Source organism: Pseudonocardia sp. GCM10023141 (assembly GCF_042653605.1).
Genome location: NZ_JBHSIR010000025.1, coordinates 1 through 57,103, shown reverse-complemented (window position 1 = coordinate 57,103; position 57,103 = coordinate 1). Strand labels below are relative to the sequence as shown.

Genomic DNA, 57,103 nt, shown 5'->3' with positions numbered 1-57,103 from the left:
TCGGGCCTGCCGCCGAGCCGGGCACGGTGCCCATGCCACCCCGGCCGGTGTCGCTGCCCGACCGCATCCCCGCCGCCGCGCCGGCACCTGCCGTGGAGGACGACGAGGCGGCGGCCCGCGCCGAGCGGGAACGGGAACGCACGGAACGCTCCCGCGAGCTCACCGCGGCCGAGTCCGAGGAGTCCTCGGCGCGCCACCGCCAGGAGTCCGACGAGGCGGCCCGCCAGGATGCCGAGGCCGCCCACAACGACGCCCGCGAGCGGGTGTCCGATCTGGCCGCCGAGCTCGAGACGGCACGCGAGCACGAGCGGTCGGTCAGCGCCACAGCACGGGCGGCGGCCGCGGCGGCCAAGGAGTCGGCGCGGGCCGCGGAGGCGGCGGCTGCGCGCGCGGCCCGGGCGCGAGCCCGCTACGACGAGCTGGGCTGACGAGCCGGCCGACGAGTTGGGCTGGGGCCGGCCGGCGAGCGGGAGGAGGGGACACTGCTCCCGATGCACCTCCCCGAACTGCCCGATCTCCCGGTCCGTGCGGCGCTCGACACCGTCACCACCACGCTGGCCGAGCACGGGACGGCGGTGCTGGTCGCGCCCCCCGGCACCGGCAAGACCACGCTCGTCCCGCTGGCGATGGCCGCCGCCGTCGACGGCCGGGTGCTCGTGGCCGAACCGCGGCGCCTCGCCGCCCGGGCCGCGGCGGCGCGGATGGCGGCGCTGCTGGGCGAGCGGGTGGGCGAGACGGTCGGCTACGCCGTGCGCGGCGACCGCAAGGTGTCAGCAGGCACGCGCATCGAGGTCGTGACGTCGGGGCTGCTGCTGCGCCGCCTCGCCGGGGACCCGGAGCTGCCCGGCGTGGCCGCGGTGCTGCTCGACGAGTGCCACGAACGCCACCTCGACGCCGATCTCCTGCTGGCACTGCTGCTCGATGCCCGCTCCGCGCTGCGCCCCGACCTGCAACTGCTGGCCACGTCGGCCACCGTCGCGACGCCCCGGCTGGCGAAGCTGCTCGGCGACGCCCCGGTGCTGGAGGTGGCCGCACGGACGTTCCCCGTCGACGTCGGGTATGCGCCACCCGCCCGCGGCGAACGCATCGAGGCGTGCGTGGCACGGGCCGTCCGCTCGCTGCTGGCGCAGGGTGACGTGCTGGCGTTCCTGCCCGGCGTCGCGGAGATCCGGCGGACGGCCGCGGCGCTGTCGGGCGTCGACGCCGACGTGCTCCCGCTGCACGGTCGGCTGCCGGCGGGCGAGCAGGACCGGGCGCTGCAGCCCGGCCCGCGCCGTCGGGTGGTGCTGGCCACCGCCGTGGCCGAGTCGAGCCTGACGGTGCCCGGCGTGCGGGCCGTGGTCGACGCCGGGCTCGCCAGGGTGCCGCGGGTGGATCACCGGCGCGGGCTCGCCGGGCTCGTCACGGTGCGGGTGTCAGGGGCCGTGGCCGACCAGCGGGCGGGCCGCGCCGGGCGGGAGGCCCCCGGCCGGGTGCTGCGCTGCTGGCCGGAGGGCGAGCTGCTGGCGCGCTACCCCGAACCGGAGATCCGGACCGCCGACCTGACCCGACTCGCGCTCGACCTGGCCGACTGGGGCACCGCCGACGGCACCGGTCTGAGCTGGTGGGACGCCCCGCCGGAGGGGCCGCTGCGGGCCGGCCAGGAGGTGCTGCGGGCACTCGGCGCGCTGGACGGCGTCGCGATCACGCCCCGGGGCCGGCGGATGGCCGGGCTCGGCCTGCACCCGCGCCTGGCCAGGGCGCTGCTGGACGGCACCGAGCTCGTCGGGGCGCGGCGGGCCGCCGAGGTCGTCGCGCTGCTCGACGACGACACCGCCACCGGGTCGGAGACCGACGCCGACCAGGCGCTGCGGTCGCTGCGCAACGGCTCGGCGCCGGGCAGCGGGCGCTGGCGAGCGGAGGTGGGACGGCTGGAGCGGCTCGCGGGGCGCGGTTCCGGATCGCAGCATGGTGGCTTTCCCAACGTTGGACGCGTGGATGGCCACCATGCTGCGGGTCGAGAGGGCCCCGCGCTCGTCATCGCACTCGCCCATCCGGAGCGGCTGGCCCGGCGCCGCGGCGACGGTGCCACCACCTACCTCATGGCCGGCGGCACCGGCATCGAGCTGCCGCCGGGCAGCCCGCTGGCGCAGCACGAATGGCTGGCCGTCGCGGTCGCCGATCGCACCCCCGGCGCGCAGAACGCCCGCGTCCGCCTCGCCGCCGCCGCCGACCAGCAGCTCGCCGAGCTCGCGGCTCCCGCGCTGCTCGGCGACGCCGACGAGGTGGCGTGGGAACGCGGTGACGTCACGGCCCGCCACGTCCGGCGCCTCGGCGCGATCGTGCTCGCCGAGCGGCGCCTGCCCACCCCCGACCGCGCCGCCGTCCGGACTGCGCTGCTCACCGGCCTGCGCGTCGAGGGGCTCGGGCTGCTGCGCTGGACCGCGCACGCGCGCACGCTGCGCGACCGCATCGCCACCCTGCACCGCGTGCTCGGCGACCCCTGGCCCGACGTGTCCGACGCCGCGCTGCTCGCCGATCCCGACCGCTGGTGGTCCGGGGCGCTCACCGGCACCCGCAACCGGACCGACCTGGGGCGCGTCGACGCCGCCGCCGTGCTGCGGAGCCTGCTCGACTGGCGCGTCGCCGGCGCGCTCGACGAGCTGGCCCCCGAACGGATCGAGGTGCCGTCGGGCTCGAAGGTGGCGCTGGACTACAGCGGCGACCAGCCCGTGCTCGCCGTGCGCCTGCAGGAGGTGCTCGGCTGGACGGCCTCCCCGACGGTCGCGGGCGGGCGGCTGCCCGTCGTGCTGCACCTGCTGTCGCCTGCCGGTCGACCGGCAGCGGTCACCGCGGACCTCGCCTCGTTCTGGACGGGTGGCTACGCCCACGTGCGCGCGGAGCTGCGGGGCCGCTACCCCAAGCACGACTGGCCCGCCGACCCGTTGACGGCGACGCCGTCGCGGCGGCCCCGGCGTCCGGCGGGGTGACGGCCCACCCTCACACCAGATCGCTGCGGCTCACCACCCCGACCAGCCGCAGCCCGTCCACCACCGGCACCAGACGCAACCCGCGATCGGCCACCAGCGACCGGGCCTCGGCCACCGTCGCCGTGATGTCCAGCGCGACGGGTCGCTTCGTCATGACCCCACCCACCGTGCGCATCTCGTGCCGGATCGACGCGGAGTGCTTGAGCAGGTCCGCCTCGCTGACCACCCCGATCAGCATCCCGTGGCCGTCGACCACCGGCAGCGCGGTGTGCCGGTGGCGCAGCAGCAGCTCGGCGGCCTCCTCGACGGGCACGCCTGCGGTCACCGACACCACCTCCGCGGTCATCACGTCGCGCACCGGGGCCCCGGGAGCCGCAGGCGGCCGGTTCGCGTGCGGGCGGGCGAACCCGAGCAGCACCTCGTCCTGGGCGTCGTCGCCGCGGCGGAACCGGCGCCGCAACCCCGACAGCAGCCCACCCTGCGGTCGCGGCCGCAGCAGGTCACTGCGGGTGACGACCCCGACCAGCACCCCGCCCTCGACGATCGGCATCACCCGCAGCTCCCCGTGGCTGTGCAGGCGGTGCGCCACCACCGACGCGTTGGCCAGCGGCGACAGCGTGACGACGTCGGGGTTCATGATCTCCGAGACCGGTGCGGCGTCGTCGGCGCCGGACAGCTCGCGGTGGCGCAGGATGTCGAGCAGGCTGACGATGCCGACGAGCCGGTGCGCCGCCGTCACCACGGGGATCGCGCTGAACCCGTAGCGGGTCATCCGCTCGACGGCCGTCGAGATCGGCGAATCGGACCGAACGGTGACGACCCGGGCCGTCATGATGTCCTGCACGCGTGCCATGTGGTCACCGTAGGGGGCTGCGACCGGACCCGACCCCGAACATGATCTCTCGAACGCGTGTTCTATTCTCCTCCCCCGTGGAGACCGAGAGCCCCGCCCCCGAGATCACCGCCCCCGTCGCACGGCTGGCCGCAGTGCCGCCACCTGGCGCAACGTCTGATGCGACATCCGGCGCAACCGATGACGCGCCGGTTGCCGCCCCGAAGAAGCGGGGACGGCCGAAGGGGTCGTCCACCGCCCGCACCACCCGCACCGTGGAGCTCACGCTCACGGTCAGCGGTACGGCCGACGGCGAGTGGGAGGCGGAACTGAAGCAGGGCGCCTCCTGGATCACCCGCGGCCTCCCGGTCACCGCGGCCGCCGTCCTGCGCGCCGCCCAGGAGCTGCACATCCAGCTCGCCGAGCCCATCGACGCCGTCATCGGCGCGGCCCGGGAGCAGCGGGCCGCCCGCGTCGCCGCCCTCGAGGAGGAGCTCGAGCAGGCTCGCAAGGCCCTGGCCGAGATGGAGTAGCGGCCCGCCGCGCGGAAATCGGGGCACGTAGTCTGCTGACCGTGGCCGAGATCGATCCCGACGACCTGCGCACCGCACTCCGGGTGCTCGCCGCGGTCGATGCCCTTCCCGTCGAGCACCCCGACGCCGTCGCGATCCGACGGGCGACGGCGCGCATCTACAAGTCCGTGAAGCTCCGCCGCCGGGCGGAGCGCCGCGACGCGGTGACGGCGGCCGACGACGCCGTCACCGCGGCCACGGCCACCGGCGCTCCCGGGCGGATCGACGACGAGACCCAGGGCCTGCCGCTGGTGTCAGGCGCCGTCGGCGCCACGGCGGGCACCCTGCTGCGCTCGCGCGCCTGCTACACGTGCAAGGCGCGGTTCACCGTCGTCGACGCGTTCTACCACCAGCTCTGCCCGCCGTGCGCCGCGAAGAACCGGTCGCACCGCGACGCGCGCACCGATCTGACCGGGCGCCGGGCCCTGCTCACCGGTGGCCGCGCCAAGATCGGCATGTACATCGCGCTGCGGCTGCTGCGCGACGGTGCGCACACCACGATCACCACGCGGTTCCCCAACGACGCCGTGCGCCGGTTCGCCGCGATGGACGACAGCGCCGAGTGGCTGCACCGCCTGCGCGTGGTCGGTATCGACCTGCGCGACCCCGCCCAGGTCGTGGCGCTCGCCGACGACGTGGCGGCGCAGGGCCACCTCGACATCCTGATCAACAACGCCGCCCAGACCGTGCGTCGCGACGCCGGCTCCTACTCCGCGCTCGTCGACGCCGAGCGGGAGCCGCTGCCCGGCGGCGACCTCCCCGAGGTCATCACGTTCGGTAGTGCCCGTGACGCCCATCCGGCGGTACTCGCGTTGGCAGGTGCCGTACCCGACAGTATTGCCGGCCACCTCGCACCGCACGCGCTCACCGCGCTCGCACTCACGGCCCGCAGCGCCAGCCCGGAGCGGATCGCCGCCGGTACCGCGGTCGACGCCGGGGGCCTGCTGCCCGACACGGCAGCTGTCAACAGCTGGACCCAGCACGTGCAGGAGATCGACCCGCTGGAGCTGCTCGAAGTGCAGCTGTGCAACCAGACGGCCCCGTTCATCCTGATCAGCAGGCTGCGCCCGGCGCTGGCGGCTGCGCCCGCCCGCCGCAAGTACGTGGTGAACGTCTCTGCCATGGAAGGGCAGTTCAGCAGGGCCTACAAGGGCCCCGGACACCCTCACACCAACATGGCCAAGGCGGCGCTGAACATGCTCACGCGCACCAGCGCGGGCGAGATGCTGCAACGTGACGGCATCCTGATGACCGCGGTGGACACCGGATGGATCACCGACGAGCGCCCGCACCCGACGAAACTGCGCCTCGCAGATGAGGGTTTTCACGCCCCTTTGGATCTCGTGGACGGTGCCGCGCGCGTCTACGATCCTATTGTGCGGGGGGAATCCGGCGAGGACATCCACGGTTGCTTCATCAAGGACTACGCGCCCACCAACTGGTGACGAACGTCCACCCGCGCACCCATCCCGATCAGCCCGTTCGCGCTCGGCCGTGCCCGCATTCGCCGGAAGGTCAACACACCGATGGACTTCTCGGTCATCGTCATCGTGGTCGTCATCACCGCGTTGATCTTCGACTTCACGAACGGGTTCCACGACACGGCCAACGCGATGGCGATGTCTATCACCACCGGAGCGCTGCGGCCGAAGGTGGCGGTGATCATCGCGGGGGTCCTCAACCTCGCCGGGGCGTTCCTGTCCGTAGCGGTGGCGAAGACGATCTCCAGTGGGCTGGTCGATGAAACGTTGATCACGCCGGTCACGATCTTCGCCGGGCTGGTCGGTGCGATCATCTGGAACCTGCTGACCTGGCTCTTCGGGATGCCGTCCAGCTCGTCGCACGCCCTGTTCGGCGGCTTGATCGGCGCCACCTGGGTCGCGGCGGGCACCGACGGCATCAAGTTCGTCGCCGTGATCAGCAAGGTGCTGCTCCCCGCGGTGCTCTCCCCGCTGGTCGCCGGTTTGATCGCGCTGATCGCCACCCGCGTCATCTACCGGATCACCACGCGGGCCGACCAGGGGATCGTGCGGCGCGGCTTCAAGGTCGGGCAGGTGATGTCCGGCTCGATGGTCGCGTTGGCCCACGGCACCAACGACGCCCAGAAGACGATGGGCATCATCACGCTCACCCTGATCACGGCGGGAGCGCTCCCCGCGGGCTCCGGCCCGCCGTTCTGGGTGATCCTCTCCGCGGGGCTCGCGATCGGGCTGGGCACCTACATGGGCGGCTGGCGGATCATCCACACGCTCGGCAAGCGGGTCAGCGAGATCCACACGCAGCAGGGCTTCGCCGCCGACACCACGAGCGCCGCGGTGATCCTCGCGTCGTCGCACCTCGGGTTCGCGCTCTCCACCACGCAGGTGGCCACCGGGTCGATCTTCGGGGCAGGTGCCGGTCGCAAGCCCGCCTCGGTGCGCTGGGGCACCGCCGGCCGGATGGGCCTGGCCTGGCTGATGACGCTGCCCGCCGCTGCGGTGATCGGTGCCGTCGCGGCGTGGGTCGCCGCGGAGGGCACCGTCGGCACGATCGCCGTGGCGATCGCCGGCATCGCGGTGGCCGGCGGCATCTACGCGGCCTCGCGTCGTCGCCCGATCACGGCCGGCAACATCAACGACACCCCCGAGTCGCAGCCCGTCAGCGCGGCGGCCTGAGAGCCTGGGAGCAGCGATGACCATCGACTGGGGATCTCTGGGGATCGTGGCGCTGGTCGCGCTCGCCGCGGCGGTCGCGGTGGTGGCGCTCGTGGCGTTCGCGCTGGTCGGACTCTCGGCCCGGACGCAACCAGCCGGCGGCGCCACGGCGTCGAGGCTCTCGCCCACCGGCGGCACGGTCGTGGCCACGGGTTGCCTGCTGGCCGCCGTGGCCATCGTCGGATACGGGCTGTTCCTGATCGTCGCACACTGATCCCGGAATCCGCCGGGCTGAGGCAGGATCGAGGGTGTGCAGCAACCCCTTCACACCCTGATCCAGATCACCGACGTCCACCTCACCGACGTCACGCCCGCACCGCACGGTCACGACACCGTCGCCGTGCTCGAGAATGCTCTTCGCGCGGTCGAGGACTCCGGCGTCACCCCGTCGGCGATCGTGTTCACCGGTGACCTCACCGACCACGGCTCCCCCACCGAGTACCAGCGGCTGCGCGCCGTGGTGGAACCCGCCGCCGCCCGGATGGGTGCCCCCGCCGTCTTCGTCGCGGGCAACCACGACGTCCGCGCCCCGCTGCGCGAGCACCTGCTCGGGGAGCCCGCCTCCGATGCACCGCTGGATCACCGTCTGCGGATCGGTGACCTGCGGGTCGTCGTGCTCGACTCCTCGGTGCCCGGTCGTGGTTACGGCGAGCTCGACCCCGCGCAGCTCGACTGGCTGCGCGCCGAGCTCGCCGAGCCGGCACCGCACGGCACCGTGCTCGCGCTGCACCACCCGCCGCTCCCCTCTGCCGACCCCCTCGCCGCGGTCATCCCGTTGCGCCGGCGCGAGCAGTTGGCGGCCGTGATCGAGGGCACCGACGTCCGGGCGATCCTGGCCGGGCACACCCACGTCGTGAGCGCGGGCGTGCTGGCCGGGGTGCCGGTCTGGACGGGTGGCGCGATCGCGGGCACCATGCACCGCCTCGCAGGCGGTGGCGTGCTCCGCGACCTCGCGGCGCCCGCGGTGAGCCGCATCGACGTCTTCGACGACGCGGTGATCATCACCAGCGTGCCGCTGGCCGCCGAGGTCCTCAACACCCTGCCGGCAGGCGAGCTGGCGGCGCTGGTGGAACGGCTGGGTGCGGAGCTACCCGCCTGACCCGCGCCGGCCGAAGATCAACCCCGTTGCGCGGCGCTGCCGTCAGCTGACCCGTCCAGCCACGCCAGCACCGCGGCGGTGTGCTCCCCGACCGCGGGCACCGGGTCCATGCGCGGCGGCCGCCCGGGCAACGTGATTGGCGGCAGCAGTGCCGGGATGGGACCGGCAGGCGAGCCGACCTGCGTCCAGCGCCCCCGGGCGGCGAGCTGCGGGTGCTCCAGCACCTCGGCCACCTCCCGGCGGCGGGCGTGGGCGATCCGGGAGGCGGCGAGGCGCTGCTGCACCTGCTCGCCCGTCAGTGCGGCGAACACCGCGTCGATCTCCGTGAGCAGGGCGCCGCGGTGCGCGACCCGGGACGCGCCGGTGGCGAACCGCTCGTCGGCGGCCAGTTCCGGGCGTTGCAGCACGCCGGCACAGAACGCCACCCACTCGCGCTCGTTCTGGATGCCCAGCACCACCTCGCTGCCGTCACCGGCCCGGAACGCACCGTAGGGCGCGATCGCGGCGTGGCTGGTGCCCGTGCGCGCGGGGGGCGTGCCGCCGCCCGCGGTGAAGTACAGCGGGTAGCCCATCCACTCGACGAGCGCGTCGAACAGGCTGATCTCGACGTGCGTGCCGACGCCGGTGCGCTCGCGGTCGTAGAGGGCGGCGAGTATCCCGGAGAACGCGTACATCCCCGCACCGATGTCGGCGGCCGGGATCCCGGCCTTCGCCGGCTCGGCCTCGCTCCCGGTGACCGCGACGAGCCCGGCCTCGGACTGGATCAGCAGGTCGTAGGCCTTCGCGTCGCGGTACGGGCCGTCCGGTCCGTAGCCGGAGATCGAGCAGGTGATCAGGCGCGGGAACCGTTCGCGCAGTGCGTCGGCGCCGAGCCCGAGCCGTTCGGCGGCGCCCGGTGCGAAGTTCTGGATGAACACGTCCGCGCGCTCCAGCAGGCGCAGCACGACCTCGGCGTCGGCCTTGAGGTCGACGGCGACGCTCTCCTTGGAGCGGTTGAGCCATACGAAGTGGCTCGACAGGCCGTTGACGGTGGCGTCGTAGTCGCGCGCGAAGTCACCGGAGCCGGGCCGTTCGATCTTGATCACCCGCGCCCCGAGGTCGGCGAGCTGGCGGGTGGCGAAGGGGGCGGCCACGGCCTGCTCGCAGGCGACGACGAGCAGGCCCTCGAGCGGGAGCGGTGCGGGCGGGAGCGACACGCCCGCATCATGCCTCGCCCGCACTCCCGCCCCTGCAGGGCCTCAGCGACCCAGCGCCACCACCTCGTCGAGCCCGGCCCGCAGACCCGCCATCAGCACGTTGGGTTCCGTGATCGACGCCGGATCCAGGTTGACGCCGATGCAGCACGTGCCGTCGTGGGAGATCAGCGTGATCATCGCCGCACACCCGGGCAGCGGGCCGAACGGGTACATGTGCGTGATCCGCGCCCCCGCGATGTACACCGCGTGCGGGACGCCCGGCACGTTGCTGGCCTGCACGTCGTTGGCCGAGGTCATGCGCCCCGACACCGCGCCCAGCACCGGTGCCGGCATCCAGGACAGCGCGGGCGCGAGCAGCCCGACGACGTCGACGGACGACTCGGCCTTGGCCTCGAGCACGAAGCTCCGCACCGCCTTGATCCGGGCCGCCGGGTCGGTCTCCGTCAGCGGCCCGGCGAACCGGGCACCGGTGAAACGGTTGCCGCCCTGCGGATCGTCCTCGGTGCGCAGGCTGATCGGGATGCCGATGGGCAGCGTCGCGACGTCACCCATCCCGAAGTGCTCGTGGTAGCGGCGGAAGCCGCCGAGCACCGCGGCCAGGAAGCCGTCGTTGACGGAACCGCCCGCCGCCTTGGCGCCCTTCTTGAGGTCGGCGAGCGGCACGTCGAGCAGCTCGAAGCGCCACTCGCCGCTGCGCCCGGCGAGCAGCGGCGAACCGCCCGGTGCCGGTGCGACGGCCCGCTGCACCGATCGCGCCGCCGCCACCCCGCGCGAGGCCAGCGTCCACGGCCGGGCCAGCGCGCCCGCCACGTCGAGCGTGCGGCGCAACGACTGCGCCGGCGCGTCGCGCACCGCCCGCGACACCTGCTCGGCCAGCAGCCCGGTTGCCGACGCCTCGGCGCCGATCGAGGCGGCCGGCTCCGGTCGCAGCGGGTCGTGCTCGCGGGTGCGGCTGTGCAGCCTGCTCATCAGCTGCACGGCACCCAGCCCGTCGGTGGCGCTGTGGTGCGTGGTGACGACGTAGGCCGAGCCGCCGCGGTCCAGCCCGTCGACGAGCAGCACCCGCCACAGCGGCCGGTCGCGCTCGAAGGAGCGCGCCGCGAACTCCTGCACCGCATCCAGCAGCTGCCTCGTCGTGCCGGGTGCGGGCAGCGTCACCCGGTACATGTGCTCCGACAGCTCCAGGTCGTCGACGGTGACCCAGGTCGGCGCGCCCACCCCGAACGCCGGGTCGAGCACCCGCTGGCGCATCCGCGGCACCATCCGCGACGCCCACTCGTGCGCCGCCACCAGCCGCTTCCACTCCGGGGTCTCGTCGAGCAGCTCCACGAGCGTGACGTTGGAGCGCAGCCGCGGATCGGCCGCCTCGGCGCGCCACATGGCCGTCTCGAGCGGGTTCATCTCCGCGTCGGTGCCCCACTCGAGCGCCGCCGCGACGGGACCGGTCGGGCTCTCGGTGACGGTGACGGTGACGGGCGCGGCGACGCCGCTGAACGCGCTGCCCCAGTCCGACAGCGTCTCGGAGTAGCTCTCGCGCACCTCCTCTGCGCGCTTGCCGACCTCCTCGACGGTCCAGCCCTCGGTGGAAACGGGCGGCAGCACGACGACCTGAACCGTGCCCTCCCGGATCGTCGACGCCCCGCGCCACATCAGCTCGCCCGCGTTGCGGATGACGATCGGGACGATCGGCACCCCCGCCTGCATCGCGACGTGGAACGCGCCCTTCTTGAACGGGCCCAGCGCCGGCGTCGGCGAGCGGGTGCCTTCCGGCGACATCACCAGCGACACGCCCTCGCGCAGCCGCTGCACCGCGGGCTCCAGCGCGGCCTTGGCCTGCTCGGTGTTGCCGCGGTCGATGAACGCGGTGTCGACGAGCCGGAACATCAGCCCGAACCCGGGCTGGTTGGCCACTTCCTTCTTCGCGACGCCGGTGAAGCCGCCGCGCAGCAGCTTGGCGAGGATCAGCACGTCGAGCTGGCTCTGGTGGTTGAAGAGGAAGACCGCGGGCCGCGCGGACTCCAGGTTCTCCGCGCCGTGCACCTCGAGCTTGACCCCGGCCAGCGCTGTGCCCAGCTCACCGGCGAGCGTGGTGGCCAGGTCGATGCCGGTGCGCCGGGACCCGTTGAGCACGCCCAGTGCCATCCCGGCGGAGAACCCGCCGAGCATGCCCCCGATGCCCGCGGCCGTGCGCACGAGCTGGCGCAGCCCCGGCCGCCCGCGGCGGCGGAACCGCGCCACCGGCCAGCCCTTCTCCGCGGCCGCGATGGCGAGCCCGTCCTCCGGGTTGAGCGCCCTGGCCCGCCCGACGGTCGACAGGAACGGCACGTCCTCGGTGCCGTTGGAGTAGGCGTAGCTGAGTTCGAGGTCGATGTCGTGGTCCGGGGCGAACGCCCGCACCGCGGCGGCCTTGCCGGCCCGCCACAGCGGCGGACCGCCCGGCCGCCCGGTGCACAGGCCGTTCTCGAATTCCACCGGTGTGACGAGCACGTGCTCCACGCCCATGGCGCGCGCCGCGGGCTCCACCTGGAACCGGGTGGCCGACGAGGCCAGCACGATGGTGTGGCCCGCCTTGCGGTGCGCCTCGACCAGCCGCCACGCCTCCGGGAACAGCGCGCCCGCGATGCCCTGGACGAACAGCCGCTCCCCCAGCTCGGTGAGCTCGTCCTCGCTGCGCCCGGCCCACGAGCGCATGCCGAGCACGAAGAACTCCTCGAAGTCCTCCTCGGTGGTGACACCGCGCATGCCGATCAGCAGCATCCGCCCGATGTCACCGGGTGTCACCTGGCCCGACTGCAGGTGGTGGCGCGCGAACGCGCCGAGGGAGAACCCGTCGATCAGCGTGCCGTCGAAGTCGAAGAACGCCCCCACCGTGGGCCCCTGCGGTCCCGCCGCGACGTCCTTGATGAGGCGGTCCTCGTCCCAATGGACTTCCCTAGGGCTCAACACCCACCACCTCCCGCCGCAGCGCGGCGTCGATCTCGTCGATCCTCATGACCTTGCCCACCGTGTCGCGCAGCTGCGCCGCGAACGCCTGGCGGCGCTGCGCGAGCTCCTCCCGGCCCGGGTCGACCAGATCCCTGTTCGCCGCGAGCTTCAACGCGCTCGCGAACAGCTCGCGCGAGAGCGACTCGGGCCCGTGCAGCCTGCCCTGCAGCAGCATCTGCTGCCCCACGCCCCCGCACTCGGCGAGGAACTCCTTCTCCACCACCGGGTGCCGGGGGTCGCGCGCGGCGAGCCGTTCGGCCACCACGAGCTGCGCGTCGAGGAACGAGCGCAGCACCCGGTGGGCGATGAGGAAGCTCGAATGCCCGAGCGACTCCGCGCCGACGGCCTGCTCCCACTCCGGGTCGATCCGGGCGAGCTCCCGCGTCAGCGACGCCCGGTAGGTGTCGCGGTCGGGGAAGAAGAACTCGAACTTGAGCAGGTCGCGCAGCTCCGCGGCCACGTCCCAGCGCTCGCCGGGATCCGAGAGCAGCATCAGCTCGGCGATGGCCCGGTCCAGGAAGTGGTGGATCGCGCTGTTGCGGTAGAACGCGGCGACGAGGTGCTGGCCGCGCTCGATCGTGTAGACCGGCTCCTCACCGCCCGCGTAGACCGTGACGACCTTCGACTCGGCGAGCGCGCCGAGCACCCGGCGCACACCGGACGCGCTCTGCAGCGCATCGGCCGAACCGACGAGCGCGCGTTCCTGCAGGTAGTCGCGCACCGGCTCGAGCACGCGCCGCACCTGGCCGAGCGTGAGCGCCCGGTCGCGCACGCCGAGCAGCGCCAGCGTGACCAGTGCCGTGGCCACCACCGGGGTGACGCTGTTGATCCCGACGGAGACCTCGAAGGCCACCTTCTGCAGCGCGAGCCTGCGGGCGTCGCTGTCCAGCGGCGACGGCGGCACACCCTTCTCTCCGCCCGCCTCCAGCGCCGCACGCAGCGAGATCGGCTCCGCGAACCGGACGTAGGCCGAGCCGATCGGCTGCAGCTGCGCCTTCGCGTAGCGCGCCAGCCAGGCCAGACCCTCCCCCTTCTTGGGGGCGCCGACCTGCTCGGCCGCCATCGTCGCGACCTCGCGCAGCTGGTCGTAGGTGATCGACACCGGCACCAGGTAGACGTCCTCGGTGCGGCCGCGCTCCACGGCCTCCGCGACGTTGGCCAGCAACCCGTAGCGGGGCGGGCGCAGCTTGCCGGTGCGCGACCGGCCGCCCTCCATGTACCACTCGAGGTTGAACCGCTTGGAGAGCAGGTAGCCGAAGTACTCGCGCACGGCGAGCTTGTAGACCTCGTCGTCGCCGAAGCTGCGGCGGATGAACACGATGCCCGCGCGCTTGGCGAGCGGCCCGACGGGCCAGAAGCTGAGGTTCTCCCCGCCCAGCACGTGGTTGCGCGGGAAGTCGTGCTCGGCCAGCACGTCGGCCAGCAGCATCGGGTCGGCGTAGGAGCGGTGGCTGGGCAGGAACACCAGCGCGTGGCGCTTGTTGAGCTCGCGCAGCTTCGTCAGCCCCGCGTCGTCGACCTCGACGTCCCAGGCGCGCGAGTGCAGCGGGCGCAGCGCACCCGAGAGCAGGTCGACGGCCATCGGGCTCATCGACGCAACCAGCCCGTCCAGATCGGCACGGGCCTTGTCGGCGACCTCGGCCTCGGGCAGCTCCAGGCGCGTGGCGAGCTCCGAGACCTCGCGCCGGAAGTCCCGGCTGCCGTCGATGTCCTCCACGATGTGCTTGGGCACCTTGTAGCGATCACCCTCGAGCGCGCGCTGGGCACGTTCCAGCGCCAGGGTGGCCTGCCGGGCCACGAAGTCGCCGAACGCCGCTGCCGCCGATCCCCCGCCGGCGAAGCGGCGGCGCAGCTGCGCGACGGTGGCGGGCTCCGCGACGACGACGGGTGCCCGGTCGGGCTCGCGGCGCGCGATGCGGGCCTGCGCACCCGCGGTGGGGCGCCGCGGGTTGCTCAGCGAGACCACGTCCGACCAGCGCACGCGCCGCTGCCCGTTGCGTTCGCGGGGCTGCCACGCCACCCGGGCCGCGGTGACGAGCGTGTCGGGGCTCGCGTTCGCCAGCGGCTGGGCCAGCGCCGAGCCGCGCACCGGCAGCACCGCCGTGGGGTGCATGCCCCGGGCGCTGATCCACTCCCGGACGATGCCGCGCTCCACCTCGCTCGCCGCATCGACCAGCACGATCATCGGAGCGTCCGTGCCGTTGCTGCCGTTCTCGCTCATGTCGTACCGACCATCCGTGCACGCTCCTTCACGTCAGGTGCCCATCCTGTCTCATGCAGTGGTCCAGGTCACCCGTCCGGGAGCAGCCAGTTGGCGGCTCGTGGACCCGCGGGCCACCGGCGCGCACCGGGAGCCACCGGTAGGGTCGGCCACCGGCCGCACCACCGTACGACCCCACCGGAGTGCCCGTGAAGATCGCCCACCTGGTCCCGACGCTGCATCCCGGAGGTCCCGAGATCGGCCTGGTCGACCTCGCGGGCGCCGCTGCCGAAGCGGGGTTCGAGATGGTCGTGATCGCGCTCGCCGCCACGTCGGACACCACGTTGCTCAGCGCGCTGCGCCGGCACGGGGTGCCGGTGGCCGAGCTGGGCATGGCGCCGTGGGATCCGCGGGCGGTGGCCCGCACCGCGCGGTTGCTGCGGGAGCGGGAGGTCGACGTGGTGCACAGCCACCTGGCCCCCGCCGACGTCGTCGCCGCCGCTGCCGCGCTGCGCAACCGGATCCCGGCCGTCTCCACGCTGCACTGGGTCGAGAACTTCCCGGCCGATCGGGCCGACCGGCTCCGGCGCACGGCCAAGATCGTGGCCCGGCAGCGGTTCGTGCACCGCACGATCGCGATCTCCCAGGTCCAGAGCGGCTGGTACCGGGCCGTCGGCGGGTCCGAGCGCAACCTGCTCGTCGTGCCCAACGGGGTGACCGACCCCGGCCCCACCGATCCCGACAAGCGCGCCAGGCGCCGCGCCGCGCTCGACGTGGGTGCCGCCGACGTGCTCGCCACCTCCCTCGCTCCCATGCGCCGTGACCAGGGCCACGAGCTGCTGCTCGACGCCGTGGAGGAGCTCCCCGACGCGGTGCCGCTGATGATCGCGCTGGCCGGTGAGGGGCCACTGCGTCCCCGGCTGGAGGCGCGGGTCGCCGCCACCGACGCGCTGGCCGACCGGGTCCGGTTCGTCCACCGCCACCAGGACCCGGCCGAGCTGCTCGCCGCGAGCGACATCGCGTTGCACACCGCCGGTAGCGCCGCGCTGCCCACCGCGCTGCTGCGCGCCATGGCCGCCGGGCGGCCCGTCGTCGCCACCCGGGTGGGCGGCATCCCGGAGATCGTCTCCGCCGCCACGGGGGTGCTCGTGCCGCTTGACGCGGTCAAGATCGCCGACGCGCTGGTGGCGCTGGCCGAGGACGGCGAGCGGCGCGACCGGCTCGGCGCCGCCGCCCGCGCCCGGTTCGAGGCCGACTTCGAGGCGGTCGGCTGGGCCCGGCGGCTGCGCGAGGTCTACGAGGCCGTCTGACCGGATCGCCGCAGCGGTGGTCGGTGACAAACCGGTCGACGCCCGCCACACCGCCCGTCCAGACTCCGCTGTCGTGAACCCGATCCTGCGCCGCGCCACCCTCGACGACCTGCCCGCACTCTGCGCCGCCGACGGCCGGGCGTTCGGCTTCCACTACTCGCAGCAAGACATCGACGACTTCCGACCGATGTTCGACCCCGAGCGCTTCGTGCTCGCGTGCGATCCGGACGGTGCGATCGTCGGTGTCACCGGGTCGTTCGACATGACGGTCGCGCTGCCGGGCGGGACCTCGGTGCCCGCCCTGGGCGTCACCTGGGTCTCGGTCGCGGTCACCCACCAGGGCCGGGGGATCCTGCGCTCGCTCATGACCGAGCAGCACCGCAGCTTCGTCGCCGACGGCGCGTCGCTGTCGATGCTCACCGCGAGCCAGTCCGGCATCTACGGCCGGTTCGGCTACGGGCAGGCCACCCGCAAGGTGGCCGTCGAGATCGACCGGCGGCTGGTGCGGTTCCGGGCCGGGGTCCCCGATCCGGGCGGTGTCCGCGTGGCCGACGTCGATGACGTCCGCAAGCACGCGCCGGAGATCTACCGGCGCTGGAGCGTGCTCACCCCGGGCGCGGTGCTGCGCACCGACGCGTGGTGGGAGTTCCTGCTCGCCGATCGCGAGCAGCACCGCGGCGGCGCGTCGGGCCTGTTCCACCTGCTGCACCGGGACGGCTACGCGTCCTACCGGATCGTCGACGGCGACGCGGGTCAGCGCTGCCGGGTCGAGGTGTTCGCGGCCACCGACGAGGCCTACATCGCGCTGTGGCGGGTGTTGCTCGGGCTCAAGCTCGTGGACACGATCACCTCGCGCACCGGCACGCTCGACGAGCCGCTGCCGTTCCTGCTCGAGGAGCCGCGCCTGGTCACCACCACCGGACTGGCCGACGGCCTGTGGGTGCGGGTCCTCGACGTGGCCGCCGCGCTCGCGGCCCGTACCTACGCTGTCGAGATCGACGCCGTCATCGAGGTCCGGGACGGCTTCCTCGACCGGGGCGGCCGGTTCCGGCTGCGCGGTGGGCCCGAGGGCGGCACGTGCGAGCGCACCACCGACACCGCCGACGTCTCGCTCGACATCGCCGAGCTGGGCTCCGTGCTGCTCGGATCGGTGCGGGCGGCGCCGCTGGTGCGCGCCGGGCTCCTGCAGGCCGAGCCGGCGGCGCTGGCACGCATCGACGCCGCGTTCACCGGCCCGCGCGAGGCCCGGCTGGGCACCGGGTTCTGACCGGCCCGCAGCGGGGGGCTCAGGTCTTCGTCGGCGCCAGGCAGAGCACGGTGCCCAGCTGGCCGGGCTGGCCCTTCCAGTACGAGGTGGTGGCGTTGGGGAAGCCGGCGCAGGCGAACCGGCCGGCGTCGACCATCGCCCGGTCGTCCACCCGGCCTGCCACCGTGAACGTGGCGGCCGGGTCCGTGCAGCCGACCGGGGTGATGTCGTCGGCACCGGTCCGGGCCACACAGGTGCCCACCGCCGCCAGCGCGGGCTCGGTGTGCATGACGTACCAGCCGGTGCCGCCGAGCGCGCCCAGCACCAGCAGCACGGCGAAGACCGGCACCAGCGGTCCGCCGCGGGGGCGCCGCTTCGCCTTCCGCGTGCTGGCGGGCTGCTGCGCAATGGGGGGCGGCGCAATGGGGGGCGGCGCAAAGGGGGGCGGCGGAGTCTGGGATGGCGGCAACGGTCGGGTCCCGGCGCGCGGGGGCGGCGGGTAGCCCTGGCCCCAGCTCGGCGGAGGTCCGGGCAGCGGCCGGGGCGGCATCGGCCGGTGGCCGCCGGGATGCAGTGCACCGGGTTGCACCCGGTACCGGTCGGGTGCCGGCCCGCGCAACGGCGTTCCGTGCGGGTACCCAGCACTCGGCATCCGCCCGTTGTGGGTCATGTCGTCTCCTGCTCTGCGCGCCGCCTCGGCCCAACGCGACCAGGATCGCGGAAGCCGCGACCGTCCGGGATCTCCGGCGCGGTGGGGTCGAGGTAGCACCGGGTACGGGTTTTCTGGCCCGCCGGTCACCCCGGCTTACAGTGCGGGGCATGAGCAACGGCGGAACCCGCCCCATCGAGGACTCGATCGTCCGCGACTTCCGGGTCAACCTGTCCTACGGCGCCTACCTGCACCTCGACGAGCTGCTGTCGGCCCAGCACCCGGTCAGCACACCTGTCCACCACGACGAGCTGCTGTTCATCGCCGCGCACCAGACCTCGGAGCTGTGGCTGAAGCTCATGCTCCACGAACTCCGAGCCGTGAAGGCCCACCTGGCCGCCGACGACCTGCGTCCGGCGCTCAAGGGCCTCGCCCGCGTCAAGCACATCCAGCGCACCCTCACCGACCAGTGGTCGGTGCTCGCGACGCTCACGCCGTCGGAGTACGCGGAGTTCCGCAGCTTCCTCGGCACGTCGTCGGGGTTCCAGAGCGACCAGTACCGGGCCGTCGAGTTCGTGCTGGGCAACAAGAACGCGCAGATGCTCGAGCTGTTCGGGCACGACGAGCGCGCCCGCACGGCGCTGGCCGAGCTGCTGGCCCAGCCCAGCATCTACGACGAGTTCCTGCGCTACCTGGCCCGCCACGGGCACGCGGTGCCCCGCGCGCTGCTGGAGCGGGACGTCACCGCGGCGCACGTCTTCACCCCGGAACTGGTGGCGGTTTTCCGCAACATCTACGAGCACGCCCACGACGAGTGGGAGGCCTACGAGGCCTGCGAGGAGCTCGTCGATCTGGAGGAGAACTTCCAGATCTGGCGCTTCCGCCACCTCAAGACCGTGGAGCGCATGATCGGCGTGAAACCCGGGACCGGCGGGTCGAGCGGCATCGGCTTCCTCAAGGCCGCACTGGACCTCACGTTCTTCCCGGAGCTCTACGCCGTGCGCACGGAGATCGGCCGATGACGCGGGGCAGCACCGTCGACTTCGCCGCCCGCGCCCACGCGCTCGACGCCGCCGACTCCTTGGCGCCGCTGCGGGAGCGCTTCCTGCCCGGCCCCGGCGTCGTCGCCTACCTGGACGGCAACTCCCTGGGCCGACCGCTGGCCGCCACCGCGCAGCGGCTGGAGCGGTTCGTCCACGAGGAGTGGGCGGGACGGCTGATCCGCGGCTGGACCGACCCGCTCGCCGACGGACCCTGGATGGAGTGGCCCGAGCGCGTCGGGGACCGCATCGCCGCGGTGGCGCTGGGTGCCGCTGCCGGCCAGACGGTGGTGGCCGACTCCACCACCGTGCTGCTCTACAAGCTGGCCCGCGCCGCCGTCGACCGGGATCCGCAACGGCACGAGATCGTGCTGGACTCCGACAACTTCCCCACCGACCGCTACGTGCTGGAGGGCATCGCGGCCGAGCGCGGTGCGACGCTGCGCTGGATCGACCCCGACCCGACCGCGGGCGTCACCGCCGAGCAGGTGGCCGCCGCCGTCGGGCCGCGGACGGCCGTGGTGGTGCTGAGCCACGTCGCCTACCGGTCGGGGTACCTCGCCGACGCCGCGGCGATCACGGCCGTCGCGCACGACGCGGGCGCGCTGGTGCTGTGGGATCTGTGCCACTCGGCCGGGTCCGTCGAGCTCGAGCTGGACGCGTGGGGCGTCGACCTCGCGGTCGGCTGCACCTACAAGTACCTGGGCGGTGGCCCGGGCGCGCCGGCGTTCGGCTACGTCCGCAACGGCCTGCAGGAGCAGCTGCGCCAGCCGATCCAGGGCTGGATGGGCCGGCGCGACCCGTTCACGATGGGCCCGGGCTATCTCCCCGCGCCGGGCATCCGGGGGCTGGTCAGCGGCACTCCCCCGATCCTCGGCACGGTGCCGCTGCTGGCGAGCCTCGACCTGCTCGCCGAGGCCGGGATCGCCGCGGTGCGGGCGAAGTCGGTGGCGCTCACCGCGTTCGCGCTCGAGCTGGTGGACGCGTGGCTGGTGCCCCGCGGCGTCGCGCTGGTGTCACCGCGCGACCCGCAGTGGCGCGGTGGGCACCTCACCGTCCGGCGGGCCGGGTTCCGCGAGCTGCTCGACGTGCTGTGGGAACGCGGCGTGATCCCCGACTACCGCGAGCCCGACGGCCTGCGCCTGGGTCTGGCCCCGCTGAGCACGAGCTTCGCGGAGGTCCACGACGGCCTGGTCGTGCTGCGCGACGCGCTGGACTAGCTCGCGCACACCGTGAGGGGGTGGCGCACACCGTCAACGGTGTGCGCGGACCCCTCACGGTGTGCGCGACCCGTCAGAGTGCGGCGAAGAACGCGGTGATGTAGTCCGCGCCGTTCTCCGAGCCCAGCAGGCCGGGCTGCATCCGGTTCATCGCGTAGGCGAACGTCGCGCGCCGGTCCAGGTCGTTGATCACTGCCGAGCCGCCCCAGCCGCCCCGGAAGCAGATCCGGCCCTCGGCGGGGATGTACGGCGCCGACGCGTTCGGCAGGCCGTAGCCGACACCGAACCGGATCGGCGCGAACAGGTTCAGGTCCACGCCGTCGGCCTGCACCTCGAAGATCGTCGCGAGCGTCCGCTCCGAGAGCAGTTGCACGTTGCCGACGGCACCGCCGTGGGAGACCACCGACTGGATCCGCGCCGGCGACCGCGCGTTGCCCTGCCCGTTGGCGGCCCCGATGTCGGCCTGGCGCCACGCGTCGGTCCACGCGACGGCGGCGTCGGGGCCGGGACCGGTGAACGTCTTGAACGGGACGCTGTCGGTACCCAGCGACGCCAGGTCGACCGGCAGCGGAGGCGGCGGCACCACGTTGGCGATGCGCCCGAACTCCGCGGGGTCGGTGCCGATGTGGAAGTCGGCGCCGAGCGGACCGGCGGATGACCTCGCCGACGAGGTGGCCCTGGTTGAGCGCGTGGTAGCCCGAGGTGCTGCCCGGCTTCCACCACGGAGCCTGCGCCGCGAGCATCGCGGTGGAGCGCTCCCAGTCGTAGAGGTCCTCGATCACCACCGGCTGCTCCCAGCCGGACACGCCCGAGGTGTGGCCCAGCAGGTGCCGGACCTCGATGTCCTCCTTGCCGTTCGCCGCGAACTCCGGCCAGTACTTCGCGACCTTCGCGTGGACGTCGAGCTCGCCGCGGTCCACGAGCAGCAACGCCGCCAGGTTCGTGACGGTCTTCGTGGACGACCACACGTTGGTCAGCGTGTGCTCGCCCCACTCCGTGGTGCGGTCGGCGTCGGCCCACCCGCCCCACATGTCGACGACCGTCTCGCCGTCGACGACGATCGCGATCCCGTGCGGTGCCCCCGAACGGCCGTACAGGAAGCGCATAGAGTCCCCGGGTGCCCGCTGAAGCCGACGAACTCGACTACTGGTCGTTCATCGACGTGGCCATCGCCCGCGCCGCGGCCACCGTCCCCGATGTCGACGTGCGGGCGATGCGCCTCGTGCTGAGCCTCTACCGCGCGTCCAACGCGCTGGTCTACGACATGGAGTCGTCGGTGCACCGCCCCCACGGCTGGTCGTGGGCGGGGTTCCGGGTGCTGTTCGTGCTGTGGCTGATCGGCCCGTTGGAGGCCAAGCGCATCGCGGCGCTGGCGGGCATGAGCCGGGCGGCGGTGTCGGCGCTGGTCAACACGCTCGAGCGCGACGAGATGGTGACGCGGCGCCGCGACGGGCCCGATCGGCGGGCGGTAGAGGTGAGCCTCACCGGCGCGGGCGACGCGGCCATCGCCGCGGCGTTCGCCGAGCACAACGTCCGGGAGCGGATGTGGGCCTCGGCGCTCGACGACGCGGAGGTCGCGCAGCTCACCGCCCTGCTGGAGAAGCTGATGGCCAGCCCGGTGGCAGCGGCTGCTAACCGCCGCCGCTGAGCCCGACTCGCGACCCATCCATCCCAACTCGCGGGTCCATCCATCGCAACTCGCGGGTCCATCCATCGCAACTCGCGGGGCAGTTCGTCGCAACTCGCGGGGCAGTTCGTCGCAACTCGCTGGGCGCGGCAGCCGTCGGCGGCATCGCTGCAGATCAACGCGCGAGTTGCGCTCAAACGCACCGCGAGTTGGGGCGAAACGACCCGCGAGTTGGGCGCAACTGCACCGCGGGCTGGGCTCAACTGCCGGACGGCGTCTGCTGGGAAGCTCAGGCGCAGGCTGTCTCGACCTCGACGACCAGAGCCTCTGCGGCGTCGAGGGTGGTCGCCAGCTCGCCCGGGGTGGTTCCGAGCGCGGCCAGCAGCCGGTGCGCCCGCTCCCCGAAGCCCGACGGCGCCACCGGCAGCCGTCCCGCCGCGGTGACCGCTCCCTTCTCGTTGACGACCCACCGGCCGGCTCGGGCGTGCAGGGCAAGCGCGCACAACCCGAGCACGCGGAACAAGCAGCCGGCCACGTACGTCGCGTCCGCACGCCGCGCCGCCTTCCGCGCCCCCGCGACGAGGAACCACGCCTCCCAGAGCCGCTGCACCAGCGCGTCGGCGAGCGGGCGGGGCACCGTGGCCGCCGCGCGACGCAACGCCGCCAGCTCGCCGGTGGGGTCGGCCAGTACGACGCCCAGCCCCACCTCGCCCACGTAGGCGACGTCGAGGAAGCCCAGCGGGTGCCCGACCTGCGTGTGGAACGCGTACCGGCCGGCCTGCGCATCGGCCCAGGCCGTGTGGACGCGGTCCAGGTCGCGGTAGATCCAGTCGACGGCCACGCCGTCGATCCGCAGCCAGCCGCCGCCGTCGACCCACGGGCCCCAGCCGCCCGGCTCCGTCACCTCCGCATCGGGGCCGCCCAGCTCGCGAGCGAGCGCGCCGAGCGCGGCGACGTCCGGGTCGTGGCGGTAGTACACGCCGAGGTCGACGTCGGACTCCGGCGTGTGGTCGCCACGGGCCCGGCTACCACCGAGCAGCACCCGATGACACCCTCGATGCCGGCGAGCCGCCGGGCGATCGCCACGATCCGGTCCTGATCCAGTTCGGGCATCCGGCGAGCATGCCCGAACACGAACGCGGATGAGAGGCTGTTCCCATGCAGCCCCGCCGCCACGACCACGACGCAGGCGGTGATCCCGAGGTGCTGGCGGCCAAGGCCGTGCTGCGCGACGAGGTCTGGACGGCCCTCATCGACGGCGGTGCGGCCCGGTTCCCCGGCGCCCGCAACCGCATCTCCAACTTCATCGGCGCCGAGGCAGCAGCGCGGCGGCTGCGCGACACCGACGCCTGGCGGTCGGCGGCAACGATCAAGTCCAACCCGGACTCGGCGCAGCTGCCCGTGCGCCGCTACGCGCTGGAGGACGGCAAGACCGTCTACATGGCCGTGCCGCGCCTCGCCGAGGAGGAGCCGTTCTTCCTCCTCGATCCCGACGACCTCGCGGACCCGCCCTACCGAGCAGCGTCGATCGCGGGCGCCACGCGCTCGGCGCGGCGCGTGGCGGTGGCGGAGCTGGAGCCCGTGGACCTGGTGGTCACCGGTTGCGTGGCCGCGGGCCTCGACGGCGCCCGGCTCGGCAAGGGCGGCGGGTTCGCCGACCTGGAGTTCGCGCTCGCAGCGGCGGCCGGGCTGATCGGTCCGGCCACGCTCGTGGTCACCACGGTGCACGAGCTGCAGGTGCGGGCGGCCGGGACGATCCCGATGACGGCCCACGACGCACCGGTCGACCTCGTCGTCACGCCCGAGCGCGTGATCGACTGTCGCGAACGGCGTGCTGCCCGCCCCGACGGCGGGATCCGCTGGGCGGAGCTGACCGAGGAGAAGATCGCGGCGATCCCACTGCTGCAGCGCGCCCGCTGAGCGCGACCTGCTGGGGCCTGCGCGCATCCGCAGCGCCGCGCGGAACCCGGGCATACCGCCGAAATGATGGTAGAACGATCCCTTGGACAGGCCCCGGAGCCCGCAGCGCCGCTCGACCGTGACGGTGGGCGCGCCGTGGTCGGCCGGCCCCGCCGCCCACCCCTGTCGACGCGACATGCCCGCGCCAAACCTTTCGGCAGGGCGCGTGGCTCGCTTGCCTCCGCCCCACTGCTGCACTTCGATAGGCAAGACAACCATCCGATGGGGAGGGTCGATGCATCGACGCGCACCGATCCACTCCCGACGGGCCATCGAGTGACGCTCGGCGAGCCGCAGCAGCGGGCGCTGCACGACGCCGCTGTGCAGGTGTTGCGCCGCAACGACCTGGGCACCAGGACCAGCGCCGCCCCGGAGCTCTACCCCCACCAGTGGAGCTGGGACTCCGCATTCGTCGCCATCGGACTCGCTCGCATCGACATCCCCCGCGCCATCACCGAGCTGCGCGGGCTGCTGGCGGCGCAGTGGAGCACGGGGATGCTCCCGCACATCGTCTTCGTCCCCGGGGCCCACGGCTACCTCCCCGACGCCGAGCGCTGGGGGGCCCAGCCCGCGGCGGCGCGACCCCCGGCCGTGCGCACGAGCGGGATCTGCCAGCCGCCCGCCCAGGCCATCGCGCTGCAGCACGTGCTGGACCGGGCCCGGGAGAAGGGTGGGGCCGAGCTGGCCGCCACCGAGGCCTTCCTCACCGAGACGTTCGACGGCTGGCTCGCGTGGCACCGCTGGCTCGCTCGGGTGCGCGATCCCGACGGTGTCGGCCTCGTCGAGATCCACCACGGCTGGGAGTCCGGGTTCGACAACTCGCCCCGCTGGGACGGGCCCTACTCGCGCGTCCGGCCGGGCACCGTCGCCCCGTTCGTCCGGCGCGACACCGACCACGTCGGCGACCCGGCGGAACGCCCGTCCGACGAGGAGTACACGCGGTACCTGTGGCTCATCGACCAGATGCGGTCCGTGGACTTCGACGACGAGCGCGTGCGTGACGTCATCGACTTCCGGGTCCGCGACGTGTTCTTCTCCGCGGTGCTCGCCGCGGCGAGCGAGGTGCTGGCCGACATCGGTGAGGAGATCGGACGCGGCGACGCCACGGCGGAACTTCGGGAGATCGCCGTCCGGTTCCGGGAGGGGGTCGCGGCCACCGTCGACCCCTGCACCGGGCTGGCCCGCGACTTCGACGTGCGATCCGGCGAGTGGATCGGGAAGGCGACGATCGCCGGGTTCGCGCCGCTGGTGGCGGGCGGCGACCTGGAACTGCTGTCGCGCCAGCGCACGCTGCTGCTCGGCGAGCACTGGATGGGCCACGGCGTGCTGCGCTACCCGCTGCCACCCTCGACCTCGCCGATGAGCGCGGACTTCCGGCGGCGCACCTGCTGGCGCGGGCCGGTCTGGCCGTTCCTGAACATGCTGCTGGGGTGGGCGTCGGCCCGCGATCACGCGTGGGACCTGCGCGCCGTACTGCGCGACGCCTCGCTGGACCAGCTCGCCGACCGCACGTTCGGCGAGTACTACGAACCGATCACCGGCGAGTCGCTGGGCAGCCGCGACCAGGCCTGGACGGCCGCCGCCGCGCTGGAGTGGCTCGGCTAGTAGGGCGCTCCGGAGGTGGCGGTACGACCTTGCGCATACGCATCGACGCGCGCTACCTTCGCCGCGATCGATACGCATCGACGGGGAGGTGTCCGGTGGTCACCAGCAAGGACGTCGCCCGCGTCGCCGGGGTCTCCCAGAGCACCGTCTCCTACGTGATGAGCGGGCGCCGCCCGATCTCCGAGGAGACCCGCCGCCGCGTCGAGGCGGCCATCGAGCAGCTGACCTACCAGCCCAACGCCGGGGCCAGGGCCCTGGCCAGCCAGCGCACGCGGGTCGTCGGGCTCGTCGTGCCGTTCGAGACCCACGACAACTCGGGCCTGCTCCCCTTCATCGAGACGATCGCGGCGTGCGCGCGCGAGCAGGACCACGACGTCCTGCTCGTCACCGCCGACGAGGGCGCCGCCGGGCTGAGCAGGCTCGCCGGACGCTCGCTGTGCGACGCGATCGTGATGATGGACATCGAGGCGGCCGATGACCGCATCCCCGTCGCCGCTGCTCTGTCCGTGCCGGTGATCCTCATCGGCGTCCCGGACGACCCGGCCGGACTGCACTGCGTCGATCTCGACTTCGCCCTCGCCGGCCGGATGGCGGTCGACGAGCTCGTCGCCTGCGGGCACCGGCGCATCGTGCAGATCGGCCACTCGGTCGCCGACGTGGAGCGCGGCGTCAACTACGTCGGCCGCTTCCTGAGCGGCACGACCGCGGCTGCCGCCGAGCACGGCGTCGACCACCACCTGGTGGCACCGGTGGCCGCGGGTCGTGCCGGCATCGCCGCCGCCGTCGACGAGGCGCTCGCCGTCGGCGGGGAGCGTCCCGGCATCACGATCCCCCACAGCGGCGCGATCCAGCAGGTCCTGCAGGAGCTCCACGAACGCGGCCTCGACGCGGGGCGCGACCTCTCGGTGGTCGGGCTCTGCACCGACGTCGTGGCCGAGGCCATGATCCCGCCGGTCAGCAACGTCTCCATGGAACCGCGCGACGTCTCGCGCCGCGCCATGCAGATCCTGTTCCGCCTGCTCGACCGCACCGAGCAGCGCCCGGCCGGGCGCGTCGAGCTCGTCGCGCCGCGCATGACGCTGCGCCGCACCACCCTTCCGCACTGATCGTCCCGCCGCAGCCGGCGGCGGCCGCATGTCGATCGTCGATACGCATCGACGACACCCGTGAGAGAGGACCGGACATGGCTCGACGAAGAGCAGTACTGGCCACGGTGCTGGCGACGGTCGCCGCGATCGGACTGAGCGCCTGCGGTGGGGGCGGAGCCGCCGCGAGCGGCCCCGTCACCAGCCTGCGGGTGCTCGACTACTACAACAACGAACCGGACAAGACCGTCTACGCGCAGACCCTCGACGCCTGCGGCAAGGAGAACGGCGTCACGATCGAGCGGGAGGCGGTGCCCGGCGCCACGCTCATCGCGAAGGTGCTGCAGCAGGCGTCGTCCAAGACGTTGCCGGACGTCCTGATGCTCGACAACCCCGACCTGCAGCAGATCGCGGCCACCGGCGCGCTCGCCCCCGTCAGCGACTTCGGGCTCTCGGCAGCGGGGTACGCCGAGGGCATCGTGAACGCGTCGTCCTACAAGGGCGCGGTGTACGGGCTGCAGCCGGTCACCAATACCATCGGCCTGTTCTACAACAAGGACATCCTCGACAAGGCAGGCGTCAAGCCCCCGACGACGTGGGACGAGCTGAAGGCGGCCGCGAAGGCGCTGACCAGCGGCCCGCGCTACGGCATCGCGTTCTCCGCGGCCGCCACCTACGAGGGCACCTGGCAGTTCCTGCCGTTCATGTGGACGGGCGGCGGCGACGAGCGCGACATCGCGAGCCCGCAGGTCGCGCAGGCGCTGCAGCTCTGGGTCGATCTCGTGAGCTCGGGATCGGCGTCGAAGTCGGTGGTCACCTGGGGCCAGGCCGATGTCAACGAGCAGTTCATGGCGGGCAACGCGGCCATGATGATCAACGGCCCCTGGCAGTTCCCGGTGTTGAAGAAGGACCCGAACCTGCACTACGCCGTCGTGCCGATCCCCGGGCCGCAGGCAGGCACCACGCCCGTGGCACCGCTGGGTGGCGAGACCTGGACGATCCCGCGCACCGGCAACCCCGCGCGGCAGGCCGTGGCCGCGAAGATCGTGGCGTGCCTGAACTCCGACGCCAACCAGATGGCGCTGGCGCAGCAGCGCACCACCGTGCCGACGAAGACGGCGCTCGACGCCCCGTTCGTCGCCCAGGTGCCGGAGATGGCGGCGTTCACCACCGCCGTGCAGACCGCGCGGGCCCGCACCGGTGAGCTGGGCCCGGACTGGCCCAAGGCCGCCACGAAGATCTACACGGCGATCCAGACGGCGCTGACCGGCGGTGCGACGCCGGCCGCGGCACTGCGGCAGGCCCAGGGTGGGTGACGGCGCCACGGCGACGATGGCCCGGCCCGACACGGCGCCGCCACCGCGGGCGACCGTCGATCGCTGGTGGTCGCCGCGGCGCCGCGAGCGGCTGCTCCAGCTCGCGTTCCTGTTGCCCGCCGCCGTCTACCTCGTGGCGTTCTTCGGGTTCCCGGTGGTCAAGAACGTGCTGATGGCGTTCGAGCAGTACACGACGACCACGTTCTACACCGGCGAGGCGCCGTGGGTCGGGTTCGCCAACTACCAGGCGGTGCTGGGCTCGTCCGGGTTCGGGCGGGCCGCGCTGAACACGGCGCTGTTCACGGTCGGCTCGATCGCCGGGCAGTTCGGGATCGGGCTGGCGATCGCGGTGTTCTTCCGGCGCCGGTTCCCGCTCAGCCGGTTGCTGCGCTCGCTGCTCCTGCTGCCGTGGCTGATCCCGCTGATCGTCTCCAGCGCGGTGTGGCGCTGGATCCTCGACCAGGACAGCGGGGTGCTCAACCGCTTCCTCGGCGCCGTCACCGGGGGCAGCGTGCAGCTCGGCTGGCTCACCAGCACCTCGCTGGCGCTGATCGCGGTGATCATCGTGAACATCTGGATCGGGATCCCGTTCAACACGACGATCCTCTACGGCGGCCTGCAGGACATCCCCGAGGAGCTCTACGAGGCGGCCGCGATCGACGGCGCCACCGGGTTCCGCGCCTTCCGGTACGTGACGTGGCCGCTGCTGCGGCCGGTGGTGACCGTGGTGCTGATGCTCGGCGTGGTCTACACGGTGAAGGTGCTCGACATCATCCTCGGGCTCACCAACGCCGGGCCCGCCAACGCGACGCAGACGATCGCGACGCAGTCCTACCAGCTGTCGTTCCAGCAGTTCGACTTCGGGCAGGGCGCCGCGCTGGGCAACGTGCTGATCGTCGTCTCGCTGGTGTTCGCGCTGTTCTACCTGCGCGCCAACCGCCGGACGGTGCAGTCGTGAGCCGCCGCCGGGTCACCCGGTCCTGGGGCAGCACGGTCGTCGGCGTGCTGCTGCTGGCCGTGATGCTGTTCCCCGTCTACTGGATGGTGAACGTCTCGCTGCAGCCCAGCGGGTCGGCGGTGGCCACACCGTGGTTCCCGCTGCACCTGAGCTTCGACGGGTACGCCGCGGCGATCGGGCAACAGGGCCGCCACCTGCTGACCAGCCTGGTGGTGGCCGCGGGCAGCGTGGTCTTCAGCCTCCTCGTGGCCGCACCCGCCGCCTACGCGCTCGCGCACTTCCGGGTGCGCGGCGCGGGCGTCGTGCTGTTCGCGATCCTGATCAGCCAGATGGTGCCGGGCATCGTCGTCGCGAACGCCCTCTACAGCGCCTACACGGAGCTGGGGCTGCTCAACTCGATCCCGGGACTCATCCTCGCCGACTCCACCGCCGGCATCCCGTTCGCGATCCTGATCATGCGGGCCTTCATGGGGGCGCTCCCGGCCGAGGTCGTGGAGGCGGCACGCGTCGACGGCGCCGGGCAGATCCGGGCGTTCGTGTCGGTCGTGCTGCCGATGAGCCGCAACGCGCTGATCACCGCGGCGCTGTTCACGTTCCTGTTCACGTGGAGCGACTTCCTCTTCGCGCTCACGCTGACCACCACCGAGGACGTCCGGCCCGTGACGCTGGGGCTCTTCACCTACATCGGGACCTACGTCAACGACTGGAGCTCCGTGATGGCCACCGCGGTGCTCGCGTCCGTCCCCGCCATCGCGCTGTTGCTGGTGGCGCAGCGCTACGTGTCCGCCGGAGTCACCGGAGGAGCCGTCAAATGAACTCACGAGAGGCAGTCGCTGTGCCGAATCCCGTTCGCGTCACGGTCTGGGGCGAGAACCGCCACGAGCAGATCGAGGAGCACGTCGCCAAGATCTACCCGCAGGGCATGCACACGACGATCGCGGAGGGGATCGTCGAGAACCTGGGCGACGGTGCCGTGGTGCGCACCGCGACGCTCGACGACCCCGAGCACGGGCTGACCGAGGACGTGCTCGCCACCACTGACGTCCTGACCTGGTGGGGCCACGCCGCGCACGCCGAGGTGGCCGACGACGTGGTCGAGCGCGTGCACCGCCACGTCCTGTCGGGCATGGGGCTGGTCGTGCTGCACTCGGGGCACTGGTCGAAGATCTTCATGAAGCTCATGGGCACCACCTGCACGCTGCGGTGGCGCAGCGAACACGACCGCGAGCTCATCTGGACGGTCGACCCGACCCATCCGATCGCGCAGGGCGTGCCGCACCCGCTCGTCATCGACGAGGACGAGATGTACGGGGAGTTCTTCGACATCCCCGCCCCGGACGAGCTGGTCTTCCTCAGCACGTTCGCCGGCGGGGAGGTGTTCCGCAGCGGCTGCACGTTCCGTCGCGGGCACGGCAAGATCTTCTACTTCCGCCCCGGCGACCAGGACTTCCCGACCTACCACCACCACGACGTCCGCCGTGTCATCGCCAACGCGGTGGCGTGGGCCCGCACGGACCTGCCGGCCCGCAGGCTGCCGGAGCTGCTGCGCTACGACACCGGTGCCTTCTTCGAGGGGAAGTCCTACGCGGGTCCGATCGGATGACGCGCGCTCCGTTGCCGATGGTGGTCGTCGGCGCCGGGTCGATGGGCCGCGCGTGGCTGGCCGCGGTCGCCGCATCGGCCGACGTCGAGCTGGTGGGCGTCGCCGACCTCGACCTCGAGACGGCGCGGGCCGCGGCCCCGGGCGTCGCGGTCGGCACCGACGCCGTCGAGCTGGCGACCCGCACCGGGGCGCGGGCCGTCATCGATGTGGCGGTGCCCTCGGCCCACCACGCGGTGACCACGGCCGCGCTGTTCGCGGGGCTGCCGGTGCTCGGGGAGAAGCCCGTGGCCGACACGCTCGCCGCCGCGCTGTCACTGGCCGCGGCCAGTGAGGCGACGGGACGGCTGTTCATGGTGAGCCAGTCGCGGCGGTGGAACCCGCACCTGTTCGCGCTGCGCGACGCGATGGCCGGGCTGGGCACCGTCGGGGCGCTGACCACGCAGTTCTTCAAGGCTCCCCACTTCGGCGGCTTCCGGGAGGAGATGGAGCACCCGCTGCTGGTGGACATGGCGATCCACGCGTTCGACACGGCCCGCTACCTGCTCGGCGCCGACCCGGTGGCGGCGTACTGCGAGGCGTACAACCCGCCGTGGAGCTGGTTCGCCGGTGCCGCCGCGGCGAACGCGGTGTTCGAGATGGGCGGCGGGGCGCGCTTCGCCTACAGCGGGAGCTGGTGCAGCCCGGGCACCGAGACGTCGTGGAACGGGGCGTGGCGGGTCAGCGCCGAGAAGGGCACCGCGACGTGGGACGGGGAGTCGGCCCCCCTCGTCGACGACGTGGCCGCACCCGTGCCGCGGGGGCCGGCGGGCATCGACGCAGCGCTGGCGGCGTTCGTCGCGGCGCTGCGGTCGGGCACCACACCGATGGGTGAGGTGCACGAGAACGTCATGAGCCTGGCGATGGTGGCGGCGGCGGTCCGGTCGGCGGCGACCGGGGCCCGGGTGCTGATCGACGACGTGCTGGCCGCGGCGCACGCCGAGGCCCTTCGCACGGAAGCGCGGGCGGACGTGCGGGCGGTGCTGGCGGGGTGGAGCTCGCCGCGGGAAGCGCTGGTGGGATCCGGCTCCTGATCCTCCAGCGGGGTGCCGCCCGGGCCCGCAGCATGGTGGCCATCCAAGCGTTGGATCGCAGGATGGCCACCATGCTGCGATGTGAGCAGCCACGGTCGACCGCTCAGCGGTAGGGCGAGAAGTCCGGCGGCCGCTTCTCCGCGAAGGCCTTCGCCCCCTCCATCCCCTCCTCGCTGTGGGCGTAGTGCTCCAGCCCGTCGAAGGCGATGTGGGAGATGCCGCTGATGTGGTCGGTGTCGGCGTTGAAGGAGTGCTTGAGGAACTTCAGCGCCGTCGGCGAGTAGCTGCCGATCTTGCGTGCCCAGGCCCGGGCCGTGTCCAGGAGCTCGGCCGCCGGCACCACCTCGTTGACCAGGTTCCACCGCTCGGCGGTGGCGGCGTCGTAGCGGTCGAGCAGGAACCAGATCTGGCGCGCCCGCTTCTCCCCCACCACCCGTGCCAGGTACGCCGAGCCGAACCCGGCGTCGAACGACCCGACCCGCGGGCCGGCCTGCGCGAACGTCGCGTGCTCTGCAGCCACCGTCAGGTCGCACAGCACGTGCAGCACGTGCCCGCCGCCGATCGCGATGCCGTTGACGGCGGCGATCACCGGCTTGGGGATGTCGCGGATGATCCGGTGCAGCCGCTCGATCTCGAACGTGCCCCACTCGGTCTCGCCGTAGCCGCCGGTCTCGGCGCGCTCCTTGACGTCGCCGCCGGTGCAGAAGGCCCGGTCGCCGGTGGCGGTGAAGATCACCGCGGCCACCCTGCGGTCGGCCCAGGCGTGTTTGAAGGCGGCGTTGAGCTCGTCGACCGTGCGGCCGCGGAAGGAGTTCATCCGCTCCGGTCGGTCGATGGTGATGACGGCGTGGTTGTCCTCCTCCACCTCGTAGCGGATGTCGGTGAACTCCTCGAGTCGCATGTCGTTATCTTGACGGCCGTCACCAACGCTTGACAAGCTCGGGTCATGGGAAGCAGACGATGCCTCGTCACCGGGGCCGGCCGCGGGATCGGGGCGGCCGTCGCGAGCCGCCTGTCCGCCGAGGGACACCAGGTGGCGCTCACCGCGCGGTCCACCACGGAGCTGGACGCGCTCGCCGCACAGCTGCCCGGGCCGGCGCTCGTGGTCCCCGCCGACGTCACCGACCCGGACGCCGCCGAACGCGTCTTCACCGCCGTCGAGGAGGCCTGGGGGCCGGTCGAGGTGCTGGTGCTCAACGCCGGCACCGCCGTGTCGGCACCGGTGCACCGCACGACCGACGCCGACTGGGCTCGCATGCTCGACCTCAACCTCACCGCCCCGTTCCGGCTGCTGCGCCGCGCGACGCCGGCCATGAAGGCGGCGGGGTTCGGCCGCGTCGTCGCGATCGCGTCCACCGCGGCGCTGCGGGGCGAGCCCTACATCGCCGCCTACACGGCCAGCAAGCACGGGCTGCTCGGCCTGGTCCGCTCGGCCGCCGCCGAGCTCGCCGGCGCCGGGGTCACCGTCAACGCCGTCTGCCCGGGCTACGTCGACACCCCGATGACCGACGGCTCCGTCGCGACGATCAGCGCCACCACCGGACGCCCGCTCGACGAGGTGCGCGCCCACCTGGCCGGGCAGCAACCGATCGGGCGGCTGATCAGCGTCGACGAGGTGGCCGACGCCGTGCTGCTGTGCGTGGGCAGTGCCGCGATCACCGGCCAGGCGCTTGCCGTGGACGGCGGGGCCACCCCGTGACGCTCGAGCGGATCAATCCTCCCGAGCTCGGCCGCCCGTCGGGCTTCTCGCATGCCGTGGTGGCGACCGGGCGCACCGTGTTCCTCGCCGGCCAGACCGCGCTCGACGCGACCGGGCACATCGTCGGCGACGGTGTCGTCGCCCAGTTCGAGGTGGCGCTGACCAACCTACTGGTCGCCCTGCGCGCCGCGGGTGGCGGACCCGAGCACCTCGCGGCGCTCACGATCTACATCGTGGACGTCGAGGACTACCGCGCCCACGGCCGCGAGATCGGCGGGGTGTGGCGGCGGCTGATCGGCACCGAGTACCCGGCCACCGCGGGCATCGGCGTCGCGCGCCTCTGGGACGTCGAGGCGCTGGTGGAGGTGCAGGGCACGGCCGTCCTGCCCTAAACGTTCGATATCTAACGTATTGACGCATCATCATTAGACATCTATCTTTTTGGCATGCGACTGAGCCTCTCGATCACCGACTACTCCTGCCCCGACGGGCCGTCCGCGCTGGCCGCGCACCTCGACGAGGTGGTCCGCGCGGCCGACGACGCCGGGCTCGACACCGTCTGGGTCCCCGACCACCTGCTGCAGGGCGCCCCGGGCACCACGCCGGAGGACGCGATGCTCGAGGCCTGCACGACGTTGGGCTATCTGGCGGCCCGCTCGACGCGGGTGCGCCTCGGCACGGCGGTCACCGGGGTGACGTTCCGCCCGCCCGCCATCCTGATCAAGGCCGTCAGCACGCTCGACGTCCTGTCCGGCGGCCGGGCCTGGCTCGGGGTCGGCGCGGGCTACCACCTCGAGGAGGCCCGGGCGATGGGCCTGCCGCTGCCGGCCACCCGCGAACGGTTCGAGTACCTCGAGGACACGCTGCGCCTCGCCGCGCAGATGTGGTCGGGCGACGACGCGCCCTTCACCGGCCGCCACTTCCGCCTCGACCGCCCCGTCTGCAGCCCGCAGCCGCTGCACCGCCCGCGCATCCTCATCGGCGGCACCGGCGAGCAGAAGACGCTGCGGCTCGTGGCTCAGTACGCCGACGCGTGCAACGTCTTCGACATCCCCGACGGCGGGGCCACGATCACCCGCAAGCTCGCGGTACTGGCCCGCCACTGCGCGGACGTGGGCCGTCCGTACGACGCCATCGAGAAGACCGTGAGCACGCGGCTGGACCCCGCGGGGTCACCTGCCGCGTTCGTGGAGCGCTGCCGGGCACTCGCCGCGCTCGGCACCGACCACGCCATGGTCATCACGACCGGGCCGTGGGACACGGCGACGCTCGGCATCCTCGCCGCGGCCCGGCCCGCGCTGGACGAGTTCTAGCGCGCGGCACCCAGTCCCATGAGCCCGTCGAGGGCCTGCCGGCTCGCCAGCACCAGCGGGCGGGAGACGGCCAGCATCTCCCGTTCGTAGTCGGCGATCGCGGCCTCGACGTCACCGCCGGCGATGAGCCGGTCGGCGAGGTCCGCCGCATCCCGCAGCGCCGTGTTGCCGCCCATCCCGCCACTGGGCAGCATCGTGTGCGCGGCGTCGCCCAGCAGCGTCGCCCGTCCGGACTCCCAGGGATCCACCGGTGGCACGTAGACCAGCTCGCCGAGGCTGCTGTTGTGCGCGTCCGCCAGCCGCACCAGCTCGCGCAGGTCGGGGTGCCAGCCCGCGACCAGGTCGCCGACGAACTCCAGCGCACCGGCCCCGTCGTCCGCGGCCAGGTCGACGGTGTTCTCCGGCGGGAGCAGCATCACCCAGCGCAGGTAGCTCGCCGTCGCGGGCAGGAACACCTCGGGTGCCAGCTCGGCGGCGGCCTCCTGCGGCGGGCGCCGGAACGGCATCTTCCCGAGGAACAGGTTCAGACCCGGTCCGGCCACCATCGTGCCGCGGCCGGGCACCAGCGCCGCGAACCGCTCGGTCATCGGCGTCCGGCCGATCACGCCGCGCACCCCGGTTCCGATCCGCTCGGCCGGACCGGCCAGCTGGGAACGCACCGCGGAGCCGATCCCGTCGGCGCCCGCCAGCACGTCCGCGATCTCCGACGAGCCGTCGGCGAACGTCGCCCGGACCGTGCCGCCGGGCAGCTCGGCGAACCCGGTCAGCCGCGCGCCGAAGTGCACGACGTCGCCCAGTCCGGCGAGCAGCAGGTGGCGCAGGACGTGCCGGTCCACCACGTTGGCCTCGTAGGACTGCGCGAGCGACGCGCTCTCGTCGAGCCCCTGCAGCACGAGCTGCTCGTCGACGAGCCGGCCGGGGCCCGCGAGCTCACCGCTCGAGGCGTGCAGCAACGGGTGCAGCCGCTCGGGCAGGCAGCGGTGCAGCGCCTCCCACCCCGGTCCGCCGAGCCCGATCCGGTAGCCCTGGAAGCGGTACTCCACGCCGGCGTCCCGCTCGTGGACGGACACGTCCACACCGGCCCCGCGCAGCGCCTGGGCCAGCGCCAACCCGCCCAGCCCCGCGCCGATGATCACCACTCGCATCGCCGTCACCTCTCACGCCATCGATGTGAACTACGTTCACGTGAACGTTGTTCACGGTAGGGATCGACGGCCGTGCTGGCAAGCTGTCCCGATCGGACGAGAGGTGGCGGATGTCCCGGCGTGACGAGGTGCTGCAGGCCGCGATCGAGCTGCTCGACGAGGTCGGGCTCGACGACCTGACCACGCGCAGGCTCGCGGCCCGGCTCGGCGTGCAGCCCGGCGCGCTCTACCGGCACTTCACCAGCAAGCAGGCATTGCTCGACGCGATCGTCGAGCAGCTCGTGACCCTGGAACCGCCGCCCCCGGCGACGCAGGAGGGCTGGGCCGAGCAGGTCAGCGCCACCGCCACCGTCGCGCGCGCGGGCATGCTCGCCCATCGCGACGGTGCCCGGCTCGTCGCCACCATGGGCGCCCCCGGCCCGAGTGCCCGTGCGGGGTTCGAGCGACTCGTCGCCGTGATCGCCGCGGGCGGCGCCCCGGCTGAGGCCGCCATGCTCGCCACCGACACCGTCTTCGCCTACGTCAACGGGTTCACGATCGAGGAACAGGCCCGCAAGGTCACGGGCCCCTCCGCGGTGCCGCGCAGCGAGCGCGATCGCCAGTTCGCCGCGGGCCTCGGCCTGATCATCGACGGGATCCGCGCGGCGCTGCGCTAACGTCGCCGACCATGGACCTGCTGGCCCCGATCGTCGCCGTCACCGTGCACCCCGAACGTGCCCGCATCACCCGCCGGGGCCACGTCACGCTCCCGGCCGGAGCCACCGACCTGGTCGTCGCCGGGCTGCCGCTGTCGCTGCTCGACGAGTCGGTGCGCGTCGCGGGCCGGTCCGACGCGGGTGTGCGCGTGGTGGGCGTCGACGTCGGGTACCGCAACCTCGTCGGCGCACCGGATGACCGCGTCCGGGCCGCCGAGGCGGCCGTGCGCGCCGCCGAGTCGGCCGTGGCGACGATCGACGGGCTCGACGCCGGGGACGTCGCCCGCCAGGACATGCTGACCCGGCTCGCCGCCCGCAGCGGCGACCGGCTGGCCGCGGCGCTCGCCGACGGCACCGCCGAACCCGGCCGCGTCGCCGAGATCGGCACGGCCGTCGCGGCGCAGCTCGTGGAGGTGGCGGCGAGCCGGCGCGGCCACGCCGAACGTCGCGAGGAGGCGCTGTACGCGGTGCGGGCGGCGCAGGCCGAGCTCGACCGCCTGCGGTCCTCGGGTCGCAGCCGCCGCGACGCCGTGATCGGCGTCGAGTCCGACGGCGCGGGCGAGCTGGAGCTGGAGCTGACCTACGTCGTCGACGGCGCCGGCTGGTCACCCGCCTACGACGCCCGGCTCGACAACGCCGGGCAGGTGGCCCTGACCTGGTACGGGATGGTCACCCAGGCCACCGGCGAGGACTGGCCCAGCTGCGAGCTGACGCTGTCGACGGCCCGCCCCGCGGTCTCGACGGCGGTGCCCGAGCTGGACCCGTGGTGGATCGACGTGAGCAGGCCGCCCCCGCCGATGCCGAAGGTCCCGATGCCCATGGCCGCCGCCGGCGGGGCGCGGATGCGGTCGCTGGAGTCCGCCGACACGATGGCCTTCGCCGCCGCGGCACCCGTCGCGCCGGTGCTGGCCCGGGCCGTCGAGACCACGATCGCGGCGTCGTGGCGGCTGGCGCGACCCACCGCGGTACCGGGTGACGCCACCCCGCACCGCACGACCGTCGCCGCGTTCACGCTCGAGGCGGCGCTCGACCACGTGGTGGCGCCCGCGCTGGGTCCCGACGCCCACCTGCGCGCGACCGTCGTGAACACGTCCGGGCAGGTGCTGCTCGCGGGCCCGGTGTCCACGTTCCTCGACGACGCGTTCGTCGGCACCACCACGATCGCGCAGACCGCACCCGGCACCGAGATCGAACTCGCGCTCGGGGTCGACGCGCAGGTCGTCGTCGAGCGGGAGCTGGCCGAACGCACGGCGCACCGGGCCCGCTTCGGCGCCGGTCGCGGCTCGGTCGAGCGATGGACGATCGAGGTCACCAACCGGCGCGCCACCCCCACGCGGGTCACCGTGCGCGACCGGATCCCGGTGGCGCGCCAGGCCGACATCAAGATCGTCGAGGTGGCGCTGAGCCCCGAGCCTGCCGAGCGTGACGAGCTCGGGCGGGTCGAGTGGGTGGCCACGCTGGATCCGGGTGCCACGTGGCGGGCGAGCGTGCGGTTCGGGGTGGAGCACCCCAAGGACCTGCCGATCACCGGGTGGCGGTAGCCGGCGGCGCAGCAGCAGCTCCGACTTGCAGGAAAGCCACTTTCCCGCAACGTCGTTGCGGGAAAGTGGCTTTCCTGCAACGACGCCGAGCGGGGCCGAGCCGCCGTCACCCATGTTGCCGTCTTGACTCTCGTCACAGACGCGACATACTCGGTCGTGGAGGTGTCGCCATGGCCAGCGCACACGTGGACACGTTCTGCCACGACCACCTGCCGCCCCGGGAACTGTGGCCGGAGCTGCGGTTCGAGCTTCCCGAGCTGCAGTACCCCGATCAGCTCAACGCCGCCGCCGCGCTGCTCGCCGGGCCTGCCGACGACCGGCCGTGCGTGCGCGGGTCGGGCGTCTCGTTCACCTACGGCGAGCTGCGCCACCGGGCCGCGCAGATCGCCGCCGTGCTCGTCGAGGACGGGCTGGTGCCCGGCAACCGGGTGCTCCTGCGCGGCCCCAACGAGCCGTGGCTGGTGGCCTGCTGGCTCGGCGTGCTGCTGGCCGGCGGGGTCGCGGTGGCCACGATGCCGATGCTGCGGGCCGGTGAGCTCGCTGCTATCACCGCGCTGTCGCACCCCACGGTGGCGCTGTGCCACGAGGCGTTCGCCGACGCGCTCCCCGACCTCCCGGCCGTCAGGTTCCCGGCCGAGCTCGCGGCCCGGTGCGCCCGCCACGACGGCAGCTTCGTCCCCGTGGCCACCGCCGCGGAGGACGTCGCGCTGCTGGCGTTCACCTCCGGCACCACCGGCCGTCCGAAAGCCACCATGCACCAGCACCGCGACGTGCTGGCCGTCGCCGACACCTTCGGGCGCCACGTCGTCGCGCTGCGGCCCGACGACGTCGTCAGCGGCACCCCGCCGATCGCGTTCACCTTCGGTCTCGGCGGGCTCGTCGTGTTCCCGATGCGCGCGGGCGCGAGCACGCTGCTGGTGGAGCGCACCACCCCGGAGCAGCTGGCCGACACCGTGGCCGAACAGGGCGTCACCGTCCTTTTCACCGCCCCCACCGCGTACCGCGCGATGCTCGCCGCCGGCCGCGCCGACCGGCTCGCCGGCCTGCGCCGGGCCGTGTCGGCGGGTGAGGCACTGCCCGCGTCGGTGTGGCACGCCGTCCACGACGCCACCGGCCTGAAGATCATCGACGGCATCGGCTCCACCGAGATGCTGCACGTGTTCATCAGCGCCGCCGACGACGACATCCGCCCCGGCACCACCGGACGCGCCGTGCCCGGCTACCGCGCCGCCGTGCTCGACGACGACGGCCGTCCCGTCCCCGACGACACGCCCGGCCACCTGGCCGTGCAGGGTCCCACCGGCTGCCGCTACCTCGACGGCGACCGCCAGACCACCTACGTCCGGGACGGCTGGAACCTCACCGGCGACACGTTCCGCCGCGACGCCGACGGCTACTTCACCTACCTGGCCCGCAGTGACGACATGATCGTCTCGGCCGGCTACAACATCTCCGGGCCGGAGGTGGAGCAGGCGCTGCTCGGCCATCCCGACGTCGTCGACGTCGCGGTGGTGGGCACGCCCGACGAGCAGCGCGGCGCCGTCGTCACCGCGTTCGTCGTGCTGCGGGCGGGCGCGCTGCCCGACGCGGCGGCGCTGCAGGCGTTCACCAAGGCGGCGATCGCGCCCTACAAGTATCCGCGCGTCGTGACGTTCGTCGACGCGCTGCCGCGCACCAGCACCGGGAAGCTGCAGCGCTACGTGCTGCGCACCACCACCGTCGTACCAGCAGTCCGGGGGACCACATGAAGATCGCGATCATCGGCGGCGGCCCGGGTGGCCTCTACGCCGCCGCACTGGCCAAGCAGCTCGACGCCCGCCACGAGATCACGGTGTGGGAGCGCAACGCGCCCGACGACACGTTCGGCTTCGGCGTGGTCTTCTCCGACGAGACGCTCGGGGGCATCGAGCACGCCGACCCCGCCGTCTTCGCCGCCATGCAGCAGCACATGGCCCGCTGGGACGACATCGACGTCTGCTTCCGTGACACGGTCACCACCTCGGGCGGGCACGGCTTCTCCGCGATGAGCCGCAAGGACCTGCTCGCGGTGCTGCAGGCGCGCTGCGCCGAGGTGGGCGTGGACGTCCGGTACCGCACGCTCGCCCCGGCCGTGACCGAGCTGCGCACCACCCACGACCTGGTGATCGCGTGCGACGGCGCCAACTCCGCCGTCCGCGCCGCGATCCCGGGCTTCGGCGGGAGCGTGGCCACCGGGCGCAGCCGCTACATGTGGCTGGGCGTCGACCGCGCGTTCGAGGCGTTCACCTTCGACGTCCGCGAGACCCCGCACGGGGTGATGCAGGTGCACGGCTACCCCTACGCCGCCGACGCCAGCACGATGATCATCGAGATGCACGACGACGTCTGGCGGCGGGCCTTCGGACCGTTCGCGGCAGTGGACCTCGCACCCGGGGAGAACGACGAGGCGTCGATCGCCGCCGTCGGGGAGCTCTACGCCGACCTGCTCGGCGGCGCCAAGCTGGTGGGCAACAACTCCAAGTGGCTGGCCTTCCCCACCGTCTCCACCCGCACCTGGCGCGACGGCAGCGTCGTCCTGCTCGGCGACGCCGCCCACACGGCCCACTTCTCCATCGGTTCGGGCACCAAGCTCGCGATGGAGGACGCGCTCGCGCTCGTCGCCTGCCTGCACGAACACGCCGACCTGCCGACGGCGCTGGCCGCGTACGAGCAGGAGCGCCGCCCGGTGGTCGTGTCCACCCAGCGCGCCGCGAAGGCGAGCCGCGAGTGGTTCGAGGACATCGGCCACTACGTGGACCAGGACCCTGCCCAGTTCGCGTTCAACATCGTCACGCGCAGCCGGCGCGTCACCCACGACAACCTCCGGGTCCGGGATCCCGAGTTCGTCGCGGCCACCGAGCGGTGGTTCACCGGGGGCGCCGCGGTGCCCCCGATGTTCGTGCCGGGACGGATCGGGCCGCTGGAGCTGCACAACCGCGTGGTCGTGTCGGCCATGGACATGTACTGCGCGCCCGACGGCGTGCCGGGCGAGTTCCACCTCGTCCACCTCGGCGGCAAGGCGCTCGGCGGCGCGGGGCTGGTGATGACCGAGATGGTCTGCGTCTCCCCCACCGGCCGCATCACCCCGGGTTGCGCGGGCCTGTGGACCGCGGAGCAGGAGGCGGCCTGGGCGCGGGTGGTCGGCTTCGTGCACGACAGCAGCGCCGCGAAGATCGGCGTCCAGCTCGGGCACTCGGGCCGCAAGGGCTCCACGAAGATCATGTGGGAGGGCATCGACGAGCCGCTGCCCACGGGCGGCTGGGACGTCGTCGGCCCGTCGGCCATCCCCTACTCCGACGCCAACGCGGTGCCGCGCGCACTCACGCTCGAGGACATGGCCGGGATCCGCGACGAGTTCGTGGCCGCCGCGGAGGCTGCGGCACGCGCCGGGTTCGACCTGCTCGAGCTGCACTGCGCCCACGGCTACCTGCTCTCGTCGTTCCTCTCACCGCTGGCCAACACCCGCACCGACGGCTACGGCGGCGACGTCGCGGCCCGGCTGCGCTTCCCGCTGGAGGTCTTCGACGCGGTGCGTGCCGCCTGGCCCGCCGACCGTCCGATGACCGTGCGGATCTCGGCCACCGACTGGCACGACGGTGGCAACGACGTGGCGGACGCCGTTGCGATCGCGCGCGCCTTCGCCGAGCACGGCGCCGCCGCCATCGACGTGTCGACCGGGCAGGTGCTCGCGGCCGAGCAGCCGGAGTTCGGACGGAGCTACCAGACGCCCTACGCCGACCGGATCCGCAGTGAGATGCGTCGCAGCGGGCTCGACGTCGCGGTGATCGCGGTGGGGGCCATCTCGTCGTGGGACGACGTCAACTCGATCCTGCTCGCCGGGCGTGCCGACCTCTGCGCGCTGGGGCGGCCACATCTCTACGACCCGCAGTGGACGTTGCACGCCGCGGCCGAGCAGGACTACCGCGGACCGGCGGCACCGTGGCCGTCGCCGTTCGCGGCCGGCAGCCGCAGGCCCCAGACCGGACGGACCGACGGCCCGCGGCCCCGGCTGGAACTGGTGCGGCGGGGCGGGGGTACCCGGCACCTGCGCTGGCGCCCCGACGGAGATGCGCCGGCGCAGGTGGACCGGGTCGGTCAGGAAGCCTGTTCGGGGCGCTCGCAGACGCTGTCGTGACGGCGTCGGGCCAGCTCAGCGATGCCGTGGATCGAGCAGGGCCACGGTGAGGAGGGCAGCCCGGTGCCACCCTTGGTGCACATGCGGCAGCGGCCGTTGCGGTCGGGCTGGTGCAGCGTCAGCAGCCGCTGCCAGACGTCGACCATCGGCGCGAGCTCGGCGGCGAGCCTGCGCAGTTCGAGGTCCTGCGGCATGCCGTCCCCGATGACGCTGGCGAGATCGGCGGAGCTCTCCGGCGCGCGATCCGCTGCCCGCGGCGCCGAGGTCAGCACCGGCCGGATCCCGGGGAACCCCTCAGTTCGAGCCGAGCTCCTGCTCCCACCCCACGAGTAACTCATCGCTCCCCCCGCCCGCCCGTTCTGTTCACGTTCAGCGACGACCCCACCCGATCGGATGGACTCCCTCTCGGCCCAATCGTGTCCGGTCGGACTTGCATCCGCAAGTGCTGGTGCATGAACATCTGCACGTGCATTTCGGATCGATGACCCTCCGTTGGCGTAAGAGCACGGCCAGTAATCCCAGCGGCAACTGCGTTGAGCTGGCCGCCATGGCCGACGGGGGGGTTGCCATGCGGAACTCCCGTGACCCGTCCGGGCCCGTGCTCGTTTACACCCGGGCGGAGATCGCCGCCTTCCTCGACGGCGCACGCCGCGGTGAGTTCGACGACCTCGCTCGGTGACGGGGGGACCCACCAGCTTGCTCCCTTCGCGGCATCACGGCAGAGTGAGCGAGGAAGGTGGAGGTGCGGGGATGAACGTGGTGCGAAGCCACTGGTCCGACGGTGGAGCAGAACCTCGACGGGCAACCGCGGGAACGGCTGCCTCCAGCGGTCCCACGGTGTTGCGGATCGGCCTCGGCGCGCAGCTGCGGCGCAAGCGGGAGGCCGCCGGCATCACCCGCGAGCTCGCCGGTGACGCCATCCGCGCCTCGCCTGCGAAGATCAGCCGCTTGGAGCTGGGCCGGGTCGGCTTCAAGGAGCGCGACGTCGCCGATCTCCTCACGCTCTACGGCGTCGTCGACCCGAGCGAGCGCTCGGAGTTCCTCGGCCTCGCGCAGCGGGCCAACGCCCCCGGCTGGTGGCACCGCTACGCCGATCTGCTGCCCACCTGGTTCGAGACCTACCTGGGCCTGGAGCAGGCCGCCTCGGTGATCCGGTCCTACGAGCTGCAGTTCGTGCCCGGCCTGCTGCAGACCCGCGACTACGCGCGCGCCTGCACCGCGCTCGGCCACGACGACGCCGTCGAGGTGGAGCGCCGCGTCGAGCTGCGGATGCGCCGCCAGGAGATCCTGACGACACCCGGTGGCCCCACCCTGTGGGCCGTGATCGACGAGGCCGCGCTGCGCCGCGGCCTGGCGGGTCCCGATCTGATGAAGGCCCAGCTCGACCACCTCATCGAGATGAACGAGCTGCCCAACGTCTCGCTGCAGATCGCGCCGTTCAGCTACGGCGGGCACGCCGCGGCGGGCGGCCCCTTCACGATCCTGCGCTTCGCCGAGACCGACCTGCCCGACATCGTCTACCTCGAGCAGCTCACCAGCGCCCTCTACCTGGACAAGCGGCCCGACGTCGAGCACTACGCCGCGGTGATGGACCGCCTGTGCGCCCAGGTCGAGCCGCCCAACCGCACCGCGCAGTTCCTCAGCGACATCCGCAACGCGCTCTAGTCGCTCGCACACACCGCAGCGCCCCCGCACACACCTCCCACGGTGTGTGCGGGGGCGTTCCGGTGTGTGCCGCCGCGTAGGGTCGGTGGGTGCGGCGCAAGCTCAAGTCCCCGTTGCCGCAGCGGCACGGGCTCGACGCCGTGCGGCTGCGCACGCCTGTCGTCGACCCCGGCGCCGCCGGCTGGGCCACGATGCGCGACCACCTGGTCGAGCGGCTGCCGCGCGTCGCACCCGCGCGCATCGACGCGATGCTCCGCGAGGAGCGCATCGTCGACGCCGACGGCCCGATCACCGTCGAGTCGCCGTACGTACCCGAGTCCTTCCTGTGGTTCCACCGCGATCTGCCCGTCGAGGTGCCGGTGCCGTTCGAGATCGGCGTGGTGCACCGCGACGAGCACCTGCTGGTGGTGGACAAGCCACACTTCCTCGCCACGATCCCGCGCGGCAGCCACATCGTGGAGACCGCACTCGTGCGGCTGCGCCGTGAGCACGACCTGCCGGCGCTGATCCCCGCGCACCGGCTCGACCGCGTGACGGCGGGCCTGCTCATGTTCGTGATCCGCCCCGAGGACCGCGGCGCGTACCAGACGCTGTTCCGGGATCGGCTGGTGCACAAGACCTACGAGGCGATCGCGCCGTTCGACCCGCAGCTCACGCTGCCCCGGACGGTGCGCAGCCGCATCGTCAAGGAACGCGGCGTGATCTGCGCGGTCGAGGTGCCCGGGGAGCCCAACGCGGAGACGCTCGTCGAGCTCGCCGAGCACCGCGGCGGCCTGGGCCGCTACCTGCTCACCCCCCGGACCGGGCGCACCCACCAGCTGCGGCTGCACCTGTCCGGGCTCGGCATCCCGATACTGGGCGACGACTTCTACCCCGTGCTCACCGACAAGCCCCTCGACGACTTCCGGCGGCCACTGCAACTGCTCGCCTCGACGCTGGAGTTCACCGACCCGCTCACGGGAGCACCGCGCCGGTTCCGCACCCGCGCCACGCTGCAGGCCTGGACCGACCGGGCAGCGTGGGCGGGGGCGGGGGGTGCGGGGATCAGCCCGCCCGCGGCGGCGTCGGGACGTTGAGCTGGATCTTGGGCTCCACGACCTCCGGCGCCATCGCCGTCTGCCCGATCCGCTTGTAGACGGCCGGCTTGTTGCGCTTGATCACCGCGGCCCACCCCAGCCCCAGCAGCGCGACGACGAGCATCAGGCCGGGGAAGAACCCGCGCTCGAACCAGCCGGGGTCGGAGCTGCCCATCAGCACGTCGAAGTTGATGACGAGGATCGCGACGATCGCGAACAGCACGATCGTGGCGAGCACCGGGGCCACGAGACCCTGCCACGTGGACGCGGCGTCGCGGTGGCGGCGGAAGTAGCCGACCACGGCAACCGACGTGACGGCCATCAGCAGCACCACACCCACCGCTGACGTGCCGCTGAACCAGGTGAACAGCTGCAGGACCGGGTCGGCGCCGAAGATCGCGAACGCCACCACCACGACGATGGCCAGCGCCGACTGTGCCAGCGAACCGGTGAGCGGGCCACCAGAGGCGGCACCCACACGGCTGAACGCCGCGAGCAGCACCCGCTCGCGGCCGAGCGCGAACAGGTAGCGGGCCACGCCGTTGTGGAAGCTCAGCAGCGCGGCGAACACGCTCGTGAGGAACAGCAGGTTGCCCAGCACCGAGATGCCGCCGCCCCAGTTCTGCGCCAGCACCGAGAAGACCAGGTCGGCCTGCTTCGTGCCGGCCTCGGCCTGCAGGTTCTCGGCGCCGACGTTGACGGTCATGGCCCAGGCCGACAGCGCGTAGAACAGGCCGGTGAACGTGAGCGCGGCGAACGTGGCGCGGGCCACCGTGACGCGAGGGTTGCGGCACTCCTCGCTGTAGATCGCGCCCGACTCGAACCCGATGAAGCCCGCGATGCTGAACGCGAACACCGCGCCGACCGTCGGGGTGAACAGGTTCGACGGTGTCAGCCCCGCGAACGAGACGCTGCCGCCTGCCGGGTGCCCGAACGCGCTGATGTCGTAGAGCGCCACGATGATGCACTCGAGGATCAGCAGGACGGCCAGCACGCGCGCGTTGAGGTCCACGCGCAGCACGCCGAGCGCGCCCACCACGATGAGCGCGGCGACGGCGAGCGCCCACCACGGCAGCGTGATGCCGAACGTCGAGGACAGGAAGCCGGCCAGGCTCGCCCCGAACAGGCCGTAGAGCCCGATCTGGATGGCGTTGTAGGACAGCAGCGCCACGAACGAGCCCGACACCGCCCAGCGCGGCCCCAGGCCCTGCGCGAGGTACGAGTAGAACGCGCCGGCATTGGCGACGTGGCGGCTCATCGCGGCGTACCCGACGGCGAACAGGGCGAGCGCGACGGCGAGCACGAGGAACGACAGCGGGACGCCGGCGTTGCCGGTGACGGCGAACGTGGTGGTGACGCCCCCGCCCAGCACCGTCAGCGGCGCGGAGGCCGCGACCGTGAAGAACAGGAGGTGGATGACCCCGAGCCGGCGACGGCGCAGCTGCGGGACCGGTTGGTGCACGGACGACATTCACAGCTCCCGAGCGGCAGGAATCGACGGAGAAGCCCGGGCGAATCGTCGGCGACCCCCGGCGCGCGCGCACCCTATCATTTCTCCGTGCAATAGCCGGATGATCACCATACGCATTCGAACCATCACGCTCCGCGCAATTCCGCTACGGTTCACCCGATTCACCGACGCGAGATAACATGCCGTCCCAGCAGGTCACATGGCCTGCCACGCGAGAGGAGCACAGCCCGGATGGCGCAGGACCTGCTCGCGAAGCGAATGTTCCTCATCCTCCACAACCCGTTCACCGGGAAGTCGGACGTCGGACAGGATCTGCTCAAGTGCGGCCTCGTCGCCGCCGAGCTCGCCGATCTGATAATGGCGCGTCGGCTCGGCATGGAGAACGACCGGATCGTCGTCGCCGACACCCGCGGCTCCGGCAGCGACGAGATCGGCGCGTTCGTGGTCGAGAGCATCCAGCGCCAGACGAGCGCGCACACCGTGCGCAGTTGGGTGGAGGCGCTCGCCGACGTCCTGTTCGAACTGGTCGCACGCGGGCTCGTCGACGACGGCGTCGTGCGCCGCGAGCAGGGTGGCCGCAAGCTCCTGCGCCGCAGCGCCGACCGCTTCCCCGCCGTCGACCTGATGCGCGCCGCCGGGCCCCGGCTGCGGCTGGAGCACATGCTGCGGACCCCGCGCGAGCGCGACGTGTCCGGTGCCGCGCTCGCCGCCGTCCTCGGCGCGCTCGAGGTCGACCGGGTGCTCGACGTCGACCGCGACCGCGCACAGGTGCGCTTCGCCATCGGCGAGTGCACCGCCTCGCTGCCGATCGACCTGCGCAACCTGGTCGCCGGCGTCGAGGACTCGGTGTCGGCGATCTCCCTCATCGTCCGGCGCTGATCATCCGACAGCTGTCTTGTTACCGTCGAGCCACCGACCCGACCACCGACCGAGAGGGACCCTCCACGTGGTGCTCCACGACGAGCAGACCGGGGCGACCGCGCCGGCCACCGCAGTCCACCCACTGGCCCGGCTGACCGCCGCCGAGATCGACCGCGCCCGTGAGGTGCTCACCGCGGCGGGCCAGGTGCACGACGACACCCGCTTCGCGTCGCTGACGCTGCACGAGCCGCCCAAGGCGGCGGTGCTGGCCTTCGACCGTGACCACGGCGGCGCACCCGACCGGCAGGTGCGCGCGATCCTGCTCGACGTCGGCACCGGGCGGTCGCGGATCGTCGTGGCCTCGCTCACGCGCGGCGTCGTCGACGAGGCCACGGACATCGACCCGGCCACCGACGGCCAGCCACCGATCATGCTGGACGAGTTCGTCGCCGTCGACGAGATCGTCAAGGCCGACGCGGGCTGGGTGGCTGCGCTGCAGCGCCGCGGCATCACCGACCTGTCGCTGGTGTGCCCGTGCCCGCTCTCGGCGGGCTCCTTCGGCATCGACGGCGAGCCCGGACGCCGGCTGCTGCGGGTGCTGTCGTTCCTGCAGCACCGCCCGGCCGACCACCCGTGGGCCCACCCGATCGACGGGCTGGTCGCCTACGTCGACCTCACCACCCGCGAGGTGGTGCAGCTCATCGACCACGCCGACATCGCCGTGCCGGTCGAGGAGGGCAACTTCGACGACCCGGAGTTCACCGGTCCCCCGCGCACGTCGATCAGGCCCCTGCACATCACGCAGCCCGACGGCCCGAGCTTCACCGTCACCGACGACGTCGTGTCGTGGGAGGGCTGGGAGTTCCGCGTCGGCTTCGACGCCCGCGAAGCGCTGGTGCTGCACCAGGTGTCGATCGCGGGCCGCCCGCTGATCCACCGCGCGTCGATCTCGGAGATGGTGGTGCCCTACGCCGATCCCGGGCCCGTCCGGTTCTGGCAGAACTACTTCGACGCGGGCGAGTACCTGCTCGGCCAGCAGGTCAACTCGCTCATGCTGGGCTGCGACTGCGTCGGGGAGATCACCTACCTCGACGCCGTGCTGCCCGACACCGAGTGCCGTCCACGGGTCGTCCAGAACGCGATCTGCCTGCACGAGGAGGACTTCGGCGTCCTCTGGAAGCACAGCGACCTGTTCACCGAGTCGGTGGAGACGCGGCGGCAGCGGCGGCTGGTGATCTCCACCTTCATCACCGTGGGCAACTACGACTACGGCTTCTTCTGGTACTTCTACCTCGACGGCACCATCGAGATGGAGGTCAAGGCCACCGGTGTCCTGTTCACCTCGGCGTTCACCGACGCGCCGTGGTCGCGGGAGGTGGCTCCCGGCCTGGGCGCGCCGCTGCACCAGCACCTGTTCAGCGCCCGCCTCGACATGACCGTGGACGGCACGGCCAACGCCGTCGACGAGATCGACGTGGCCGCGTTCCCCACCGGCGCGGACAACCCGTTCGGCAACGCGTTCGGCACGGTGTCCACGCGGCTGGCCACGGAGTCCGGCGCTGCTCGCACGGCCGACCCCGGCGTCGGACGCACGTGGCGGATCGTGAGCACCGAGCAGACCAACCGCTTCGGCAACCCCACCGGCTACGCGCTGCACCCCGAGGGCCTGCCCACGCTGCTGGCGGCGCCCGACTCGTCGATCGGCAGGCGCGCGACGTTCGCGTCCAAGCACCTGTGGGTCACGCGCTACGACCCGGCGCAGCGCTACGCGGCGGGTGAGCTGGTCAACCAGCACCCGGGTGGTGGCGGCCTGCCCGCGTTCGTGGCGGCCGACCGCCCGATCGACGGCGAGGACATCGTCGTCTGGCACACCTTCGGCACCACCCACGTGCCGCGACCGGAGGACTGGCCGATCATGCCCGTGGACCGCTGCGGCTTCCGGCTGCGGCCCGTCGGCTTCTTCGACCGCAACCCGACGCTGGACGTGCCCCCGTCACACTGAGCCGACGAGGTCCGTGAAGCCCTCGTAGGCGCCCACGGCGGCGGCACCGGTGACCTCGTACTCGAGGAGCAGCAGGCCCGCCGCCGTGGACTCGTTCCCGACGAGCCGCATGCCGGTGGCGGTGGCGGGGTGGGTGAGCAGGCGGCGGCCGGATCCGACGACGGTGGGCGCCACGACGATCCGCAGCGTGTCGACGAGCCCCGCGGAGAGCAGTGCGGCGGCGAGCGTGGCGCTGCCGTGCACCTGCAGCTCGCGGCCCGGCCGCGCCTTCAGCTCGCCGACCGCGGCTGCCGCGTCGCCGCGGAGCACCGTGGTCGGCGCCCACTCGCCGGTCTCGATCGTGTTCGAGACGACGTACTTGGGCAGCCGGTTCATCCGCTCGGTGAACGGGTCGGGTTCGGGGATCTGCGGCCAGTCGCGCGCGAACGCGAGGTAGGTGCGGCGGCCGAGCAGCAGGCCGTCGGCATGGTCGAGCCATGCCGAGGTCCGCTCGACGAACACCTCGTCGATGTGCGGCACGAGCCAACCGCCCCTGGTGAAGCCCTCGCTCGGGTCCTCGTCGGGCGAACCGGGCCCCTGGCTCACGCCGTCGAGCGTGAGGAACTGGATGACGGCGACCTTCATCGCGTGGCTCCTGCCTCGACGAAACCGGCGAGCTGCCCGATGACGGTGCCCCACCCGTCGGCGAAGCCCAGCTCGGCGTGCCGAGCGCAGTCGGCCGGGTCGCCGTGGCGCACGGTGATCCGGTAGTCGGTGCCGTCCGCGCAGTCCTGCAGGACGACCTCGGCGGTCATCGGCACCGGGGCCGGGCTCGTGGGCCGCCAGGCACTGTCGATCGCGTTGGTGAACACGATGCGTTCGAACTCCTCCACCACGAGGAAGCAGGCGTCCAGGTGCGGGACGAACGCGGCGCCGTCGTCGCTCATCTGCGTCACGAACGCTCCGCCGGGTCGGACCTCGAGCCGTTCGACGCGGCAGCGCGTGGGTGCCGGGATCCACCACTGGGCCAGGCTGGCCGGATCGGTCCACGCGGCCCACACGTCCTTGCGGGGAGCTCGGATGACACGCTCGATGCTGAGATCGAGGTCGGGGATCACGGTTTCTCCTGGGTGTTGGTGACGAACCGGTCCAACCGGTCGGTGCGTTCGGTCCAGATGCCGCGCTGCTCGGCGAGCCAGTCGTCGACGAGAGCGAGACGCTCGCGGTTGAGCTCGCAGGTGCGTACCCGGCCGGACTTCGTGGTGCGGATCAGACCGTTCGACTCCAGCACCCGTACGTGCTTCATGAACGACGGCAGCGTCATCGGTGCATCACGGGCGAGCTCGCCGACGCTCGCCCGGCCGCGACCGAGGCGCCGGATCACCGCGCGCCGTGTCGGGTCGGCGAGCGCATCGAACACGCCGTCGAGGACGGCCGAATGCTGAGCCACGCGGCTAAGTATTGCGCGCGCCGATGCTTAGCGCAAGGGCTAAGTGTTGGACCCGCAGTGGGCGGGACCACCGATGCTCACTCAGCGCAACCGGCCCACCCGGGCGTCACCCTCCACCGCGTCCGGGCGCACCACCCGGGTACGGCAAGCTGCACGCATGATCACGGGGGCTGCCACGCCGGGCATCGACACGGCCGAACCGCGGCTGCGGCGCCGCCTGGCCGACTTCCCCGCCCGGCACAACAGCCTCAACGCGCTGCGGCTGGCGCTGGCCGTGCTCGTCATCGTGTCGCACGCCTGGCCGCTGGGCGGGTTCGGCCGCGACCCGCACCTGGGCCGGTTCACCCTCGGCGAGATCGCGGTGGCCGGGTTCTTCACGATCTCCGGCTGGCTGATCACCCAGAGCCGGCTCTCCGGGGGTCTCGGTGGTTACCTGTGGCGACGGTTGGTGCGGATCTACCCCGGCTACCTCGCGGCCCTGATCGTCGTCGCCTTCGTCGTCGCCCCGATCGGGGCGAAGCTCAGCAGCGGTACCTACGGCTGGCGCGACGGCGTGCGCCACGTCCTGGTCAACCTCGGACTGCTGATCAACGACTACGCCGTCGGCACCAGCCTGCCGAGCACCGCGTTCCCGGCATGGAACGGGTCGCTGTGGACGCTGTTCTCCGAGGCCGTGTGCTACGTCGTGATCGGCCTGCTGGTGTCGCTGGTGCCGCGCCGGGCCGTCGCGGCGGTGGTCGTGCTCGCCTTCGTCGGGTTCACGCTCGGGCACCTGATCCTGCTCGGCCCGGGCACGGCACTGCCGTTCTGGCTCAACGACGGCCTGATGCTCTACCCGTTCTTCTTCGCAGGCGCCACGCTGTACGTGCTGCGCCGCCACGTCCCGCTCCATGCGGCCACGGCCGCGGTCGCGCTCGCCCTGCTGGCGCTCGTGATGGTGACCTCGGCACCCAACGGGCTGGGTGCGCTGCCGGTGGCCTACCTGGCCATGTGGCTCGGCGCCGTGCTGCCGCTGCAGAAGGTCGGGAGCCGCAACGACATCTCGTACGGCATGTACATCTACGCCTTCCCGGCGCAGCAGCTCCTCGCCATCGCCGGTGCCACGGCCTGGGGAGTGACGCCGTACCTGCTGCTCGGCATCGTCGCGACGGTGCCGGCGGCCGTGGCGAGCTGGTTCCTCGTGGAGCGTCCCGCCCAGCGGGCGCGCCACTGGTTCGACCGACCCGCCGACAGCGCCCCGCGGGCCGCGCGCGCCTGATCGGCCTCGCGGCTGCCATCATCCTCTCCATGGCAGCACGACCAGCGGGCCGCGCCGCACCCACGCTCGAGTCGGTGGCGGCGCGCGCCGGCGTGTCCCGAGCCACCGCGGGGCGCGTCCTGTCGGGCTCCACCACGGTGGGCGAGCAGGCGCGCGAGGCCGTGCTGCGCGCCGCGGCCGAGCTCTCCTACGTCACCAACCGGGCCGCCCGCTCGCTGATGACGCGGCGCAGCGACTCGGTGGCGTTCGTGGTGGCCGAACCGGAGGAGCGCTTCTTCGGCGATCCCCACTTCGCGCTCATGCTGCGCGGCGCCCAGTCGACGGTGGCCGAGCACGACGTCCAGCTCGTGTTCTCCATCGTCTCCGGCGACGCCGAACGCGAGCGCTTCGAGCGCTTCGCCCGCAGCGGCCACCTCGACGGCGTGATCCTGCTGTCGCTGCACGGCGAGGATCCGCTCCCGCGCAGGCTGCGGGAGGCGGGGGTTCCCGTGATGCTGTCCGGACGCCCGTTCACCCCGGTGCCAGGCCTGCCCTACGTCGACACCGACAACGTCGCCGGGGCCCGGTCGGCGGCGGGGCTGCTCGCCGATCGGGGACGGCACCGGCTCGCGACGATCACCGGCCCGATGGACATGACCGCCGCGATCGACCGTCGCACCGGCTTCGACGAGGAGCTGGTGGCGCGCGGCCTGCGCAGCCACGGCGCGGTCGAGGGTGACTTCTCCTTCGAGAGCGGCCGGCAGGCGATGCAGCAACTGCTGGCCGTGGCGCCCGATGTCGACGGCGTGTTCGCCGCCAACGACCTGATGGCGCTCGGCGCCCTGCAGGTGCTGGGCGAGTCCGGCCGCTCGGTGCCCACCGACGTGGCGGTGGTCGGTTTCGACGACTCGCCGCTGGGCACGTCGGCCCGCCCGGCGCTCACCACCGTGCGCCAGCACGTGTCGCGGATGGGAGCCGCGCTGGCGGCCGGGCTGCTCGACGAGATCGAGCACGGCAGGCCGGGCGCGCCGGTGATCCTGCCGACCGAGCTGGTGCTGCGCGACACCGTCTGAGGGGCACCGTCTGAGATTCGGTCCCGAGCTCAGGCCACCGTCCGGCCCGCGATCGCGACGCCGAGCCCGGCCATGCCCGCGAGCGCGACGATCAGCACCGCCAGCGCCAGCGCCGGTGGGGCGATCAGGGCGAGCAGCGCCCCACCGGCGCCGATCATCGTGGCGGTGGTGAGCTGGTCGGACATCTGCGCCGCCGAGGACTGGAAGCCCACCTCCCCCGGCCCGGACTGCTGCAGGAGCAGGTACGACAGCGACGAGAAGCCCAGGCCCATCCCCGTGCCGGCGATCACCCAGAACGGCACCGACAGCCAGCCCAGCCCCCACGGCGCGGCCACCAGCAGCTGTCCGGCCAGCCCGACGGTCAGGGCGGCGAACCCGGCCCGCAACAGCAGCGGGCGGGGCAGGTCGGGGTGGCGGCCCTGCCACATCGACGCCACCGACCAGCCCAGCGAACCGGTGAGCAGCGGCAACCCGGCCATCGTCAACGACCAGCCGTGCGCGGTGGTGAGCAGCAGCGGCAGGAACGAGTTGGTGGCGAAGAACCCGCCGGCGAGCAGGCCACGGCACGCCACGACGGTGGAGATGCCGCGCCGGGCCCGGAACACACCGCGGGGCAGCAGCCGTCGCATCGACGGCACCAGTACGGCCAGCGCCACCACCGCCACCACCAGCGCGGTGACCGTGACCTGCTGCGACGCCCAGCTCAGCCCACCCACCCCGGCTGCTGCCCCGAGCGCGGCCGCCACCAGCCCACGGCGGGGAGGCTGGGTCGTGCGCCCCGGATCGGGCGCTCCGAGCTTCACCACCGCGGGCACGACCAGCCCGACGGCCAGCAGCACGAGCGGCACCAGCCCCAGGAACACCCAGTGCCAGGAGAACCGCTCGGTGACCAGACCCGAGATCGGCGGGCCGACGAGCGCGGGCAGCACCCAGGCCGAGGAGATCATCCCGAACACCGCGGGCCGGGTCCGCTCCGGATACACCGCCGCCACCAGCACGTAGACCGCCACGCCCTGGGCACCGGCCCCCAGCCCCTGCAGCACGCGTCCCACCAGCAGCTGCGCCATGCCGGCGGCGGTGCCCGCCACCACCAGCCCGACGCCGAACAGCGCGGGTGCCACGAGCAGCGGCAGCCGCGGCCCGGCGACGTCGGACCAGCGCCCGCCCAGCGCCGTACCGGCCACACCGGCCGCCATGAACGTGACGAACGGCCAGGCGTAGAGCGCGACCGCGCCGATGTCGGCCATGACCGCGGGCATCGCCGTGCCGACGCCCATCGCCTCGAACGCGACGAGGCTGATCAGCAGCAGCACGCCGACGGTGGTGGCCAGGCGGCCGGGACCGAAGAGCTCGGTGCGGACGGGGACCGGCGACGCTGGCGTGCTCACATCCGACAGCCTGCGCCATCGACGGCCGGACGGGCCACCGGTTAGGTTCCACCATGGAGTGAGAGCGCTCTCTTGACAGCGCGGCCCGATCGGGAGACCGTTCCTCCACCCGCAGGGAGCGAGCCCGACCGTCCGAGAGGATGCCTTGAGCACCACGCACGCAGCGACCGACACCTACCACGCCGCCACCAGCCCAGCCACCACCCAGGCAGCCGCGTCCACCCGGCCGGACGCCACGGATCCGCTCCCGTTCCCCGCGGGCTTCCACTGGGGCTCCGCCACCGCCGCCTACCAGATCGAGGGCGCCGTGGCCGAGGACGGCCGCACGCCGTCGATCTGGGACACCTTCTCCCACACGCCCGGCCGCGTGACCGGCGGCGACAACGGTGACGTCGCCGACGACCACTACCACCGCTTCCGCGAGGACATCGCGCTGATGGCCAAGCTCGGCCTCACGTCCTACCGCTTCTCGGTGTCGTGGTCGCGGATCACACCGCAGGTGACGCCCGAGGAGCTCGGCCCGGTCAACGAGGCGGGCATCGCGTTCTACTCCGCACTGGTCGACGAGCTGGTCGCGGCCGGCATCACCCCGGCCGTCACCCTCTACCACTGGGACCTCCCCCAGTCGCTCGAGGACGCCGGCGGCTGGACGTCCCGGTCGACCGCGGAGCGCTTCGCCGAGTACGCGGGTGTCGTCGCTGCGGCGCTCGGTGACCGGGCGCCGACGATCAGCACGCTCAACGAGCCGTGGTGCAGCGCCTTCCTCGGCTACGGCAGCGGCGTGCACGCCCCCGGCCGCACCGACCACGCCGCGGTACTTGCCGCGGTGCACCACCTCAACCTGGCGCACGGACTGGCCGCCGCGGCGATCCGGGAGGCCGCGCCCGCCGCCCGCATCGCGGTGACGCTCAACCTCGCCTGGGTGCGTCCGGAGACCGACTCACCCGCCGACACCGATGCGGCCCGTCGCATCGACGGGCTGCAGAACCGGATCTTCCTGGACCCGATGCTGCGCGGGAGCTACCCGGCCGACGTGATCGCCGACACCGCGGCCGTGTCCGACTGGGCGTTCGTGCACCCCGGCGATCTCGCGATCATCGCGGCCCCCCTCGACGCGCTGGGCGTCAACTACTACGCGCCCACCCCGGTCCGGCACTGGACGCGGGAGCACCCCAAGGTGCAGGCCGACGGCCACACCGCCGCGAGCGCCACACCGTGGGTGGCGGCAGACGACGTCGAGTTCCCGCTGCTCGACGGGCCCCGGACCGACATGGGCTGGTCCATCGACCCGCGCGGGCTGACCGCGTTGCTCCTCCGGCTCACGGCCGAGAACCCGGGCCTGGAACTGCTGGTCACCGAGAACGGCGCGGCCTTCCCCGACGTCGTCGACGCGGACGGGCGGATCGCCGACGCCGACCGCAGCGAGTACATCCGCGCCCACCTCGTCGCGGTGCACGACGCCATCACCGCAGGTGCCGCGGTGGCCGGCTACTACGTCTGGTCGTTCCTCGACAACTTCGAGTGGGCGTGGGGCTACAACAAGCGCTTCGGGATCGTTCACGTCGATTACGAGACGCTTCAGCGCAGGTACAAGGACAGCGCGCTGTTCTATGCTGATGTCATTCGACAGAACGCCGTGCCGAGGGTGCTGCCCTGACACCCTTCCGGGTAGAGTTCGGGCGATTCCAGACGTCCCAGGCTGATTGTCGGCCACCGTCGGTAGAGGAGGTCGAGTGCGGCGCGGCGAGAACGGCCCTCTCGATGGCTTCCCCTCCGGCAACCACGACCCCGGCGAACCGCTCGATGTCGGCGCGCTGCGCGCTGATGACGACTTCATCGAGGCACTGGTCTCCGGGCGTGTCCCGGAGCGCTCGGATGCCGACCCGGTCGAGGACGAGCTGGTCGCGATGCTCGCGGCCTGGGTCGCCGATGTCCGCCCCGAGACGCTCGCAACCGGGACACTCGCAGCCGAGGCGCCGGCAGGCCCGTTCGTCGAGCTGACGTCGGTGCCCACCGCAGGCACCCGGTCCGGTTCGTCGGCCCGGCCCGCCGCGCTCACCCCGGTGCCCGGCGGCGCACCCGTCCGGCCGCGCCACGCGGCGGTCCCACCGCGGCACGCCCGGCGGCTGGCCGTCGCGGCGGCCATGGTGGTGCTCGCGTCCTCCGGGCTCGCCGTCGGGGCGTGGGACGCCCAGCCCGGCACGGCGCTGTGGCCCGTCTCCAAGCTGTTCTACGCGGAGCGCGCGGCGTCGGTCGAGGCCGCCGCCGATGTCACCGCGGGTCTGGCGAAGGCGCGCACGGCGCTGCAGCAGGGCCGCCGCGCCGACGCCGCAGCGGCCGTCAACGACGTGCTCAGCAAGCTGGCCGCGGTCCGCACCGACGAGGGCCACGATGCGCTGGTCCACGAGCACGACCTGCTGGCCGAGGCCGCCGGCGCACCGCTGGTGGGCTCGCCCACCGCGCAGGGCGACGACCTTCCCGCCGGTGGGTCGGTGTACGCCGCGCCCGCCCCGTCGGCCGACCCGCCCGCGGGTGACGCGCTGTCCACGCTCCCCTCGGCCAACCCGTTCGACGGCAAGGTGCTCGCCGGCGGCGCGTCGCTGGGCGCCACCGCCGCGGGAGCGCTGCCGACGGCACCCCCGAGCGCGGCCGCCCCGAGCGCAGCTCCCAGTGCAGGTCCCAGTGCCGCTCCCAGTGCACCTCCGAGCGAGGCACCCGCGGCCGGTCCCACCGCCGCGCCGGAGCCCACCGCGTCGGAGCCCACCCCACCGCCCAGCACCGGCACAGCCAGCACCGGAACGCCGAGCTCGGGCCCGTCCACCACCGGTACCGGCGGCTCCGGTACCGGCGGATCCACGGACGTCGCGCCCAGCAACCCGCCCGCCAGCAACCCGCCCGCCAGCAACCCGCCCGCCAGCAACCCGCCCGCCAGCAACCCGCCTGTCGACAACCCGCCTCCGGCCGAGCCGCCCCCTGCCGCGCCGCCGGCAGGCCCCGCCGATGCCGGTGCTCCGGTCGCCGAGGCACCGGCTGCGCCCGCGGCCCCCGCGCCGGTCGAGAACCCCGCGCCGGTCGAGAACCCCGCGCCGGTCGCCGGGGCGCCTGCGCCCGCGCCCGCGCC

51 protein-coding genes and 1 pseudogene (1 of these 52 cut by a window edge) are annotated in these 57,103 nt (G+C 73.2%); 36 read left to right on the top strand and 16 right to left on the bottom strand.

All coding sequences use genetic code 11. From position 1 onward, the window contains the following. Positions 1–428: the 3' end of a hypothetical protein gene (locus tag ACFPFQ_RS13635; RefSeq protein ID WP_379618518.1), read on the top strand. 469 nt of this gene lie to the left of the window's left edge; the window shows 428 of its 897 coding nt (coding positions 470–897); its start codon lies off the left edge, out of view; the stop codon is at positions 426–428. Positions 429–491: 63 nt separating this feature from the next. Next, entirely contained in the window at positions 492–2,969 is a 2,478-nt protein-coding gene (hrpB, locus tag ACFPFQ_RS13630) for an ATP-dependent helicase HrpB (RefSeq protein ID WP_379618517.1), read from the top strand. A gap of 10 nt (positions 2,970–2,979) precedes the next feature. Here hrpB and ACFPFQ_RS13625 read toward each other — a convergent pair whose 3' ends face one another. After that, on the bottom strand, positions 2,980–3,822 hold the full coding sequence (locus tag ACFPFQ_RS13625; RefSeq protein WP_379618516.1) for a CBS domain-containing protein: 843 nt from the start codon (positions 3,820–3,822) through the stop codon (positions 2,980–2,982). 77 nt (positions 3,823–3,899) lie between these two features. Between ACFPFQ_RS13625 and ACFPFQ_RS13620 the strand changes: the two genes are divergently transcribed. The 5 genes from ACFPFQ_RS13620 (at position 3,900) to ACFPFQ_RS13600 (ending at position 8,165) form a co-directional block, all read left to right on the top strand. Continuing rightward, complete coding sequence (locus ACFPFQ_RS13620; RefSeq protein WP_379618514.1) at positions 3,900–4,334, top strand: DUF6319 family protein; 435 nt, start codon at positions 3,900–3,902, stop codon at positions 4,332–4,334. A 41-nt stretch (positions 4,335–4,375) separates the two neighbouring features. Then, positions 4,376–5,818: an SDR family NAD(P)-dependent oxidoreductase gene (locus ACFPFQ_RS13615; protein ID WP_379618512.1), complete on the top strand. Its 1,443-nt coding sequence runs from the start codon at positions 4,376–4,378 to the stop codon at positions 5,816–5,818. 81 nt (positions 5,819–5,899) lie between these two features. Next, on the top strand, positions 5,900–7,027 hold the full coding sequence (locus ACFPFQ_RS13610) for an inorganic phosphate transporter (RefSeq protein ID WP_379618510.1): 1,128 nt from the start codon (positions 5,900–5,902) through the stop codon (positions 7,025–7,027). 16 nt (positions 7,028–7,043) lie between these two features. Further along, a complete protein-coding gene (locus ACFPFQ_RS13605) occupies positions 7,044–7,280 on the top strand; it encodes a hypothetical protein (RefSeq protein WP_379618508.1) in 237 nt (78 codons plus the stop codon). A 36-nt stretch (positions 7,281–7,316) separates the two neighbouring features. Next, entirely contained in the window at positions 7,317–8,165 is an 849-nt protein-coding gene (locus ACFPFQ_RS13600) for a metallophosphoesterase family protein (RefSeq protein ID WP_379618506.1), read from the top strand. 17 nt (positions 8,166–8,182) lie between these two features. On the opposite strand, the gene ACFPFQ_RS13595 is transcribed toward ACFPFQ_RS13600, so the two are convergent. The 3 genes from ACFPFQ_RS13595 to ACFPFQ_RS13585 are packed head-to-tail and all read right to left on the bottom strand — an operon-like array spanning position 8,183 to position 14,567. Continuing rightward, positions 8,183–9,361 (bottom strand): CaiB/BaiF CoA transferase family protein, encoded by a 1,179-nt coding sequence (locus ACFPFQ_RS13595; RefSeq protein ID WP_379618504.1) that lies wholly within the window; start codon positions 9,359–9,361, stop codon positions 8,183–8,185. Positions 9,362–9,403: 42 nt separating this feature from the next. Continuing rightward, positions 9,404–12,304, bottom strand: coding sequence for an HAD-IB family hydrolase (locus tag ACFPFQ_RS13590; RefSeq protein ID WP_379618502.1), 2,901 nt, complete (start codon positions 12,302–12,304; stop codon positions 9,404–9,406). Beyond that, positions 12,294–14,567 (bottom strand): glycerol-3-phosphate 1-O-acyltransferase, encoded by a 2,274-nt coding sequence (locus tag ACFPFQ_RS13585; protein ID WP_379618500.1) that lies wholly within the window; start codon positions 14,565–14,567, stop codon positions 12,294–12,296. Before ACFPFQ_RS13585 ends, ACFPFQ_RS13590 begins: the two co-directional genes overlap by 11 nt. A gap of 188 nt (positions 14,568–14,755) precedes the next feature. Here ACFPFQ_RS13585 and ACFPFQ_RS13580 point away from each other — a divergent pair, with 188 nt between their 5' ends. Beyond that, complete coding sequence (locus tag ACFPFQ_RS13580) at positions 14,756–15,856, top strand: glycosyltransferase (protein WP_379618498.1); 1,101 nt, start codon at positions 14,756–14,758, stop codon at positions 15,854–15,856. 73 nt (positions 15,857–15,929) lie between these two features. Next, complete coding sequence (locus ACFPFQ_RS13575; protein WP_379618496.1) at positions 15,930–17,123, top strand: GNAT family N-acetyltransferase; 1,194 nt, start codon at positions 15,930–15,932, stop codon at positions 17,121–17,123. A gap of 19 nt (positions 17,124–17,142) precedes the next feature. On the opposite strand, the gene ACFPFQ_RS13570 is transcribed toward ACFPFQ_RS13575, so the two are convergent. Next, positions 17,143–17,451 carry an LppU/SCO3897 family protein gene (locus ACFPFQ_RS13570; protein ID WP_379618494.1) on the bottom strand — a complete coding sequence of 103 codons (309 nt, stop codon included), beginning with the start codon at positions 17,449–17,451 and terminating at the stop codon, positions 17,143–17,145. A 470-nt stretch (positions 17,452–17,921) separates the two neighbouring features. Here ACFPFQ_RS13570 and ACFPFQ_RS13565 point away from each other — a divergent pair, with 470 nt between their 5' ends. Both ACFPFQ_RS13565 and ACFPFQ_RS13560 read left to right on the top strand, forming a co-directional pair. Next, positions 17,922–18,773, top strand: coding sequence for a tryptophan 2,3-dioxygenase (locus tag ACFPFQ_RS13565; RefSeq protein ID WP_379618492.1), 852 nt, complete (start codon positions 17,922–17,924; stop codon positions 18,771–18,773). After that, on the top strand, positions 18,770–20,011 hold the full coding sequence (locus tag ACFPFQ_RS13560) for a kynureninase (RefSeq protein ID WP_379618490.1): 1,242 nt from the start codon (positions 18,770–18,772) through the stop codon (positions 20,009–20,011). Before ACFPFQ_RS13565 ends, ACFPFQ_RS13560 begins: the two co-directional genes overlap by 4 nt. A gap of 73 nt (positions 20,012–20,084) precedes the next feature. Here the strand turns inward: ACFPFQ_RS13560 and ACFPFQ_RS13555 are convergent, their stop codons facing one another. Next, positions 20,085–20,594 carry a hypothetical protein gene (locus ACFPFQ_RS13555; RefSeq protein ID WP_379618681.1) on the bottom strand — a complete coding sequence of 170 codons (510 nt, stop codon included), beginning with the start codon at positions 20,592–20,594 and terminating at the stop codon, positions 20,085–20,087. 106 nt (positions 20,595–20,700) lie between these two features. After that, positions 20,701–21,042: pseudogene (locus tag ACFPFQ_RS13550) on the bottom strand (serine hydrolase domain-containing protein); the annotation flags it as partial. A gap of 86 nt (positions 21,043–21,128) precedes the next feature. Here ACFPFQ_RS13550 and ACFPFQ_RS13545 point away from each other — a divergent pair. Next, complete coding sequence (locus ACFPFQ_RS13545; RefSeq protein ID WP_379618488.1) at positions 21,129–21,659, top strand: MarR family winged helix-turn-helix transcriptional regulator; 531 nt, start codon at positions 21,129–21,131, stop codon at positions 21,657–21,659. A 268-nt stretch (positions 21,660–21,927) separates the two neighbouring features. Here ACFPFQ_RS13545 and ACFPFQ_RS13540 read toward each other — a convergent pair whose 3' ends face one another. After that, a complete protein-coding gene (locus ACFPFQ_RS13540) occupies positions 21,928–22,680 on the bottom strand; it encodes a nucleotidyltransferase family protein (protein ID WP_379618486.1) in 753 nt (250 codons plus the stop codon). Positions 22,681–22,796: 116 nt separating this feature from the next. Between ACFPFQ_RS13540 and ACFPFQ_RS13535 the strand changes: the two genes are divergently transcribed. The 8 genes from ACFPFQ_RS13535 to ACFPFQ_RS13500 all read left to right on the top strand — a co-directional run bounded on the left by ACFPFQ_RS13535 (position 22,797) and on the right by ACFPFQ_RS13500 (position 31,234). Next, a complete protein-coding gene (locus ACFPFQ_RS13535; protein WP_379618485.1) occupies positions 22,797–23,558 on the top strand; it encodes a 5-formyltetrahydrofolate cyclo-ligase in 762 nt (253 codons plus the stop codon). Between the two features lie 315 nt (positions 23,559–23,873). Next, positions 23,874–25,202: a glucosylglycerate hydrolase gene (gene ggh, locus ACFPFQ_RS13530; protein ID WP_379618484.1), complete on the top strand. Its 1,329-nt coding sequence runs from the start codon at positions 23,874–23,876 to the stop codon at positions 25,200–25,202. Positions 25,203–25,297: 95 nt separating this feature from the next. After that, positions 25,298–26,308, top strand: a complete 1,011-nt coding sequence (locus ACFPFQ_RS13525) for a LacI family DNA-binding transcriptional regulator (RefSeq protein WP_379618482.1) — start codon at positions 25,298–25,300, stop codon at positions 26,306–26,308. Positions 26,309–26,385: 77 nt separating this feature from the next. Beyond that, positions 26,386–27,603, top strand: a complete 1,218-nt coding sequence (locus ACFPFQ_RS13520; protein WP_379618480.1) for a sugar ABC transporter substrate-binding protein — start codon at positions 26,386–26,388, stop codon at positions 27,601–27,603. Positions 27,604–27,619: 16 nt separating this feature from the next. Next, positions 27,620–28,561 (top strand): carbohydrate ABC transporter permease, encoded by a 942-nt coding sequence (locus ACFPFQ_RS13515; RefSeq protein ID WP_379618675.1) that lies wholly within the window; start codon positions 27,620–27,622, stop codon positions 28,559–28,561. Beyond that, positions 28,558–29,376, top strand: a complete 819-nt coding sequence (locus tag ACFPFQ_RS13510) for a carbohydrate ABC transporter permease (RefSeq protein ID WP_379618478.1) — start codon at positions 28,558–28,560, stop codon at positions 29,374–29,376. The genes ACFPFQ_RS13515 and ACFPFQ_RS13510 overlap by 4 nt, the downstream gene beginning before the upstream one ends. A 20-nt stretch (positions 29,377–29,396) precedes the next feature. Beyond that, on the top strand, positions 29,397–30,164 hold the full coding sequence (locus tag ACFPFQ_RS13505; protein ID WP_379618476.1) for a ThuA domain-containing protein: 768 nt from the start codon (positions 29,397–29,399) through the stop codon (positions 30,162–30,164). Further along, entirely contained in the window at positions 30,161–31,234 is a 1,074-nt protein-coding gene (locus ACFPFQ_RS13500; protein WP_379618474.1) for a Gfo/Idh/MocA family protein, read from the top strand. The genes ACFPFQ_RS13505 and ACFPFQ_RS13500 overlap by 4 nt, the downstream gene beginning before the upstream one ends. Before the next feature lie 103 nt (positions 31,235–31,337). On the opposite strand, the gene ACFPFQ_RS13495 is transcribed toward ACFPFQ_RS13500, so the two are convergent. Beyond that, positions 31,338–32,135 carry an enoyl-CoA hydratase-related protein gene (locus ACFPFQ_RS13495; protein WP_379618472.1) on the bottom strand — a complete coding sequence of 266 codons (798 nt, stop codon included), beginning with the start codon at positions 32,133–32,135 and terminating at the stop codon, positions 31,338–31,340. Positions 32,136–32,180: 45 nt separating this feature from the next. Between ACFPFQ_RS13495 and ACFPFQ_RS13490 the strand changes: the two genes are divergently transcribed. From ACFPFQ_RS13490 to ACFPFQ_RS13480, 3 genes are read left to right on the top strand one after another with little or no spacing between them, the layout of a single operon-like run. Continuing rightward, positions 32,181–32,933: an SDR family NAD(P)-dependent oxidoreductase gene (locus ACFPFQ_RS13490; RefSeq protein WP_379618470.1), complete on the top strand. Its 753-nt coding sequence runs from the start codon at positions 32,181–32,183 to the stop codon at positions 32,931–32,933. Next, entirely contained in the window at positions 32,930–33,325 is a 396-nt protein-coding gene (locus ACFPFQ_RS13485) for a RidA family protein (RefSeq protein ID WP_379618468.1), read from the top strand. Before ACFPFQ_RS13490 ends, ACFPFQ_RS13485 begins: the two co-directional genes overlap by 4 nt. Before the next feature lie 54 nt (positions 33,326–33,379). Continuing rightward, the gene (locus ACFPFQ_RS13480) at positions 33,380–34,246 is read left to right on the top strand and encodes a TIGR03560 family F420-dependent LLM class oxidoreductase (RefSeq protein ID WP_379618466.1); all 867 of its coding nucleotides are present in this window, start codon (positions 33,380–33,382) and stop codon (positions 34,244–34,246) included. Here ACFPFQ_RS13480 and ACFPFQ_RS13475 read toward each other — a convergent pair. Beyond that, positions 34,243–35,391, bottom strand: coding sequence for an FAD-dependent oxidoreductase (locus ACFPFQ_RS13475; protein WP_379618464.1), 1,149 nt, complete (start codon positions 35,389–35,391; stop codon positions 34,243–34,245). The two genes, ACFPFQ_RS13480 and ACFPFQ_RS13475, sit on opposite strands and share 4 nt — an antisense overlap. A 110-nt stretch (positions 35,392–35,501) precedes the next feature. On the opposite strand from ACFPFQ_RS13475, the gene ACFPFQ_RS13470 reads away from it, so the two are divergent. The 4 genes from ACFPFQ_RS13470 to ACFPFQ_RS13455 all read left to right on the top strand — a co-directional run bounded on the left by ACFPFQ_RS13470 (position 35,502) and on the right by ACFPFQ_RS13455 (position 41,780). After that, positions 35,502–36,047 (top strand): TetR/AcrR family transcriptional regulator C-terminal domain-containing protein, encoded by a 546-nt coding sequence (locus ACFPFQ_RS13470; RefSeq protein ID WP_379618462.1) that lies wholly within the window; start codon positions 35,502–35,504, stop codon positions 36,045–36,047. A gap of 11 nt (positions 36,048–36,058) precedes the next feature. Continuing rightward, positions 36,059–37,627 carry a DUF4139 domain-containing protein gene (locus tag ACFPFQ_RS13465; protein ID WP_379618460.1) on the top strand — a complete coding sequence of 523 codons (1,569 nt, stop codon included), beginning with the start codon at positions 36,059–36,061 and terminating at the stop codon, positions 37,625–37,627. 170 nt (positions 37,628–37,797) lie between these two features. Continuing rightward, the gene (locus ACFPFQ_RS13460; protein ID WP_379618458.1) at positions 37,798–39,375 is read left to right on the top strand and encodes an AMP-binding protein; all 1,578 of its coding nucleotides are present in this window, start codon (positions 37,798–37,800) and stop codon (positions 39,373–39,375) included. After that, a complete protein-coding gene (locus ACFPFQ_RS13455) occupies positions 39,372–41,780 on the top strand; it encodes a bifunctional salicylyl-CoA 5-hydroxylase/oxidoreductase (protein ID WP_379618456.1) in 2,409 nt (802 codons plus the stop codon). Before ACFPFQ_RS13460 ends, ACFPFQ_RS13455 begins: the two co-directional genes overlap by 4 nt. Here the strand turns inward: ACFPFQ_RS13455 and ACFPFQ_RS13450 are convergent. Continuing rightward, positions 41,741–42,052 (bottom strand): hypothetical protein, encoded by a 312-nt coding sequence (locus ACFPFQ_RS13450; protein ID WP_379618454.1) that lies wholly within the window; start codon positions 42,050–42,052, stop codon positions 41,741–41,743. The two genes, ACFPFQ_RS13455 and ACFPFQ_RS13450, sit on opposite strands and share 40 nt — an antisense overlap. 209 nt (positions 42,053–42,261) lie before the next feature. Here ACFPFQ_RS13450 and ACFPFQ_RS13445 point away from each other — a divergent pair, with 209 nt between their 5' ends. The 3 genes from ACFPFQ_RS13445 (at position 42,262) to ACFPFQ_RS13435 (ending at position 44,521) form a co-directional block, all read left to right on the top strand. Further along, the gene (locus tag ACFPFQ_RS13445) at positions 42,262–42,459 is read left to right on the top strand and encodes a DUF397 domain-containing protein (RefSeq protein ID WP_379618673.1); all 198 of its coding nucleotides are present in this window, start codon (positions 42,262–42,264) and stop codon (positions 42,457–42,459) included. A gap of 71 nt (positions 42,460–42,530) precedes the next feature. Then, positions 42,531–43,445 carry a helix-turn-helix domain-containing protein gene (locus ACFPFQ_RS13440; protein ID WP_379618452.1) on the top strand — a complete coding sequence of 305 codons (915 nt, stop codon included), beginning with the start codon at positions 42,531–42,533 and terminating at the stop codon, positions 43,443–43,445. Between the two features lie 89 nt (positions 43,446–43,534). Further along, a complete protein-coding gene (locus ACFPFQ_RS13435) occupies positions 43,535–44,521 on the top strand; it encodes an RluA family pseudouridine synthase (protein WP_379618450.1) in 987 nt (328 codons plus the stop codon). On the opposite strand, the gene ACFPFQ_RS13430 is transcribed toward ACFPFQ_RS13435, so the two are convergent. Beyond that, the gene (locus tag ACFPFQ_RS13430) at positions 44,490–45,992 is read right to left on the bottom strand and encodes an APC family permease (RefSeq protein WP_379618448.1); all 1,503 of its coding nucleotides are present in this window, start codon (positions 45,990–45,992) and stop codon (positions 44,490–44,492) included. The genes ACFPFQ_RS13435 and ACFPFQ_RS13430 overlap by 32 nt on opposite strands. A 231-nt stretch (positions 45,993–46,223) precedes the next feature. On the opposite strand from ACFPFQ_RS13430, the gene ACFPFQ_RS13425 reads away from it, so the two are divergent. Both ACFPFQ_RS13425 and ACFPFQ_RS13420 read left to right on the top strand, forming a co-directional pair. Beyond that, the gene (locus ACFPFQ_RS13425) at positions 46,224–46,871 is read left to right on the top strand and encodes a GOLPH3/VPS74 family protein (RefSeq protein WP_379618446.1); all 648 of its coding nucleotides are present in this window, start codon (positions 46,224–46,226) and stop codon (positions 46,869–46,871) included. Between the two features lie 67 nt (positions 46,872–46,938). Then, on the top strand, positions 46,939–48,855 hold the full coding sequence (locus tag ACFPFQ_RS13420; protein WP_379618444.1) for a primary-amine oxidase: 1,917 nt from the start codon (positions 46,939–46,941) through the stop codon (positions 48,853–48,855). Here the strand turns inward: ACFPFQ_RS13420 and ACFPFQ_RS13415 are convergent. From ACFPFQ_RS13415 to ACFPFQ_RS13405, 3 genes are read right to left on the bottom strand one after another with little or no spacing between them, the layout of a single operon-like run. Beyond that, positions 48,847–49,479 carry a dihydrofolate reductase family protein gene (locus tag ACFPFQ_RS13415; RefSeq protein WP_379618442.1) on the bottom strand — a complete coding sequence of 211 codons (633 nt, stop codon included), beginning with the start codon at positions 49,477–49,479 and terminating at the stop codon, positions 48,847–48,849. The two genes, ACFPFQ_RS13420 and ACFPFQ_RS13415, sit on opposite strands and share 9 nt — an antisense overlap. Next, positions 49,476–49,952, bottom strand: a complete 477-nt coding sequence (locus tag ACFPFQ_RS13410; protein ID WP_379618440.1) for an SRPBCC domain-containing protein — start codon at positions 49,950–49,952, stop codon at positions 49,476–49,478. Before ACFPFQ_RS13410 ends, ACFPFQ_RS13415 begins: the two co-directional genes overlap by 4 nt. Continuing rightward, a complete protein-coding gene (locus ACFPFQ_RS13405) occupies positions 49,949–50,284 on the bottom strand; it encodes an ArsR/SmtB family transcription factor (RefSeq protein ID WP_379618438.1) in 336 nt (111 codons plus the stop codon). Before ACFPFQ_RS13405 ends, ACFPFQ_RS13410 begins: the two co-directional genes overlap by 4 nt. A gap of 157 nt (positions 50,285–50,441) precedes the next feature. On the opposite strand from ACFPFQ_RS13405, the gene ACFPFQ_RS13400 reads away from it, so the two are divergent. After that, positions 50,442–51,542: an acyltransferase family protein gene (locus ACFPFQ_RS13400; RefSeq protein WP_379618436.1), complete on the top strand. Its 1,101-nt coding sequence runs from the start codon at positions 50,442–50,444 to the stop codon at positions 51,540–51,542. Between the two features lie 29 nt (positions 51,543–51,571). Next, the gene (locus tag ACFPFQ_RS13395) at positions 51,572–52,594 is read left to right on the top strand and encodes a LacI family DNA-binding transcriptional regulator (RefSeq protein ID WP_379618434.1); all 1,023 of its coding nucleotides are present in this window, start codon (positions 51,572–51,574) and stop codon (positions 52,592–52,594) included. A 29-nt stretch (positions 52,595–52,623) separates the two neighbouring features. Here the strand turns inward: ACFPFQ_RS13395 and ACFPFQ_RS13390 are convergent, their stop codons facing one another. After that, positions 52,624–53,982, bottom strand: coding sequence for an MFS transporter (locus ACFPFQ_RS13390; protein ID WP_379618432.1), 1,359 nt, complete (start codon positions 53,980–53,982; stop codon positions 52,624–52,626). A 145-nt stretch (positions 53,983–54,127) separates the two neighbouring features. Between ACFPFQ_RS13390 and ACFPFQ_RS13385 the strand changes: the two genes are divergently transcribed. Continuing rightward, entirely contained in the window at positions 54,128–55,639 is a 1,512-nt protein-coding gene (locus ACFPFQ_RS13385; RefSeq protein WP_379618430.1) for a GH1 family beta-glucosidase, read from the top strand. Positions 55,640–55,715: 76 nt separating this feature from the next. Further along, a partial coding sequence (locus tag ACFPFQ_RS13380) for an anti-sigma-D factor RsdA (protein ID WP_379618428.1) occupies positions 55,716–57,103 on the top strand: 1,388 nt, incomplete at its 3' end.

Excerpts from the sequence above, each read along its gene's own strand:
- hrpB (WP_379618517.1), top strand. The coding sequence starts at position 492 with ATGCACCTCCCCGAACTGCCCGATCTCCCGGTCCGTGCGGCGCTCGAC.
- ACFPFQ_RS13625 (WP_379618516.1), bottom strand. The coding sequence starts at position 3,822 with ATGGCACGCGTGCAGGACATCATGACGGCCCGGGTCGTCACCGTTCGG.
- ACFPFQ_RS13610 (WP_379618510.1), top strand. The coding sequence starts at position 5,900 with ATGGACTTCTCGGTCATCGTCATCGTGGTCGTCATCACCGCGTTGATC.
- ACFPFQ_RS13605 (WP_379618508.1), top strand. The coding sequence starts at position 7,044 with ATGACCATCGACTGGGGATCTCTGGGGATCGTGGCGCTGGTCGCGCTC.
- ACFPFQ_RS13585 (WP_379618500.1), bottom strand. The coding sequence starts at position 14,567 with ATGAGCGAGAACGGCAGCAACGGCACGGACGCTCCGATGATCGTGCTG.
- ACFPFQ_RS13565 (WP_379618492.1), top strand. The coding sequence starts at position 17,922 with ATGAGCAACGGCGGAACCCGCCCCATCGAGGACTCGATCGTCCGCGAC.
- ACFPFQ_RS13560 (WP_379618490.1), top strand. The coding sequence starts at position 18,770 with ATGACGCGGGGCAGCACCGTCGACTTCGCCGCCCGCGCCCACGCGCTC.
- ACFPFQ_RS13535 (WP_379618485.1), top strand. The coding sequence starts at position 22,797 with ATGCAGCCCCGCCGCCACGACCACGACGCAGGCGGTGATCCCGAGGTG.
- ACFPFQ_RS13520 (WP_379618480.1), top strand. The coding sequence starts at position 26,386 with ATGGCTCGACGAAGAGCAGTACTGGCCACGGTGCTGGCGACGGTCGCC.
- ACFPFQ_RS13515 (WP_379618675.1), top strand. The coding sequence starts at position 27,620 with ATGGCCCGGCCCGACACGGCGCCGCCACCGCGGGCGACCGTCGATCGC.
- ACFPFQ_RS13500 (WP_379618474.1), top strand. The coding sequence starts at position 30,161 with ATGACGCGCGCTCCGTTGCCGATGGTGGTCGTCGGCGCCGGGTCGATG.
- ACFPFQ_RS13495 (WP_379618472.1), bottom strand. The coding sequence starts at position 32,135 with ATGCGACTCGAGGAGTTCACCGACATCCGCTACGAGGTGGAGGAGGAC.
- ACFPFQ_RS13490 (WP_379618470.1), top strand. The coding sequence starts at position 32,181 with ATGGGAAGCAGACGATGCCTCGTCACCGGGGCCGGCCGCGGGATCGGG.
- ACFPFQ_RS13480 (WP_379618466.1), top strand. The coding sequence starts at position 33,380 with ATGCGACTGAGCCTCTCGATCACCGACTACTCCTGCCCCGACGGGCCG.
- ACFPFQ_RS13475 (WP_379618464.1), bottom strand. The coding sequence starts at position 35,391 with ATGCGAGTGGTGATCATCGGCGCGGGGCTGGGCGGGTTGGCGCTGGCC.
- ACFPFQ_RS13470 (WP_379618462.1), top strand. The coding sequence starts at position 35,502 with ATGTCCCGGCGTGACGAGGTGCTGCAGGCCGCGATCGAGCTGCTCGAC.
- ACFPFQ_RS13465 (WP_379618460.1), top strand. The coding sequence starts at position 36,059 with ATGGACCTGCTGGCCCCGATCGTCGCCGTCACCGTGCACCCCGAACGT.
- ACFPFQ_RS13460 (WP_379618458.1), top strand. The coding sequence starts at position 37,798 with ATGGCCAGCGCACACGTGGACACGTTCTGCCACGACCACCTGCCGCCC.
- ACFPFQ_RS13455 (WP_379618456.1), top strand. The coding sequence starts at position 39,372 with ATGAAGATCGCGATCATCGGCGGCGGCCCGGGTGGCCTCTACGCCGCC.
- ACFPFQ_RS13445 (WP_379618673.1), top strand. The coding sequence starts at position 42,262 with ATGACCCTCCGTTGGCGTAAGAGCACGGCCAGTAATCCCAGCGGCAAC.
- ACFPFQ_RS13440 (WP_379618452.1), top strand. The coding sequence starts at position 42,531 with ATGAACGTGGTGCGAAGCCACTGGTCCGACGGTGGAGCAGAACCTCGA.
- ACFPFQ_RS13430 (WP_379618448.1), bottom strand. The coding sequence starts at position 45,992 with ATGTCGTCCGTGCACCAACCGGTCCCGCAGCTGCGCCGTCGCCGGCTC.
- ACFPFQ_RS13425 (WP_379618446.1), top strand. The coding sequence starts at position 46,224 with ATGGCGCAGGACCTGCTCGCGAAGCGAATGTTCCTCATCCTCCACAAC.
- ACFPFQ_RS13415 (WP_379618442.1), bottom strand. The coding sequence starts at position 49,479 with ATGAAGGTCGCCGTCATCCAGTTCCTCACGCTCGACGGCGTGAGCCAG.
- ACFPFQ_RS13400 (WP_379618436.1), top strand. The coding sequence starts at position 50,442 with ATGATCACGGGGGCTGCCACGCCGGGCATCGACACGGCCGAACCGCGG.
- ACFPFQ_RS13395 (WP_379618434.1), top strand. The coding sequence starts at position 51,572 with ATGGCAGCACGACCAGCGGGCCGCGCCGCACCCACGCTCGAGTCGGTG.